This is a genomic window from Streptomyces sp. DI166 (assembly GCF_900091315.1).
Lineage (GTDB): Bacteria > Actinomycetota > Actinomycetes > Streptomycetales > Streptomycetaceae > Streptomyces > Streptomyces fuscus.
The window spans coordinates 1-57671 of the sequence record NZ_FLSP01000034.1 but is presented as its reverse complement, the minus strand read 5'-3'; the positions used below and the strand labels follow the sequence as shown (position 1 = coordinate 57671).

Genomic DNA, 57671 nt, shown 5'->3' with positions numbered 1-57671 from the left:
ACAGCGGCGATACCCACCCCGCCTGTGAGCAGAGGCAACACCTCGCCCTCCGAGGCCCGCACCGCCACCATCGCGCCCCCGTCCGGAAGCGCCTGCATCAGACGGCCGCGCGCGACGACAAGCTTGCACGCATCCGCCAGCGACCACACCCCCGCCACATACGCGGCAGCGATCTCACCGATCGAGTGCCCCGCGAGCACGTCCGGCCGCACACCCCACGACTCCAGCAACCGGAACAGCGCCACTTCCAGCGCGAACAGCGCGGGCTGCGCGAACTCCGTCCGATTCAGAGACTCCGCGTCCCCGCCGAACACAACCGCCTTCAAATCAAAGGGCAGTTCAGCATCCACCGCATCAAACGCAGCCGCGAAGACGGGATACCCCTCATACAACTCCCGCCCCATACCCACCCGCTGCGAGCCCTGCCCCGCGAACAAAAACGCCGTACGCCCCCGCACCACCCCACCACGCACCACCCGCGCATGAGGCTCCCCCGCAGCCAGCGCCCCCAGCCCCGACCGCAACTCGTCCCAGTCCGCACCCACCACCACCGCACGGTCCTCGAACACCGACCGCGTCGACGCCAGCGACCACCCCACATCAGCCACCGAACCCGGCACCCCACCAGCCACCGACTCCAGCAACCGCCCCGCCTGAGCCCGCAACGCCCCCTCACCGCGCGCCGACAACGGCCACACCACCACACCACCGAAACCACCCACAGCCTCGGCCCCGGCACCCGACTCAGCCGCCACCGACTCCAACACCACATGCGCATTGGTCCCGGAGACCCCGAACGCGGAGACGCCCGCCCGCCGGGGACGATCCTCGGAAGTCGTCCAGTCCCGGGCCTCGGTGAGGAGCTCCACGGCCCCCGCCGACCAGTCGACATGCGACGACGGCGCGTCCACGTGCAGGGTCCGCGGCAGCGTCCCGTGCCGCATGGCCATGACCATCTTGATCACGCCGCCGACACCGGCCGCGGCCTGTGTGTGTCCGATGTTGGACTTCAACGAGCCGAGATACAATGGCTGTTCGCGGTCCTGCCCGTACGTGGCGAGGAGGGCTTGCGCCTCGATCGGGTCGCCGAGCGTCGTCCCCGTACCGTGCGCCTCCACCGCGTCCACATCAGCGGCCGACAACCCCGCCGACGCCAACGCCGCCCGGATGACGCGCTGCTGCGAGGGTCCGTTCGGGGCCGTGAGGCCGCTGCTCGCGCCGTCCTGGTTGACGGCGCTCCCCCGGATCACGGCCAGCACGGGGTGGCCGTTGCGGCGGGCGTCGGACAGCCGCTCCAGGAGGATCAGGCCCGCGCCTTCGCCCCAGCCCGTGCCGTCCGCGCCCTCCGCGAAGGACTTGCAGCGGCCGTCGGGGGACAGGCCGCGCTGGCGGCTGAACTCGGTGAAGGTGACCGGGGTGGACATGACGGCGACGCCGCCCGCGAGGGCGAGGGAGCACTCCCCCGCGCGCAGCGCCCGGCAGGCCAGGTGCAGGGCGACCAGGGACGACGAGCAGGCGGTGTCGACGGTGACGGCGGGGCCCTCCAGGCCGAGGGTGTAGGAGACGCGGCCGGAGGCGATGCTCCCGGCGCTGCCGTTGCCGATGAAGCCTTCGAGGCCGGGCGGGGGCGCGTCAAAGCGGGAGCCGTAGTCGTTGTACATGACACCGACGAACACGCCCGTGGAGCTGCCGCGCAGGCTGCCCGGGGCGAGGCCGGCGCGCTCCAGTGCCTCCCAGGAGATCTCCAGCAGGAGGCGCTGCTGCGGGTCGGTGCCCAGGGCCTCGCGCGGGGACATGCCGAAGAAGTCGGGGTCGAAGTCGGCGGCGTCGTGCAGGAAGCCGCCCTCCCGGGTGTAGCAGGTGCCGGGATGCTCGGGGTCGGGGTGGTAGAGCGAGTCGACGTCCCAGCCGCGGTCCTCGGGGAAGGGGGTGATGGCGTCGCGGCCGTCGGCGACGAGGCGCCACAGGTCCTCGGGGGTGCGTACCCCGCCGGGGTAGCGGCAGGCCATGGACACGATGGCGATGGGCTCGTGGTCCTTGGCCTCCAGCTCGCGCACCCGGGTGGTGGTGCGGTGCAGGTCGGCGGTGACGCGCTTCAGGTACTCGCGCAGGCGGTCCTCACGTACGCGGTCCTCGCGCAGGCGGTCTTCGCTCACAGCTCGGCCCCCAGCTTCGGGTCGGGGTCGCGCACCACGGCGGACCCGGCCGACGGCAGGGCCGCTGCGCTCGGGACGGTAGACAACACCGGATCTCCTCAGGCTCGGACACCCACGCGGTCCGCATGGCTTTTCGAAAACGTCGAGCACATCGAACGCGTCGAACAGATCGACCTCGTCGAGCTCGTCGAACCCGGTCAAGTCTGGGGGCGCGCACGGCGTCGACGGCCGCCCGACCTCCGACTCTGAAAAATCCCCTAGTTGCCCCGGGCGGGCCCCGCACGGTGCCGGGACCGGCAATTCCCTAGAGTTCGGCGGCGTTTGTGGCCCCGGCTTCGGGGCTCGTGCTGCCCTGGGGTCCGCTCCCGCCGTGCCGCCCGTGCGGACTGCCCTGAAGAGAGGGGTTCTTCCGATGACAGCCGTGCCCGATGCCGACAGACCAGAGGTCCTCGCGCCGCCCGAGGTCGACCTGGACGGCGGGGCCACCCTGCTGGCCTGGCTGCGGCGGATGCGTGACGAGCAGCCGGTGTGGCGCGATCCGCAGGGCCGTTGCCACGTGTTCCGGCACGAGGACGTGCAGCGGATCACCGCGGACCCGGCGTTGTTCTCCTCGGACACGGTGACGCGGCTGTCGGGCGGTGAGCGTCAACCGCCGGGCGGGACCCTGCTGTTGCTGGACCCGCCGCGCCACGGCAAGCTGCGCCGACTGGTGAGCAAGGTGTTCACCGCGAAGATGATCAGCGAGCTGGAGCCGCGGATCACCGAGGTCGCCACCGAGCTGCTGGACGGCCTGGCCGACGCGGACGGCTTCGACCTGGTGGAGGCGTTCGCGAATCCGCTGCCGGTGATCGTGATCTCGTCGATGCTGGGCGTGCCGCCCTCGGACCGTCCGCTGTTCCAGGGGTGGGCCGACAACCTGCTGACGGCGAACTGGGAGACGCCGGAGGGCGCCGAGGTCCTGGGACGCACGGTGCAGGAGCTGGGCGACTATCTGGGCCGGCATGTCGCGGAGCGGCGGGCGCGCGAGCACGACGACCTGATGAGCCTGCTGGTGCGGGCGGAGGTCGACGGGGAGCGGCTGAACGACGAGGACGTGGTGAGCTTCGCGGCGCTGCTGCTGCTCGCCGGTCATGTCACCACGTCGGTGCTGCTGGGCAACATGCTGCTCACGCTGGACCAGGAGGAGGGTGAGCTGGGCCGGTTGCGTGAGGACCGCGCGCTGATCGCCCCCTTCACCGAGGAGGTGCTGCGGCTGCGGCCGCCGTTCCTGAAGATCGAGCGGGTGCCGACGGCGCCCGTGGCGATCGCCGGGGAGAAGGTGCCGGAGAACACGATGGTGTACCTCTGGCTGCTGTCCGCCAACCGCGACGAGCGGGTCTTCCCCGAGCCGGACCGTTTTGTGCGGGACCGGCCCCATGCCAAGCAGCTGGCCTTCGGGCACGGCATCCACTACTGCCTGGGCGCCCCGCTGGCCCGTATGGAGGGGCGGATCGCGCTCGATCTGATGCTCGACCGGTACGCCGACATCCGTGTGGACCGCGACAGCCCGCTGTCCTATTTCGCCAACCGGGTCAACGTCTTCGGTCTTCGGCGGCTGCCGCTGACGGTCCGGCGGGCCTGAGCGGCGTACCCGGGCGGACGCGACCCCCACCTGACGGAGGAGCCCCATGGCCTTCGAGCCGAAACCCCCTGTGATCCCGACCGACCGCACCTGCCCCTTCGACCCGGACCCGGAGTACCGGCGGCTGCGGGCGGAGGAGCCGATCAGCCCGCTGACGTTCGACATCGCGCCGGGCCGCAAGGACGGCTGGCTGGTGACCCGGCACGAGGACGTGCGGGCCATCATGACCGACCCGCGGTTCAGCCATCGGGCGGATCTGCTGGCGCTGGTCGCGTCGCCGCCGTTCGAGGTGGAGAACTACGACCCGAAGCCGTCGCCGCCGGGTTCGTTCGTCCGTATGGACGCGCCCGACCACACCCACTACCGGCGGCTGCTGACCGGTTTCTTCACGGTCCGCAAGATCCAGGAGTACGAGCCGACGCTCGCCGGGATCATCGACGGCGTCCTGGAGGAGATGGCGGGTCTTGAGCCGCCCGTGGACCTGCTGCCGGTGTTCGTGCAGAAGGTGGTGTACCGCTCGGTGCACTCGGTGATGGGTGTGCCGGAGGCGGACATCGCCGAGCTGGACCGGCACTTCTCGGCGATCATGCGGATCGACTACACGCTTGAGGAGTTCATCGAGCACAACACGGCGCTGGACCAGACGCTGGCCCGGGTGGTGAAGGAGCTGTTCGCCGAGCCCAACGACGGGCTGCTGGGCAAGCTGGTGAAGACCGGGGAGCTGACCGAGGAGGAGCTGGCGAACATCGCCTGGATCACCATCGGCGGCGCCCTGGACACCACCCCGAACATGCTGGGCCTCGGCACGTTCGCCCTGCTGGAGCACCCCGAGCAGCTGCGGAAGATCCGCGAGCGGCCCGAGCTGATGGAGCGGGCGGTGGAGGAGCTGCTGCGGTATCTGACGATCTCTCATATGGGGGCGAGCCGGGTCGCGTTGGAGGACGTGGAGATCGGCGGTACGAAGATCGAGGCCGGGCAGACGGTGGTGCTGTCGCTCCCGGCCGCGAACCGGGACCCGGAGCAGTTCGAGGACCCGGAGGTCTTCGACGTCACCCGGCCCTCGCGCCGGCATCTGGCGTTCGGCTTCGGTATCCACCAGTGCCTGGGCCAGCACCTGGCGCGGGCCACCCTGCGCCTGGGCTACCAGAAGCTCTTCGACCGCTTCCCCGGCCTGCGCCTCGCGGTGGAGCCCCACGAGATCCCCCTGCGCGACAAGGCCATGCACTACGGCGTGTACGCGCTCCCGGTGACCTGGGGCTGACCGCCTGACCGCCCCGCACGCGGGGCGGCCCCGCGCGCCCTCCCCCACCCATCCCCCAACCCGATCACGGAGAGACGACAGTCGAGTGATGGACCATCAGTTCATGTGCGGCGCAGCCGGAACGCGGCTCGGCCGGACCAGGCAGGACGTGTCATGACGGCGCCGGCGATCGTCGCGGACGGTGTGCGCAAGCGGTACGGGGACATCCAGGCCGTCGACGGGGTCTCCCTGCGCATCGAGGCGGGCGAGTTCTACGGCATCCTCGGCCCCAACGGGGCGGGCAAGACGACCACCCTGGAGATCATGGAGGGTGTCCGCGAGCCCGACGAGGGCCGGATCGAGCTGTTCGGGCAGAGCCCCTGGCCGCGCAACCTGGACCTGCTGACCCGGATCGGCGTGCAGTTCCAGGCCTCGTCGTTCCTGGACAAGATGACGACACGGGAGACGATCCGGCTGTTCGCGTCGTTCTACCGGGTCGGCGCGCGGCAGGCCGACGCGATGCTGGAGCGGGTCGGGCTGACCGAGTTCGCCCAGGTGCCCGCGGACAAGCTGTCGGGCGGGCAGGCGCAGCGGCTGTCCATCGCCTGCGGTCTGGTGCACGACCCGGAGATCGTGTTCCTGGACGAGCCGACCGCCGGTCTCGACCCGCAGGCGCGCCGCAATCTGTGGGACCTGCTGCGGGACGTCAACGAGGAGGGCCGCACGGTCGTCCTGACCACGCACTACCTCGACGAGGCGGAGGTCCTGTGCGACCGGGTGTCGGTGATGGAGCGCGGCAAGGTGCTGCGCACCGGCGCCCCGGCCGCGCTGGTGCGTGAACTGGACAACATGGTGCGGGTGAGCGTGGAGTCCGGGCTTCTCACGCCGGACGCGATGCGGGACTCGCTGAAGGACGTCGGGGTCGTGGACGCCACGGTGGAGGACGACGGGGTGCTGCTGACGGTCACCACGGTCGCGCCGGGCCCGGTGCTGTCCGTCCTGGCCGACCGGGGCGCCCTGCGCGGCCTGGAGGTGCGCGGCGCCACTTTGGAGGACGTCTTCCTCCAGCTGACCGGACGGGAGTACCGCTCGTGAGTATCGAGGAGACCACCCCGCGCCCCGCGCCGACGGCGCCCCGCGAGAGCGGCTCCCCGGCGGGCCCCGCGGGCAAGGGCGCCGGACGCGGCAACCCCGAAAAGGACCGGCTCAACCCGGTGCGGGAGCTGTCCCGGACCATGATCATGAGCGTGCTGCGCGACAAGGGCACGATCTTCTTCCTGCTGATCTTCCCGCTCCTGTTCCTGCTGTTGTTCGGCACGCTGTTCAAGAGCGACGGCACCGCGCACATCAAGGTCGCCCAGGTCGGCCCGGTGGAGGTGCTGGACTCGCTCACCGCCGATCAGCGCGAGCAGTTGTCCGAGGCCGCCACCATCACCAAGGTGAGCGACGAGAAGTCGGCGCTGGAGAAGGTCCGCGAGGGCGACTACGACGCCATGGTGAAGCAGCAGGGCGGCACGGTCGTCCTGCGCTACAGCGCCGCCGACCAGGTCAAGGGTGCCTCCGCCCGGGCCACCCTCAACGCGGTGCTGGAGCAGGCGAACCTCGCCGCGGCGGACGAGCCGCCCACGTACACGCTGCAGGCCAGTCAGGTCGAGGACGCGTCGGTCGAGCCGATCCAGTACCTGACGCCGGGTCTGATGGGCTGGGCGATCGCCTCCAGTGCGGTGTTCAGCACGGCGCTGACGCTGGTGACCCTGCGCCGCAAGAAGATCCTCCAGCGGATGCGGCTGTCCCCGATCCGTACCTGGGAGGTGGTGGCCGCGCGGATCTCCATGACGCTGCTGATGGCGCTGGCCCAGACCGCGCTGTTCCTGGCGGTGGCGACCCTGCCGTACTTCGGGCTCCAGCTGACCGGAAGCTGGTGGCTGGTGATCCCGCTGGTGATGTGCGGGACGCTGGCGCTGATGTCGCTGGGGCTGCTCATCGGCTCGCTCACCCGCACCGAGGAGTCCGCGGGCGGACTGGCGCAGCTGCTGGTGCTGCCGATGTCGTTCATGTCCGGCTCGTTCTTCTCGCTGGACAACGCCCCGGGCTGGGTGCAGGCCGTCTCGTACATGATGCCGCTGCGCTACCTGGTCAAGGGCAGCGAGGCCGTGCTGAGCCGGGGCGGAGGGCTGGCCGACGCGCTGCCGACGATGGGCGGCATGCTCGCCTTCACGGCGGTGGTGACGGCGCTGACGCTGAAGTTCTTCCGCTGGAACGAGACGTGATCCGCTGAGGGACACGCGGGAGGGGCCCTTCGCCGGTCGACGGCGAAGGGCCCTTTCAACTGCCCTGACCGTGCCAGCCGTTGAGGTGCAGGACCTCTTCCAGCGGGCGGCGCGGTCCCGGGCGGAAGGTGGTGCGCAGGGGGTACGCGGTGGGCAGCAGCGCGCCTTGGCGGACCCCCGGTGGCAGGCCCAGGAGGTCGGCGACCTCGCGTTCGCGGTCGAGGTGGACGGCCGTCCACGCGGTGACCAGGCCGCGGCTGCGGGCGGCCAGCGCGTAGCTCCACGCGGCGGGCAGCAGCGAGGCCCACAGGCCGGCCTGGTTGCCGTCCGGGAGCCGGCCGCCGGGAACGTCGATGCAGGGGATGACCAGGACGGGCACCCGGTGCAGCCGCTCGGCCAGCAGCCGGGCGCCGGACATCACCGACCGTGTCTCGGCGGGCAGTTCATCCAGGCGCCGTAGCCGGTCGGCGTTGCGGTCGTGGAAGGCGGCCCGGTACACGTCGGCGACCCCGGCGCGGATCTCCGGGTCGGTGAGGACGATCCAGCGCCAGGACTGCCGGTTGTTGCCGTTGGGCGCCTGAAGGGCGATCCGCAGGCAGTCGCGTACGACGTCCAGGTCCACGGGCCGGTCCAGGTCCAGCCCGCGCCGGACGCTGCGCGTGGTGGTGAGCAGGTCGTCGGGGGTCACAGGAGCACCGCCCGTACGACGAGCCCGAGATACGTGGCGATGATGAAGAACATCGCCGCCGCCACCGGCCAGGGGCCGCGCCCGGCGGTCAGGAAGCGGCGGGTTCCCCAGACGGGCAGCAGGACGGCGGCGCAGGGCAGCAGCACGAGCGGGCCGCTCGGGGCGAGCAGCGCCAGTTCGCAGCCGACGGCCACGGCCGCGCAGCCCGCGGTGACGGCTGCGCTGCGGCGGGGGCCGAGGTCCGTGGAGTACAGGCGCTCGCCGTCGGTGGCCTCCCAGGCCGTCTTGCGGGCGAACTCGAAGTGCAGGAAGACCCCGGCGCACAGGGCCAGCAGCACCGGCCCGCGCCAGTCGGCGTCGACGCTCCCCTCGGCGACCAGCGAGCCGTACACATAGCCGCCCAGGATGACCTGGACGGGGTAGGTGACGGCCAGGTTGAGCAGTTGCCGGTCGCGGACGGCGGACGAGAGCCGTTCCAGTACGGCGAGGAGGACGCCGTAGCCGAGGGCGGCGAGGATCAGCAGGGCGGCCGTGGCGGAGAGGGCGGCGTTGAGGCCGACGAGCAGGGCGGTGATCGCGGCCATGGCGCCGCGCAGTTCCGCCGTGGTGATGGCGCCGGTGACGAGCGGCCGGTCGGGGTGGTGGACCCTGTCGTAGTCGAGGTCCTTCTGCTCGTCGAGCATGCGCAGGAACAGCAGCGCCAGGACGACGCTGACGACCCGCAGCCAGGTGGCGTCGGAGGGCCGCCAGGCCGTGCCGGTGGCGGCCACCGCCGAACCTTCCAGGGCGAGCACCCACAGCAGCCCGTAGGTGCCGTAGACGTGCGGCCGGAACATGCGCAGCACGAACCGGCCGAGCCGTGCGGGGACTTGGGGGACGGCGACGGTGGTCACTGCGGGAGGTCTCTCCAATCGGGACTCCTCATACGGCGCTGTGGGCGGCCGGCGCGGCCAGCGCGCCGGTCGTGGCGGGGTCGGCGAGCCGCAGCCGGACCTCGGCGGCGAGGTTGCCGGACTGGTGCAGGGAGCACTCGATGTCGGCGCCGGGCAGGACCGGTCCGGTCCGGCACTCCAGCGGCAGGTCGGTCTCGGCGAAGCAGCGGAACCTGGCCGTCAGACCGACCGGCAGCGCGGTGGGCGCGGGCAGGGTGCCCGCGTCGACGGCCGCGGTCAGGGCGAGTTGGCGCAGCGCCTCCAGTTCCAGCATGCCGGGCACGTGGTCGACCCAGTGGTCGTAGAGGGTGGGGTGGCCGGTGTCGGGGATCAGGCGGGCCGTGCGGGTGCCGTCGGGGTCGGTGCGCGGTGCGGTGATGACCGCGTTGTCGGGGTCGCGGCGGCCGACGCGGGCCGCCTGGACGCGGCGGCCGGACAGGGCGACGGGTGTCTCGGGCAGCCCGAGCGCGCCGCGCTGCCCCGCGCGCATACGGGTCCAAGCGCTCGGCGACATCCAGGAGTAGTCGATGCGGGCGTGCAGGGCCTCGCGGCCGCCGATGGTCATGGCGTACCGCAGCCGCAGGCCGGTCGGTCCGCTGCGGTTGCGGAAGCGGTGCTCGACGCGGGTGGCGACGACCGCCTGGGTGGGGTGGTCGCCGCAGGCGAGGGCCTCGGGGTCGGAGACCTCGAACTCGACGGAGCGCAGCAGGAACTTGTGGCCCAGGGGCACGTCGAGGTAGCGGTGGGCGACGACGTAGATGCCTTGCCGGCAGGCCTCCAGCAGCAGCATCGGGTCGTGGCGGGCGCGGTCGCCGAGGGTGTCGTGATAGAAGGCGTGGCGGCGCGGCAGTTGCGCGGCGAGCAGGAAGTCGTCCTCGCCGTGGCGTTCGGCGTCGGTGAGGAAGACCTCGGCGAGCGCGGCGCGGTGCACGAGTTCCCTGGGCAGGGTCCGGGTGAACTGCACGGTCACGCTCCTCAGTTGGGCCGGGCGTTCAGGACGTCCAGATGGCGGCGCCAGGTGTCGGTGCCGGCCCCGTCGAGGACGGGGGCGCGGCCGGGGACCCGCATCGGGAGGACCGAGGAGCCGACGATCACGGCGTCCCACGGGTCGAGTTCGAGGCCTTGGTCCCAGGCGGTCTCCAGCAGGGTGCGCGGGGAGGCGTCGGGCAGGGCGCCGAGGTGCCGGGTCACGGTGTCGCGCAGCCGTTCGGCGGCGGGGTCGAAGTGGAGGTCGCGGGGCTTGGTGTCGGCGTACAGGCGGCCGGCCAGTTCCAGGGCGTGCGCGGTGCGGTCCTCGCCGGCCAGCGCGGTACGGAACAGTTCCTCGCGGGTGGCGTCGTCGAAGTGGACGGCCAACTCGCGCAGCACGTCGGCGGGTTCGTCGGGGGTGTGCACGAGGTTGAGGAGGTAGCTGTAGCGGCCGAGGAGGTGGCGCAGCTGGCCGGGGCGGCGGGCGTCGGGGTCGGTGGGGCCCTTGAGCCGGGTCAGTTCGACGGAGGCGGGCACGTACGGCTCCCGTTCGGGGCGTACGAGCAGGACGAGCGCGTCGGCGTCCTCCAGGAACAGTGCGGCGAGCCGCCTGCGGTGGGGGGTGGCGAGGTTCCACTGGAAGTACCACAGGGAGCGGATCATGGTGCGGCTCAGCCGGGTCACCGCGGCGCCGACGATGCGGTAGCGCTGCTCGGTGAGCCAGTCGACGGCCGCCTCCAGCCTGCGGGCGACGACGGCGTCCGGCTTGAGCAGGAGGGCGGCGTGCCGGTGGGCGAAACCGGTGACGTCGCCGGTGAGGGCGGCGAGTTGTTCGTGGCTCTCCTGGTAGTAGGTGTCGGCGCCGTACAGCCGCTGCTTGTCGGGGTGGCAGGTGAGCCGCGGGGAAACGGGTATGCCGTGCTCCGGGTTCATCGGTGGGTGCTCCCGTCGGGTCGGTCGGTGGTCGGGGCGGGGCCGAGGTAGCCGGTCGCGAGGCAGTCGTCGAGGAGGCGGCGCAGATACGGCCGCGCCCCGGTGGCCGGGGGCCTGCGTACGAAGGCGGCGGCCTGGGTGTCGTCGAAGTGGACGCGCCGCCGGAAGTAGGTTTCGTACAGGGCGATCACGCGCCGGTAGTAGGGGCGTTCGCGGTCGGTGAGGGCGTCGGCGGAGAACGCGGTCGGCGGCACGAACCGCGGCACCTGGAAGGAGGGGTATTCGGCGAGGACGTCGGAGAAGTCCCGCAGGGTCAGGACGTGGCCGACGGCGTGCAGGGTGTGGCCCTCGGCCTCGTCGAAGCGGGTGGCGGCGCCGGTGACGAGGTCGGCGACGCGGTCGACGGGGACGAGGTCGAGGAGGGCGTCGTAGTGGCCGGGCACGGTGCGCACCAGACCCCGGGTGAGGACGCGCAGCACCGGGTAGATGGTCTTGCGGTCGCGGGCGTGGCCGGTGCGGGAGGCGCCGGTGACGATGCTGGGCCGTACGACGGCCACGGGCAGGCCGTCGGCGGCGGCCTTGCGGACCATGGTCTCGGCGGTCAGTTTGCTCTTCTCGTAGCCGTTGCCGGGGTGCTGGCCGACGTCGAGTTCGTCCTCGCGGGCGACGCCGTCGCGCTCGCCGCACACGTAGGCGGTGCTGACGTGCACCAGCGGGGTGCGGTGGGCCAGGGCGAGGTCGAGGACGTGGCGGGTGCCGGCGACGTTGATGGTCTCGTACCGCTCGTCGGGCAGGCCGAAGTCGGTGACGGCGGCGCAGTGCACGATGCGGTCGGCGCGGGCGACGAGCCGCCGGGCCTCGTCGTCGAGCCCGAGGCCGGGGCGGGTGATGTCCCCGGTGACGGGGGTGATGGTGCCGCGGCCGGCGGTGACCTTGCGGCCGTTGTTGCGGACCAGGTCGGTGGTGCGGTGGGTCAGCGGCAGCACGGTGTGGCCGGCGGCGGTGAGCCGCGCGGTCACCTCCGTGCCGACGAATCCGCTGGCGCCGGTGACCAGCACGGTCAGGGAGTCGGACATCTGGGGGTTCCTCCGCGAGGACGGGGCGGTCGGTCGGTTCGGGGGTGTCACCCCGCGTGTCACGGCGCCGGAGTCCGGTGCGGCTGGGCGCCGTTGCTGGCCAGCAGGTCGCGGGCCTCCTCGATGGGGAGTTCCGCGTCCAGGTGGGCGCCGATGCGCAGCCAGTCGTAGCCGAGCTCCAGGGTGGCCCGCCAGGTGTCCGCGGACTCGAAGGACAGCGGGAAGGAGTCCGCGCCGACGGCGCCGCGCACCAGGCCGATGAAGGACCGCAGGTCGGCGAGGAGCGCGTCGCCCCGTTCGGGGGCGTCGACGGTACGCCGCAGGAGGGTCCCCGCGCCTTCGCCGATGGGTCGGCCGGTGGCGGCGGGCAGGAGGTCCAGGCGGCGCACGAGGTCGGAGTCGGCGGGCAGCGGGTTGACGCCGTAGGCGCTGAACAGTCCGCGCAGCGCGGCGTGCACCGCGCGCCGGGTGGTGAGTTCGGCGACCCGCCACTGGCCGCGCTGGAGGGCGCCGGTCAGGTCCTCGACGGCGTTCTCGACGACCACGTTGGCCCAGACGAGGCCCATCGCGGCGGCGGCGAACCGGTCGGCGGGCAGCGGCATCAGGTCCACCGCGCGGGGCCCGCCGACGGCCGCGCCGCGCACCGAGAGCAGCGGGCGGGCGGTGCTGGGCGGCGGGGTGACCGGTCCGGGCGGCGCGGCGAGCGGCAGGGACGGGGTGATGGTGCCGCCGCCCTTCCAGGCGAGGCGGATCAGTCCGTAGCGCAGGAACGTGGCGAGCAGCGCGCCCGGCTCGGTGACGCCGGTGGCCGCGCTCGCGGCGAGGGCCTGGGGCAGGGGCCGGCCCAGGACGAGGGAGCGCCAGACGGTGCCGGCGTCGTCGCCGAGGGCGAACACCTCGCGCCGTGCGCGGACGACGTGGACACGGTCGCCGGTCTGCCAGGTGGTGACGCCGTTCACGCGTTCGACGGTGATCCGCTCCGGCTGCTGGGGCACGCCGGTCAGGCCGAGCTGGGCGGCGAAGGCGAGGGCGGCGGTCAGGTACTCGTGGGCGGCGCCGGTGTCGCCGGGGGCCGGTGCGGTGGCCTCCAGCAGCCAGTAGCGGTCGCGGACGTCGGCGCGGGCTGCGCGGTCGAGCTGGAGGGAGAGCCACTTGGGTTCGAGGTAGGTCTCGCCGACGCGGGCCGCCCAGGACTTGACCGTCTGCACCAGGCCGGAGCGGGTCCAGTCGACGGCCTCGTCCGTCTCGCCGAGGCAGAGCAGCGCCAGCGCGTGGCGCAGGGACTGGCGGGCGCGGTGGGCCCACCAGTCGGCGGTGATCTCGCGGAACCGCTCCACGGGCAGCAGCGCCTTGACCTCCTCGACCAGGGCGTGGCCGCGCAGCGGGTGGCTGTGCAGGAAGCGCTGGCAGCGGTTGAGGAGGTCCTCGGAGAGCCGCCCGGGCCGCTTGGCGCCGTCCTCGACGGCCCGGAACTGGTCGGCGAGCTGGCGGACGGACCGGGTGCGGATCTCCACCCGCCGCCCGTCCACGAACAGCAGCGAAGGCATGGTCGGCAGGTCGTCCTCGGAGCGGGCGACGAGCAGGAAGTCGATGTCGGAGGAGGGGTTGCCGAACCCTTCCGCGATGGAGCCCTCCAGGGTGACGGCCCATTCGGTGCCGCGGGGCAGTTCGGCGAGGGACTTGTCGAGCAGGTTCTGCAACTGGTCCTCGGTGAGGATCACGGGTGTGTCTCCGTTCAGGGGGTGACGTCGGCGGCGGCAGCGGCGGCCGGAGCGTCGGGGGTGACGTGGGCGCAGGGCCGGGCGTCACCGGAGGACGGGGCGGTACGGGCGTCGGTGGCCGTACGGGCGGAGGGGGAACCGGCGTCTTCGGCGGTCCCGGGGACGTCGTCCGGCGGGTCGGTCAGTACCGTGACCGTGCCCGCGGCGCCGTCCACGCGCAGTCGGCTGCCGGTGCGCAGCTCGGTGGTGGCGCCCTTGACCTGGACGACGGTGGGGATGCCCAGCTCGCGGGCGACGACGGCGACATGGGTGAGCGGGCTGCCGCGTTCGATGACGAGGGCGGCGGCCGAGGTGAGCGCGGCGACCCAGCCGGGGTCGGTGCGGTAGGTGACGAGGATGCCGCCGCCGATGTCACGCGGGGTGTCGGTGACGACGGCGGGGCCTTCGGCGACGCCGGGGCAGCACGGGGTGCCGTGCAGTTCGCGGGCGCCGCTGCGGGCGGCGGGGCCGTGGGTCCAGCCGGCCCGTTCCAGGTTGCCGGACCAGTACGGGGACCCGCGGGTGGTGAAGCGGGAGGGGGCGTGCAGGTCGCGGTCGGCGTCCTGCTGCCTGCGGCGCACGGCGACGAGGTCACGCAGCCCGGTGTGGACGATCATGCCCTCGTAGGCGCCGGTGATCTCGTCCAGGCGCAGCAGGAACACGTCGTCCCAGCGGTCGATGGCACCGGCGCGGGCGAGGTCGCGGCCGAGGGCGCGCAGCATGCGCTTGGCGGCGCCGAAGGCGCGGGTGCGGCAGAACCGCAGCCGTTCCCGGTCGGTGAGCGCGGCCCGGGCCTTGGCGCGCACCCGTTCGTAGACGAACCGGCGTGGCCCGCGCAGGTGTTGGTCGAGGTAGGCGTCGGCCTGGCCGCCGCGGTCCTCGGCGCCGGTGCCGTCGCCGGTACCGGTCTCCCGCAGGGCGTCGCGCAGCAGGGTGAACAGCCCGGCCGGGTTCTCGTACAGGTCCGGTACTTCGAGCTTGAGTTCGTCGGGGCTGCGGTAGCCGTAGTCGGCGATGTAGGCGTCGACGGCGGCGAGGAACCCGGTGTGGCCCGCGTCGCGCAGCGCCTGGTGCGCCTCGGCGTCCGGGGTGCGGTCCAGCAGGTCCAGGAGGTCGGCGTCGGTGCGGGCGCGGTCGGCCAGTTCGCGCAGCTTCCAGGCGGGTTCGGCGGACTCGACGGCTCCGCCGGGGGCGGCCGCGGCCCAGGTGAACCATTCGGGGGCGTCGGGCAGCCAGCGGCGGGTCAGCAGGGCGAGCAGGCCGACGGAGAGCAGAATCGTCGCGTCGAGGGTCTGCATCGGCCCCCATTTCTCGATGAGTTCGCGTTGGAGGCGGCGGAATCGGTGATAGGTCTCGTCGCCGGGCAGGGCGTCGTAGTCGACATTGTTGAATTCCGCATAAGCCCGGTAGAAATCGCGGTGGAAGGTCTCCACGGATTTCTTGACGGTGAGGAATCGCCGGGCGAAGACGACCGTGCGCCGAACGCGGGAGAGCCGGCCGCGCAGTCCGGGCCGGGGGGTGAACGGGTGGAGGGTGTCGGCGAGTTCGTCGGAGATGCTCTCGGCGACGCCGATGGATTTCTCCAGCACGCGCCGGTTGAGCGGGTAGAGCGGGGCCAGGCGCACCATGCGGTACCAGTGGAACAGGTTGTAGTAGACCCGTCCGTGGATGTGGCCGAGCAGGTGCGGGGTCCACTCGCGCACCTCGCGCAGTTGCTCGCCGCGCACCCCCAGGGCGCGGGCGTAGCTCTCGTACACCTTGGCGTAGGTGTCGGCGGCGAAGGTGTAGGTGAGCGGGGAGACGACGCCGCTGAAGCTCTCGATGATGTTGGAGTTGTCCCAGATCCGCAGCTCCCCCACGGCCTCCGTCGCGAGCGTGGTGACAGGGCGGCTCTGCAGGATCCACAGGGTGCCGTCGGCGATGGCCCACTCGATGTCCTGCGGGCTGCCGTAGTGCTCGGTGATGCGTACCCCCGCCTCGTGCAGGCGGGCCAGGTCGTCGTCGCTCAGGGCGAGGGCGGCGCGCTGCTCGTCGGGGACGGGGGTGACCGCGCAGCCGGAGTCGGGCCCGGCGTCGTAGCGTTCCTGTTTGTCCCCGACGACCGTGCTCACCGCTTGCCCGGTCGCGGCGTCGAGGACCACGGTGTCGGCGTCGACGGCGCCGGAGACCAGCCCCTCCCCCAGCCCCCACACGGCGCTGACCACATGCCGGTCGGTGCGGCCGGTGGTCGGGTCGGCGGTGAACAGCACGCCGCTGCGCTCGGCGTCGATCATGCGCTGCACGACGACCGCGACCCCGCCGGTGCCGGGTGGCAGTCCGCGCTCGGCGCGGTAGCGCAGGGAGCGCGCGGAGAACGCGGAGGCCCAGCAGCGGCGCACCCGGTCGGTGACCTCGGCGAGCGAGCGTACCCCGAGGAAGCTGTCGAACTGCCCGGCGAAGGAGTGCCGTTCGCCGTCCTCCTCGGCGCCGGAGGAGCGTACGGCGACGGTGCCGCCGCCGGCCTCGCGGTGGGCGCGGGCGATCGCGTCGGCGACGCGTTCGCCGAGCGGGGCGGTCTCGATCAGGCGGGCGATCTCCTTGGCGGCCGCCTCCGCCCGTGCCTCCCAGCCCTCGGCGAGCAGCCCGGCCAGTTGCTCGTCCAGCCCGGCGTCCCGGCAGAATTCCTCGAATACGTCCAGGCCGAGCACCGACCACCGCGGCACCGGAAATCCGGCCGCGGTGAGCGCGTGCAGGTTTCTTCCCTTTCCCCCCGCCTGCCGGGCGACCAGGCTGGTGTCGCTGGAGGGCGTCAGGACATTCGGGGACCGCTCAGCGGATCCCGTGGAGAGTGACAACTCGCATTCCCTTCCAAGGTGTTACTCATCCGGCCCGAGCGTTTCACGACGGGCCCGGCCGAAAAAGCGCAACGGCCGGCGGGGGTGGAATTTCGGCCTGTTAGCGATTTCACATTCCGGCGGTACGGTGGCCGCCGAGAACGACCGGAAAGGTCGCGTGGCCACGCAGGACGATCCGGTCGCGGCGAGTCGGGGCGGTGCCCGGAGCGGGCGCGAGGCCCGGAATACTCGTCGGTAACCGACCGAAAGCAACGGTTGCCTCCAGCCTGGCCAGCAGCGCGCCGAGGCAGTAGTGGGCGCCCCGCCGAAGCTCAGCGGCCGGATGTCGGCGCGCGTGGGGTCGAACCGGTCGGGGTCGGCGTAGCGGCTGCGCCGCCGACTGCGCCCGGGCCGGGCCCGGCCGCTGCTGACCGCCGCGCTGGAGACGTTCGTACGGCTGGGCGCCGAGCCCTGGGCCGCCCGCGCCCGCGCTGAGCTGCGGGCCGCTGGGGTCCGCCAGAACCCCGGTGGAGGGGACCGGCTGCCGGACCTCACCCCGCAGCAGAAGCAGATCGTGCGCCTGGCGGCGCGCGGCCTGACCAACCGGCAGATCGGCGAACGCCTCCTGCTCTCGCCGCGCACGGTCGGCTCCCATCTGTACCGCAGTTTCCCGAAGTTGGGCGTCACGGCCAGGTCCCAGCTGCGAAACGTCATCGACGCCGGCCGGGCCTGACGGCTCAGCACACCGCTGCCCGGCCCGCCGCCGCGCGCACCGCGTCGACCAGTTCGGCCTGCCGCAGAATGTCCTCGCCGGGCCCCTTGAAGTCCCCGCCGTCCAGCACCGTGCGGGCGAACCGGGCGACCAGGGAGGCGAACTGATGGCCCGCGGGAAGCGTGCGCTCCTCCACGTGGTCCTGGCGGACCAGCCTCAGCACCGGCCGCAGGCCGGGCGGCGCCGTGAACGCCCGGTCCAGGGTGATACTGCCCTCGCTGCCCCACAGGGTGCAGGCACACCGGTACGACCGGTCGAAGCCGAACGTCAACTGCCCCGTGCGCCCGGCCGGGTCGGCGACCAGCGCCGCCCCGGCCACGTCGACACCGGTCGCGGGATCGTCCCGCAGCACCGCGCCGTGCACGGCGACCTCGGGGCCGAGGTAGAGGCTCGCCGCGCGCAGGGTGTAGACACCGGCGTCGAGCAGCGCGCCGCCGCCGAGCGCCGGGTCGTAACGGATGTCTCCGTCGGGCAGCGGCGGGAAGGCGAACTCCGCGCCGAGGTGGCGGGGTTCACCGATCGCACCGGCGTCGACGAGGGCGCGTACGGCGTCGTGCTGGCCGTGATGGAGGAAGGCGAAGTTCTCCATCAGCAGCAGCCCGGCGTCCCGCGCCGCGCCGACCAGTTCGGCAGCCTCGGCGCGGCTGGTGACGCAGGGCTTCTCGGACAGGACGTGCTTGCCCGCCGCCAGCGCCCGCGCCACCCACTCGGCGTGCAGCGCGGGCGGCAGCGGCACGTACACGGCGTCGATGTCGTCGCGCGCCAGGAGCGCGGCATAACCGGTGATCGCCTCGCAGCCGAACGTCCGCGCGACGTCCTCCGCCTTCTCGCGGCTGCGGCTGGCGACGGCCACCAGCCGCACCGACGGCTCGGCCGCCAGCGCGGGCAGCGTGGTCCGCCGGGCAATGGCGGCACAGCCGACCACGCCCACGTTCAGCACGTGTTCCGACACGGTTCGCTCTCTTCCGGTCTGGTCGGGGTGGGCCGGGGTGACACCAGGTGGTACCTCACTCGGCCCCGAACTGCTTGTCGATGAAGTCGAACAGGTCGTCGTCGCTGGCCGACTCCAGGCGCTCCTCGACCGCCAGGACCGGTTCCGCCGCCGGGTCGCCCACGGCCGCGGAGACGGGTCCGTCCAGGCGGGTCAGGAGGCCGCGCAGCCGCCCGGCGAGCGTGCTGCGGACCGACTCGTCGCCCGCGATCTCCTCCAGCACGCCCTCCAGGAGGTCGAGTTGGGCGAGCACCGGCTGGACGGAGGCGGCGGCGCCGGGCGCCGTCTCCTCCCGCAAGTGCCGGGCGAGACCGAGAGGGGTCGGGTAGTCGAACAGCAGGGTGGCGGGCAGCCGCAGCCCCGTGGCGGCGGTGAGCCGGTTGCGCAGTTCGACGGCGGTCAGCGAGTCGAATCCCATCTCCAGGAAGCCCCGTTCGGCGTCCACCGCGTCGGAGTCGGCGTAGCCGAGCACCGCGGCGGCGTGGTCGCGGACGAGGTCGGCGAGGAGACCGAGCCGGGCCTCCGCGTCCAGGCCGGCCAGCCGCTCCCGCAGCCGCTCCGCCGTTCCGGCACCCTCGGCGGCGGGCGCGCTGCCGGTGCCGCGGCCGGGCGCGGGCCGGACGAGGGACCGCAGCAGCGCCGGGACGTCTCCGTCGGGAGTGCGCAGTCCCGCCGTGTCGAAGCGGGCCGGGACCAGCACGGCCCGGTCCGTGGCGACGGCCGCGTCGAACAGTTCCAGGGCCTGCTCGGACGGCATCGGTACGACCCCGCCGCGCGCCATGCGCCGCAGGTCCGCCCCGTCGAGCTTGCCGGTCATCGCCGAGCGTTCCTCCCACAGACCCCACGCCAGGGACTGGGCGGGCAGGCCCTGCGCGCGGCGCTGCCGGGCGAGGGCGTCCAGGAAGGCGTTGGCCGCCGCGTAGTTGCCCTGTCCGGCGCCGCCGAAGACCCCGGCGAGCGAGGAGTACAGCACGAAGGCCCGCAGTTCACGGCCCCGGGTGAGGTCGTGCAGGTGCAGGGCGCCGGTCACCTTCGCGGCGAGCACCGTGTCCAGGTGCTCCTGGGTGAGGGAGCCGATGACGCCGTCAGCGAGGACTCCGGCGGTGTGGACGACCGCGGTCAGCGGACGCTCGGCCGGGATGGTGGCGAGCAGCGCGGCCAGGGCGTCCCGGTCGGCGGTGTCGCAGGCGACGAGGTCGGCTCGGGCGCCGAGTGCGGACAGGTCGTCGACGAGTTCCCGGGCGCCGGGCGCGTCGGGCCCGCGCCGGCCGACGAGCAGCAGGTTGCGGGCGCCGTGCCGGGTGACCAGGTGCCGGGCGAGCAGGCCGCCGAGCGCGCCGGTCGCGCCGGTGACCAGGACGGTGCCGTCGGGGTCGAGCAGGGTGCCCGTACCGTCGTCGGCGCCGCCGGTCAGTGCCGTCGTACGGACCAGCCGGGGCACCCGCGCCTCGCCCTTGCGCACCGCGAGCTGGGGTTCGTCGAAGCCCGGCGCGGCGGTGAGGGCGGCGTGGGACTCCTGGGCGCCGTCCCAGTCGACGAGCACGAACCGGCCCGGGTTCTCGGACTGGGCGGTGCGCACCAGGCCCCAGACGGCGGCGGCGACGGGGTCGGGCGCGTGGTCGCCGTCGTGCACGGTCATGGCGCGCCGGGTGACGAGCACCAGCCGGGTGGCGTGGAAGGTGTCGTCGGCGAGCCAGTCCTGGAGCAGCCGCAGCACGTGCCCGGTGGTGCGGGAGAGCGCCACGGGGTCCGTCCAGTCGGCACTCTCGCCGACGGCCGCCAGCACGGTCGCGGGCGCCGGGGTGTCCCCGGCGGCCACGGCAGCGGCCAGGGCGGCCGGGTCGGCGTGGCGGACGGCGGTGATGCCGGTGGCGCTCAGTGCCGCGTCCAGGGCCTCGTCGTCGCCGAGCACCGCCCAGGCGCCGGTGATACGGGCCGGGGCGGCGGCCGGGGTCACCCAGTCCACCTCGTGCAGGTGGCGGGCGGCACGCCGGTCCCCGAGCCGGCTCGCGTCGGGCAGCGGGCGCAGCGTCAGCGCGCCGACGGTGGCGACGGCCCGGCCGTCGGGCGTGGTGGCGTGCAGGGTCACCGTGTCGGGGCCGGTCCGGGTGAGCCGGACCCGCAGCGCGTCGGCGCCGCGCGTGTGCAGCCGTACGCCGGTCCAGCTGAACGGCATCACGGCGCTGTCGGCGGCCGGGGTGAGGCCGACGGTCTGCACGGCGGCGTCGAGGAGCGCCGGGTGCAGCCCGTAGCGGACGGCGTCGGCGGCGACCTCGGCGGGCGGCGCGATCTCCGCGTAGACGGTGTCACCGTCCCTCCAGGCGGCCGTCAGGCCCTGGAACGCCGGGCCGTAGGCGAAGCCGCCCCCGGCGAAGCGGTCGTAAAGGCCGTTCACGGCGACGGGTTCGGCGCCCTGCGGCGGCCAGTCCGTGAGCGGCGCCCGCTCGTCCGCGGCGGGCTCGGAGGTGAGGCGGCCGACGGCGTGCCGGGTCCACGGTTCGTCGTCGGTGGCGTCGTCGGGCCGGGTGTGCACGCTGACCTCCCGGCCGCCGTCCTCACCGGGCGCGCCGACGGTGACCTGGACGTGGACGGCGCCCTGTTCGGGCAGGGCGAGCGGTGCCTCCAGGGTGAGTTCGTCGACGGCCGGGCAGCCGACCCGCTCCGCGGCGAGCAGCGCCAGCTCCAGGAACGCGGTGCCGGGCAGTACGGGTGTGCCGGAGACGGCGTGGTCGGCGAGCCAGGGGTGCGTGGTCAGCGACAGGCGCCCGGTGAGGAGGTAGCCGTCGCCGCCCGCGAGCGCGGTACCGGCCGCGAGCAGCGGGTGGTCGCCCGCGGCGAGTCCGGCGGCGGCGAGGTCGGCGGTCACCGGCTCGGCGTCGAGCCAGTAGCGGGACCGCTGGAAGGCGTACGTCGGCAGCTCGGCCCGGCGGACCGGGCGGCCGGCGAAGTACGCGGCCCAGTCGGGCCCGGCGCCGTGGACGTGCAGGGTGGCCAGCGCCGTGGTGAGCGCGGTGTCCTCGGGCCGGTCTCGGCGCAGCAGCGGGGTGACGACGGCCGCGTCCGGGTCGGTGAGGCAGTCGCGGGTCATGGCGCTGAGCACACCGTCGGGGCCCAACTCGACGTAGGCGGTGACCCCTTGGCGTTCCAGCGTGGTGACCACGTCGGCGAAGCGGACGGCTTCGCGCACGTGCCGCACCCAGTAGTCGGCGCCCTCCAGCTCACCGGGCGCGGCGACCTCACCGGTGAGGTCGCAGACGATCTGCACGGCAGGGGCGCTGTAGTCGAGGTCGCGGATCTCGGCGGCGAAGGGTGCCCGCATGGGCTCCATGCGCGGCGAGTGGAAGGCGTGGGAGACGGTGAGCCGCTTGGTGCGCACCCCGGCCTCCCGCCAGGCCTCGGCGAGTTCCTCCACGGCCTCCTCGTCGCCCGAGACCACCACGGACGTGGGCCCGTTGACGGCGGCGACGGCGACCCGCTCCTCATACGTGCGCAGCACCTCGGTGACCTCGGCCTCGCCCGCCTGTACGGCCAGCATGGCGCCGCCGTCGGGCAGTTGCCCCATGAGGCGGCCGCGCGCGGCGACCAGCCGACAGGCGTCGGCGAGGCCGAGCACACCGGCGACATGGGCAGCGGCGATCTCCCCGATGGAGTGCCCGACGACCACGTCCGGCCGCAGCCCCCAGTGTTCCAGCAGCCTGAACTGGGCCACTTCCAGGGCGAACAGACCGGCCTGGGTGTAGTCGGTACGGTCCAGCAGCGCGGCCTCGGGGGAGCCTGCGGCAGCGAACAGCACGCTCTTCAGCGGGTGTTGCAGCTCCCGGTCGAGTTCGGCGCAGACCGCGTCGACGGCGTCCGCGAACACCGGCTGGGCGGCGTACAGTTCGCGGCCCATGCCGGGACGCTGACTGCCCTGCCCGCTGAACAGGAAGGCGGTACGACCGTCCCGCCGCCGCACCCCGCGGAGCACGCCGGGCGCCTCACGGCCCTCGGCGAGTGCCCTGAGCGCGTCGAGGAGTTCGTCCCGCCCGCGGCCGACGAGAGCCGCCCGCCGGTCGAACGCGGCGCGCCCGACGGCCAGCGTGTGGGCGATGTCGAGGTCGCTCGCGTCGTCCCGCCGCTCGGGGTCCTCCAGATGGGCGAGCAGCCGGGCCGCCTGGGCGTGCAGGGCGTCGGTGGTGCGCCCGGACAGCACCCAGGGGACCACCTCGCCGGAGGCGGCGGGGACGGGCGCCCCCTCCGGCGAGACGGAGTCTTCGACCCCGGCGGGCGGTTCCTGAAGGATCACATGGGCGTTGGTCCCGCTGATGCCGAACGCGGACACCCCCGCCCGGCGCGGCCGTTCACCGCCGCCGGGCCACTCCACCGGCTCGGTCAGCAGCGTCACGGCACCCGCGTCCCAGTCGATGCCGGTGGACGGCCGCTCCGCGTGCAGGGTGCGCGGCAGCAGACCGTGCCGCAGGGCCAGGACCATCTTGATGACCCCGCCGACCCCGGCGGCGGCCTGGGTGTGACCGATATTGGACTTCAGCGCGCCGATCCGCAGCGGCCGGTCCGCGGGCCGGTCCTGACCGTACGTCGCCATCAGGGCCTGCGCCTCGATGGGGTCGCCGAGCCGGGTACCGGTGCCGTGCGTCTCCACTGCGTCCACGTCGGCCGGACCGATCCCCGCCGACGCCAGCGCCTGCCGGATGACCCGCTGCTGGGCGGGCCCGCTCGGCGCGGTCAGTCCGTTGCTCGCGCCGTCCTGGTTGACGGCGGACCCGGCGAGGACGGCCAGCACGGGGTGCCCGTTGCGGCGGGCGTCGGACAGCCGCTCCAGCAGCACCATGCCGACGCCCTCGGCCCAGCCGGCCCCGTCGGCATCCTCGGAGAACGCCTTGCAGCGCCCGTCCGCGGACAGCGCCCGCTGCCTGCTGAACTCGATGAACGTGTCCAGCGAGGAAATCACGGTGACCCCGCCCGCCAGCGCCATGGAGCACTCACCGGACCGCAGCGCCTGGGCGGCCATGTGCAGCGCCACCAGCGACGACGAGCACGCCGTGTCGACGGTGACCGCGGGCCCCTCCAGACCGAAGGTGTACGAGATCCGCCCGGAGGCCACACTCCCCGCGCTGCCCGTGGCGAGGTACCCCTCGAAGTCCTTGGGCGCGTGCTGCACCCGCGACCCGTAGTCGTGGTAGTTCGACCCGACGAACACGCCGGTACGGCTGCCGCGCACCGCGCCCGGATCGATCCCGCCCCGCTCGAACGCCTCCCAGGACGCCTCCAGCAGCAGCCGCTGCTGAGGGTCGACGGCCAGCGCCTCGCGCGGGCTCATCCCGAAGAACTCGGGGTCGAAGTGGTGGGCGTCGTACAGGAATCCGCCGCCGCGGGCGTAGAACGTGCCGGGCCGGTCCGGGTCGGGGTCGAAGGCGCCCTCCAGGTCCCAGCCCCGGTCGTCGGGGAAGGCGGACACGGCGTCACCACCGCGCACCAGCAGCCGCCACAGGTCCTCGGGGCTGTGGGCGCCGCCCGGGTAGCGGCAGCTCATCGAGACGATGACCACGGGGTCGTCGTCGGCCGCTGCCACCGCGGCGGGCGCCGCCTCCCGGACCGCCGGCACGGCGCCGAAGAGGTCCTGGTGGAGCCGGTCGGCGAGCGCGGTCGCGGTCGGGTGGTCGAAGACGAGGGTCACCGGCAGCCGCAGCCCCGTGGTCTCGGCGATGGTGTTGCGCAGGGCGACCGCGGTGAGCGAGTCGAACCCGAGGTCGCGGAAGGCCCGCTCCTCGTCGATCTCCTCGGGCCCGGAGTACCCGAGCGCCCCTGCCGCCAACGCCCGCACAAGGGTGAGCAGTTCACGCCTCTGCTCGTCGTACGGCAGACCGGCGAGGCGGGCGACGACGGCGTTGCCCTCCCCCTCCGTCGTGGTGCGCCGCGCGTCCTCCGCCGCGCGCACCTCGGGCAGCTCGGCGATGACCCGGGCGGGCCGGTCGGCGTGCGCGTAGGCGTACGTCTCCCAGCGGACGTCGGCCACGGCGAGGACGGGTTCGGCGCCGAGGACGGCCTGTTCGAGGGCGGTCAGCGCCGACTCGGGGTCCATGGCGGGCATCCCGGAACGGGCCAGCCGCTCCCCCGTCTCCCCTGCGGCCAGACCACCGCCGCCCCACGCCCCCCAGGCGACGGACGTCGCGGGCAGCCCGTCGGCGTGCCGGACCCGGGCGAGCGCGTCGAGGAAGGCGTTGGCCGCCGCGTAACTGCCCTGGCCGGGCCCGCCGAGGGTACCGGCGAGCGACGAGAACAGCACGAACGCGGACAGGCCGAGGTCCCGGGTCAGCTCGTGCAGGTTCAGAGCGGCGGCGGTCTTGGGCCGGAGCACCGTCTCGGCCCGCTCGGGCGTCAGCCCGTCCAGCACCCCGTCGTCGAGGACCCCGGCGGCGTGCACAACCGCCGTGAGCGGCCGGTCCCCGGGTACGGCCGCCAGCAGCGCGGCCAGTTGGTCCCGGTCGGCCACGTCGCAGGCCGCGACGGTGACCCGGGCCCCGAGTCCGGTCAGCTCCGCCTCCAGCTCGGCGGCGCCAGGAGCCTCCGCTCCCCTGCGGGAGACGAGCAGCAGATGCCCGGCACCATTGCCCGCCAGCCTCCTCGCCACCTGGGCGCCGACTCCGCCGGTGCCCCCGGTAACGAGCACCGTGCCCTCGGGCGCCCACGCCACGGGCGCGGTGTCGGGCCGCTCGGCCCGCACCAGCCGCCGTACGAACAGACCGGTGCCGCGCACGACCAGCTGGTCCTCGTCGGGCGTGGCCGTGAGGGCGGCCACGAGCCGGGTCCCGGCACGCTCGTCCAGCTCCTGCGGCAGATCGACGAGCCCGCCGAAGCGCTGCGGGTACTCCAGCGCCGCGATCCGGCCCAGACCCCAGACCTGCGCCTGCACAGGCGCGGTGAGCCGGTCGGCGCGGCCCGTGGACACGGCACCCCGGGTGCCGATCCACAGCGGCGCCGCGATCCCGGCGTCCCCGAGCGCCTGCAGCAGCGCCGTGGTCAGCGCGAGCCCGCCGGACAGCGCGCTGCCGTCGGCGTACGGCGTCTCGTCCAGCGCCAGTAGCGACAGCACCCCGGAGGGCGACGGAAGCCCGTCGGTCAGTGCGTCCGTGAGGAGGGCGGAGAGGCCGACGCGGTCCGCGTCAGCGGCAACACTGAGCGTCGTGACACGGGCGCCGTGCCGGGTGAGGGCGTCGGCGACGCCGACTTCGAACTCCGCGGGGATGGACTCCCCTTCGGGCACGACGAGCAGCCAGTCACCGTCCATGGCGACGGACCGCGACTCACCGCCCAGGGGCTTCCAGACGACCTTGTACCGCCAGTTGTCGACCGCGGAACGGGCGGCGGCGTCCTTGCGCCACCGCGAGAGAGCGGGCATCAACTCGGCCAGCGGTTCACGGTGTTCGAGTCGGAGTGCTTCGGCGAGGGATTCGAGATCCTCACGCTCGACCGCGTCCCAGAAGCGGGCGTCCACGGTGTCGGAGGCGGTTGCCACGACTGCCGGGGTGGTCTTCTCCAGCCAGTAGCGGCAGTGCTGGAAGGCGTACGTGGGCAGTTGGACCGTACGGCCGCCCTGTCCGGCGAGCACCTTCGTCCAGTCGACCGGGATGCCACGCACCCAGGCCTCGGCGAGTGAGGTGAGGAAGCGGGCGGTGCCGCCGTCGTCGCGGCGCAGGGTGCCCACCACCGTGGCGTCGGGGGCGGTCTCCTGCACCGGCATTCCCAGCACCGGGTGGGAGCTGACCTCTACGAAGGCGGAGTAGCCCTGCTCGGTGAGGTTTTGGATGGCGTCGGCGAAGCGGACGCGCTGGCGCAGGTTGCGGTACCAGTAGCCGCCGTCGAGGCGAGCGGTGTCGATCAGCTCGGCCTCGGTGGTGGAGAGGAAAGGAACGTCACCGGTTTGCGGCTGGACAGGAGCAAGAACCCGGGCAAGTTCGTCCTCAATGGCCTCTACGTGCCAGGTGTGCGAGGCGTAGTCCACCGGGATGCGACGCGCCCGGATATCGGCGCCCTCACAGTGCGCCATCAGCTCGTCGAGGGCATCCGCGTCGCCCGCAACGACCACGGACGACGGCCCATTGACGGCGGCGATGTCGACTCGGTCGCCCAGGAGTTCCTCTACCTGCTCCAGGGGCAGCGGTACGGACACCATGCCGCCCCGGCCCGCGATGGCCCGGATCGCCTTCGACCGCAACGCAACAACCCGCGCACCGTCCTCCAACGACAGACCACCCGCCACCACAGCAGCAGCAATCTCACCCTGCGAATGCCCGACCACCACAGACGGCCGCACACCGCACGCCCGCCAGACAGCCGCGAGGGACACCATCACAGCCCATGACACGGGCTGAACGACATCCACATCCGACAGCTCACGCCCGTCGCGCACGACTTCACTCAGCGACCACTCAACATACGGGGCCAGCGCCCGCTCACACGCCTCCATCGACTCCGCGAACACCGGCGAGGCATCCCACAACTCCCGCCCCATACCGGCCCACTGAGCCCCCTGACCCGGGAACACGAACACCACACGATCCGCACCCGGGACAACCGCACCCCGCACCACACCGGACGCCGACACCGCGCCCGACGCCAACTCGTCCAGTCGGGAGGCGATTTCATCCAGTCCGGCGCCGAGGGCGACCGCCCGGTTCTCGAAGGCGGTACGGGTGGCGGCCAGGGACCAGGCCACGTCCACGGGCCGCATGCCCTCGTCGGCCTCCGCCGCGAACTCGGCCAGCCGCCCCGCCTGCCCGGCAAGCCCCTCCCGGCCACGCCCGGACACCACCCACGGCACCACACCACCGGCCAAGAACACCGGCTCCGGCTCGGGCGCGGCCTCCGACTCCGGAGCTTCCGGCGCCTCCTCCAACACCACATGCGCGTTCGTTCCGCTCACGCCGAACGAGGACACACCGGCGCGGCGTGGACGCCCCTCGACCCGTGGCCACTCCACCGGCTCGGTGAGCAGGGAGACCGCGCCCGCGGACCAGTCGACGTGCGGGGTGGGCTCGTCGACGTGGAGGGTCTGCGGAAGCAGGCCGTGTTGCAGGGCGAGGACCATCTTGATCACGCCCGCGACACCGGAGGCGGCCTGGGCGTGGCCGATGTTGGACTTCACCGAGCCGAGCCAGAGCGGGTGTTCGGGGTCCCGTCCCTGGCCGTACGTGGCGAGGAGCGCCTGGGCCTCGATCGGGTCACCGAGGGTGGTGCCGGTGCCGTGTGCCTCGACCGCGTCCACGTCGGCCGGGGTGAGTCCGGCCTTGGTGAGGGCGGCGCGGATGACCTGCTGCTGCGCGGGACCGCTGGGGGCGCTCAGGCCGTTGCTGGCGCCGTCCTGGTTCAGTGCCGTGGCACGGATGACGGCGAGGACGGGGTGGCCGTTGCGGCGCGCGTCGGACAGGCGCTCCAGGAGGACCATGCCCGCGCCCTCGGCGAGGCCCATGCCGTCGGCGGCCTTGGCGAACGCCTTGGAGCGGCCGTCGCGGGCGATACCGCGGGTGCGGGCGAAGCCGATCAGCCCGATGGGTTCGACCATCACGGCGACACCGCCGGCGAGAGCCATGGAGCACTCGCCGGAGCGCAGCGACTCCACGGCCATGTGCAGGGCGACCAGGGAGGAGGAGCAGGCGGTGTCGATGGTGACGGCGCTGCCCGCGAGGCCGAGGGTGTAAGAGATACGGCCGGACAGCACGCTGGTGGCGCTGCCGGTGACGATGTGGCCCTCGACGCCCTCGGGCAGGTTGTCCAGGCCGCCGAAGCCCTGGTTGCCCGCGCCGACGTACACGCCGACGGGGGCGCCGTGCAGGTGCTCGGGGAGCAGCCCGGCGCGTTCGACGGCCTCCCAGGCGGTCTCCAGCAGCAGCCGCTGCTGCGGGTCCATGGCGACGGCCTCGCGCGGGGAGATCCCGAAGAAGGCGGGGTCGAAGTCGCCGGCGTCGTAGACGAAGCCGCCTTCGCGGGCGTAGCAGGTGCCCTCGCGGTCGGGGTCGGGGTCGTAGAGGGCGTCGAGGTCCCAGGCGCGGTCGTCGGGGAAGACGTCGATGACGTCACGGCCCTCGGCGAGGATCCGCCACAGCTCCTCGGGGCTGTTGGCGCCGCCGGGGTAGCGGCAGCTCATCGAGACGACGGCGATGGGATCGTCGTCGTCGACGGCGGCCACGGGTACGGATGCCGGGACGGGCAGGGTGTCGGTGGTGCCGAGGAGTTCCTCCCGGATGTGCCGGGCGAGGGCGGTGACCGTGGGCCGGTCGAAGATGACGGTGACGGGCAGCCGAAGTCCGGTGGCCGCGTTGAGCCGGTTGCGCAGTTCGACGGAGGTGAGGGAGTCGAAGCCCAGTTCGCGGAAGGCGCGGCCGGTCTCGACATCGTTCGGGCTGCTGTGTCCGAGGACGCCCGCGACCTGGCCGCGCACCAGGTCCAGTACGGCCTGTTCCTGGTCCTCGGCCGACAGGCCGCGCAGCCGGGCGAGCAGTCCGGCGCTCTGCGTGTCCGGGACGTCGTCGCGCAGTCGTTCCTGCTCGGCCCGCAGCAGTTCGGCGACCTCGGGCACCTCGGTGAGCAGGGGGCGGTGGCGGGCGGCGGTGAAGACGGGGACGAAGCGTTCCCAGTCGATGTCGGCGACGGCGATGAAGCACTCGTCGCGGTCGAGGACCTGCTGCATCGCGGCGACGGCGAGCTTGGGGTCCATGAACGGGATGCCGCGCCAGCGCAGTTGCTCCTGGACGACCTCCAGGCCCATGCCGCCGCCCTCGTCGCTCCAGATGCCCCAGGCGATGGAGGTTCCGGCCAGGCCGCGGGCACGGCGGTGCTCGGCGACGGCGTCGGCGTAGGCGTTGGCGGCGGCGTAGGCGCCGTGGTCGCCGCTGCCCCAGACTCCGGCGACGGAGGAGAACACGACGAACGCGTCGAGCCGGTCGTCGTCGAAGACCGCGTCGAGGTTGGCGACGCCCGAGTACTTGGCCTCGGCGCCGTCGGCGAACTCCTGGAGGGTCGTGGTGGCGAGCGGGATGAGGATGCCGACGCCCGCGGTGTGCACGACGGTACGGATGGGCGGTCCGTCGGCCTCGACGCGCGCGACGAGCGCGGCCAGGGCGTCCCGGTCGGCGATGTCGCAGGCGGCGATGGTGACGCGGGCCCCCAACTCACGCAGTTCCGCTTCGAGTTCGGCCGCTCCGGGCGCGTCGGGCCCCCTCCGGCTGAGCAGCACCAGGTGCTCGGTGCCGTTGCGGGCGAGCCAGCGGGCGGTGTGCCCGCCGAGGCCGCCGGTGCCGCCGGTGATCAGCGCCGTGCCGCGTGAGGTCCAGGTCCGCTCGGCGGGCGCGGAACCGGCGGGCGTACGGACGAGACGACGGCTGAGGACACCGGTACGGCGGACGGCGAGCTGGTCCTCGGCGTCGGCGTCGGCCTCCGACTCGGAGCCGGCCAGGATCGAGCAGAGCCGGGCGGCCGTACGGTCGTCGGGGGTCTCGGGCAGGTCGACGAGGCCGCCCCAGAACTCGGGGTGCTCCAGCGCGGCGACCCGGCCCATGCCCCAGGTGCCGTTCTGCACGGGGTTGCGCAGCGGGTCGGCCGTGCCGGTGGTGACGGCGCCGCTGGTGGCGAGCCACAGCGGGGAGCGCAGTCCGGTGTCGGCGCACGCCTGGATCAGCGCCAGCCCGGCGACCAGTCCGGCGGCCAGCCCCGGCTGCTCCAGGTACGGATGCTCGTCGAGGGCGAGGAAGGACAGGACGCCCTCGAAGGTGTCGGTGCCGCTGTGCCGGGCCGTCTCGGTCATCAGGGCGGCCAGCCGGTCGCGGTCCGTATCGGCGGCGTCGACGAACAGCGGCGCGGTCCGGGCACCCTGCTCGGCGAGCCCGTCCAGGCAGACGCGCACGAGGTCGGAGTCGGCGTGCAGAGCGGGCACGGCGACCAGCCAGGTGCCGGTGAGCGTCCCGACGGGGCGGTCGGCGGCCGGACGCCACGCGATCCGGTAGCGCCAGGAGTCGATGGTCGCGGTGGCCCGGCGCCCGCGACGCCAGGCTGACAGCACGGGCAGCGCCCGCTCCAGCGCCTCCTGCTCCTCCTCCCCGGCGGCATCGATCGTCCGAGACAGCGCCCCCAGGTCCTGCTCCTCGACGGCCGCCCAGAAGTCGGCGTCCACCGGGTCCTCGGCGGCAGCACCTGCGGTGAGGGCCTGGGGTGCGCTGGTGTCGAACCAGTAGGGGCGGTGCTGGAAGGCGTACGTGGGCAGTTCGACGGTACGGCCGCCCTGTCCGGCGAGCACCTTCGTCCAGTCGACCGGGATGCCGCGCACCCAGGCCTCGGCGAGGGAGGTGAGGAAGCGGGCGGTGCCGCCGTCGTCGCGGCGCAGGGTGCCTACGACCGTGGCGTCCGGGGCGGTCTCCTGCACCGGCATGCCGAGTACCGGGTGAGAGCTGACCTCTACGAAGGCGGAGTAGCCCTCGTCGACCAGGCCCTGGATGGCGTCGGCGAAGCGAACGCGCTGGCGCAGGTTGCGGTACCAGTAGCCGCCGTCGAGGCGAGCGGTGTCGATCAGCTCGGCCTCGGTGGTGGAGAAGAACGGAACCTCACCGGTCCGGGGCACAACCGGGCCCAGAACCCGGGCCAGTTCATTCTCGATGGCCTCCACGTGCCAGGTGTGCGACGCGTAATCCACCGGGATACGACGCGCCCGGATATCGGCGCCCTCGCAGTGCGCCATCAGCTCGTCGAGGGCGTCCGCGTCACCGGCAACGACCACGGACGACGGCCCATTGACGGCGGCGATGTCGACTCGGTCGCCCAGGAGTTCCTCTACCTGCTCCAGCGGAAGCGGTACGGACACCATGCCCCCGCGCCCCGCGATGGCCCGGATCGCCTTCGACCGCAACGCAACAACCCGCGCACCGTCCTCCAACGACAGACCACCCGCCACCACAGCAGCAGCAATCTCACCCTGCGAATGCCCGACCACGACCGACGGCCGCACACCGCACGCCTGCCAGACAGCCGCGAGGGACACCATCACAGCCCATGACACGGGCTGAACGACATCCACATCCGACAGCTCACGCCCGTCGCGCACGACATCACTCAGCGACCACTCAACATGCGGCGCCAGCGCCCGCTCGCACGCCTCCATCGACTCCGCGAACACCGGCGAGGCATCCCACAACTCCCGCCCCATACCGGCCCACTGAGCCCCCTGCCCCGGGAACACGAAGGCGACGCCGTCGGGTTCGGCGTCGAAGGAGCCGGTGACGACACCGGGGGCCGTACCGCCCTGGGCGGCCAAGGTGTGCAGGATGCCGCCGAGTTCGGTGTGCCCGGTGCCGAGGGCGACGGCCCGGTGCTCCAGGGCGGCGCGGGTGGCGGCCAGGGACCAGGCCACGTCCACGGGCCGTATGCCCTCGCCGGCCTCCGAGGCGAAGGCGGCCAGCCGCCCCGCCTGTCCGGCAAGCCCTTCCTGGCCCCGGCCCGACACCACCCACGGCACCACACCACCGGCCGCGAACACCGGCTCCGGCTCGGGCGCGGCCTCCGGCTCCGGAGCTTCCGGCGCCTCCTCCAGCACCACGTGGGCGTTCGTACCGCTGCCGCCGAAGGAGGAGACACCGGCGCGGCGCGGGCGGCTGGTCTCGGGCCAGGGCTGGTTGTCGGTGGGGAGCGCGACGGCTCCGGAGGACCAGTCGACGTGGGGGGTCGGTTCGTCCAGGTGGAGGAGTCTGGGCAGGACGCCGTGGCGCATGGCCATGACCATCTTGATGACGCCCGCGACTCCGGAACTCGCCTGGAGGTGCCCGATGTTGGCCTTCAGTGAGCCCATCCACAGGGGGTGGTCCGCGGGCCGGTCCCGGCCGTAGGTGGCGAGTACGGCCTGGGCCTCGATGGGGTCGCCGAGGGTGGTGCCGGTGCCGTGGGCCTCCAGGGCGTCCACCAGGTCGGGGGTGAGCCGGGCGTTGGCGAGGGCGGCGCGGATGACGCGTTCCTGGGAGGGGCCGTTGGGGGCGGTGAGGCCGTTGGAGGCGCCGTCCTGGTTGATGGCGGAGCCGCGGATCACGGCGAGGACGGGATGGCCGTTGCGGCGCGCGTCGGACAGGCGCTCCAGCAGCAGTACGCCGACGCCCTCACCCCAGCCGGTGCCGTCGGCGCCCGCGGCGAACGGCTTGCAGCGCCCGTCCGGCGCCAGTCCGCGCTGTCGGCTGAACTCGACGAAGTTGCGGGGCGTGGCCATGACGGTGGCGCCCGCGGCGAGGGCGAGTCGGCACTCGTCCTGGCGCAGGGCCTGCACGGCGAGGTGCAGCGCCACCAGGGACGAGGAGCACATGGTGTCGACGGTGACGGCGGGCCCCTCAAGGCCGAGGGTGTAGGCGATGCGCCCGGAGAGCACGGCACCGGCGCCGCCCGTCAGCATGTGGCCCTCGACCCGGTCGCGGGCCTGCGCGGCGGCGGCCCCGTACCCCTGGTCGCTGCTGCCGACGAAGACCCCGGCCTGCTCGCCGCGCAGCGTGCCCGGGTCGATGCCGGCCCGCTCCAGCGCCTCCCAGGACGTCTCCAGCAGCAGCCGCTGCTGGGGGTCCATCGTGGTGGCCTCGCGCGGCGAGATACCGAAGAACGCGGGGTCGAAGTCGGCGGCGTCGTACAGGAAGGCCCCGGAGCGGGTGTAGGTGGTGCCTTGGTGCTCGGGGTCGGGGTGGTACAGGTTCTCCAGGTCCCAGCCTCGGCCGGCGGGCAGCTCCGAGACGGTGTCGACGCCCTCGACGAGCAGCTCCCAGAAGTCCTCGGGGGTGTGGGCGCTCCCGGGGAAGCGGCAGCTCATCGAGACGATGGCGATGGGCTCCTGCTGGCGGGACTCCACTTCCTGGAGGCGCCGGCGGGTCTGCCGCAGGTCGGTCGTGACCAGCTTGAGGTAGTCGCGGAGTTTGTCCTCGTTAGCCATTGGCGTCATCAGTCCCTAGAGCAGGCCCGAAGGCTTGGAGTCACCCGTACGGCGTCGGCAACGGGCAGGTGGGGTGCGTGGGTGCGGGTGGTGGGCGGCGGCCGGTCCTAGTTGAGGCCGAGTTCCCGGTCGATCAGGTCGAACATCTCGTCGTCGGACACGGCTTGGAGCAGTGCGTCGTCGTCACTCCCGTCGCTCGCCGCTGCCGCGGCGTCCGCCGGGCTGTCGGACAGCCGCCACAGCAGCGCCTGGAGCCGGGAGGCGATACGGTCACGGGCCGCCGCGTCGGCAGGATCGAGTGCGGCCACCTGGGCCTCCAGGTCGTCCAGCGCCGACGGCTCACTGTCGCTCGACTGCCCGGCGTCCGGGGCCAGTTCGGTGAGCAGTCGTCCGGCGAGGGCTGCCGGGGTGGGGTGGTCGAAGACCAGCGTGGCGGGCAGCGCGAGGCCGGTCGCGTCCTTCAGCCGGTTGCGCAGTTCGACGGCGGTCAGCGAGTCGAACCCGAGGTCGCGGAAGGCGTGCGAGGGGCTGATCGCGGCGGTGCCGTCATGGCCGAGGACCGCGGCGACCTGGGTGCGGACCAACTGGAGCACCACGCGCTCCTGTTCGACGCGCCCCACTCCGGCCAGCCGCTCGGCGAACGCCCCCGTCGAACCGCCGTCCGCCGCCGCGTCCTCGGACCCTTCGTGGCCCCGGGCGGCCGCGCGGCGCACCTCGGGGATCTCGTCGAACAGGCGGCGGCGCCGGGCGGCCGAGTAGGTCGCCGCGAACCGGTCCCACAGCACGTCGGCCACGACAAGGAACGTCTCGTCACGGTCGAGGGCCTGCTGTACGGCGCCGACGGCCACCTCCGGGTCCATGGTGGGCACGCCGTAGCCGCGCAGCCGGTCACTCTCGGCGTCGTCGACCATGCCGCCGCCCGCCCAGGCGCCCCAGGCGATGGACGTGGCGACCAGGCCGCGGGAGCGGCGCCACTCGGCGAACGCGTCGAGGTATGCGTTGGCCGCCGCGTACCCGGCGTGCCCGCCGTCGCCCCACACGCCCGCGCCGGAGGAGAACAGCACGAATGCTTCCAACGGCCGGTCCGCGAGCAACGCGTCCAGATGGACGGCGCCGGCGATCTTCGCCTCCGCCACGGCGCGCAACGCGTCGAGGCCGGTGTCCTCCACACCGACGGCCGGGGGCTCCAGACCTGCCGCGTGGACGACGGCGTTGACGGGCGCGTTCCCCGGTACGTCGGCGAGCACCTTGGCCAGCGCGTCCCGGTCGCTGATGTCACAGGCCGCGATGGTCACCTGGGCGCCCAGCGCGGTGAGTTCCGCCTCCAGTTCGAGCGCACCGGGCGCGTCGGGCCCCCTCCGGCTGACCAGCAGCAGATGTTCGGCGCCGGTCGCGGCGAGCCGTCGCGCGAGGTGCGCGCCGAGGGCACCGGTGCCGCCGGTGACGAGCGTCGTACCGGCGAACCGGACCGTACGGCCCTCACCACTCCCGGAGTCCGGACCGGCGGGCTTGCGGATCATGCGGCGTACGTACAGGCCTTCGGCACGGACGGCGAACTGGTCCTCGTCGTCGGCACCGGTCAGGGCGACGAAGAGCCGGTCCCACAGTTTCGCGCCGTCTTCCGCGTACGGGGACGGCGGGAGGTCTACGAGTCCACCCCAGCAGAGGGGGTGTTCCAGACCGAAGACCCGGCCCAGGCCCCAGACGGCCGCCTGCTCCGGCGCGGGTCCACCGTCGGACGACGTCCCGGTCACCCCTACCGCGCCCCGGGTGACGGTCCACAGCGGCAGTCGCGCTCCGGTGTCCGTCAGGGACTGCATGAGCAGCACGGTGGCGGTGACGGGACGGGGCAGAACCTCGCCGTCCGACGGTGCGTCCTCCGGGTCGAACGGCAGGAGGTTGAGTACGGCGCCGATGCCCGGAACGCGCTCCAGCGCCTCCCGCAACCGCTCGGCCAGGGCGGAGCGGTCGTCTCGCTCCAGGTCGAAGTGGACGGTGGTGACACTCTCCACGTCCGCACGTCCGCGCAACCGCTCGATCAGCTCGCCGGTGTGGGAGCCGTCGCTCGGCACGACTGCCAGCCAGTGCGAGGGCAGGGCACCCGGTCGGCCGTCGGCAGGCTGCCAAGTCACCGTGTAGCGCCAGGAGTCCAGCGTCGAGCTCTCCCGCCGGCGCCGGCGCCACTCGGCCAGTACGGGCAGTACCGGTTCCGCGGCCCCCAGCGTCTCGCGCCGATCGGGAGCGAGGTCGAGCGCCTCGGCCAACGCCTCCAGGTCCTCCCGCTCGACGGCCTCCCAGAAACGGGCGTCCACGTCGTCGCCGGGGGCGCCGGACGCCGGGGCGGCCTCGGGCACGTCGAGCCAGTAGCGGCGGTGCTGGAAGGCGTAGGTGGGCAGTTGGACCGTACGGCCGCCCTGTCCGGCGAGCACCCTCGTCCAGTCGACGGGGATACCGCGAACCCAGGCCTCGGCCAGGGAGGTCAGGAACCGGTCGGCGCCTCCCTTGTTGCGGCGCAGGGTGCCTACGACCGTGGCGTCCGGGGCGGTCTCCTGGACCGCCATGCCGAGGACGGGATGCGAGCTGACCTCCACGAACGCCGAGTGACCCTGCTCGGTGAGCCCCTGGATGGCGTCGGCGAAGCGAACGCGCTGACGCAGGTTGCGATACCAGTAGCCGCCGTCAAGGCGAGCGGTGTCGATCAGTCCGGCGTCGGTGGTGGAGAAGAACGGAACCTCACCGGTGCGGGGCACAACCGGGCCCAACACCTTGGCGAGTTCGTCCTCAATGGCCTCCACGTGCCAGGTGTGCGAGGCGTAATCCACCGGGATGCGACGCGCCCGGATGTCGGCGCCCTCGCAGTGCGCCATCAGCTCGTCGAGGGCATCCGCGTCACCGGCAACGACCACGGAGGACGGCCCGTTGACGGCGGCGATGTCGACTCGGTCGCCTAGCAGTGCTTCCACCTGCTCCAGCGGAAGCGGTACGGACACCATGCCCCCGCGCCCCGCGATGGCCCGGATCGCCTTCGACCGCAACGCAACAACCCGCGCACCGTCCTCCAGCGACAGACCACCCGCCACCACAGCAGCAGCAATCTCACCCTGCGAATGCCCGACCACGACCGACGGCCGCACACCGCACGCCCGCCACACCGCAGCCAGCGACACCATCACAGCCCACGACACGGGCTGAACGACATCCACATCCGACAGCTCACGCCCGTCGCGCACGACATCACTCAGCGACCACTCAACGTACGGGGCCAACGCCCGCTCACACGCCTCCATCGAATCCGCGAACACCGGCGAGGCATCCCACAACTCCCGTCCCATACCGGCCCACTGAGCCCCCTGACCCGGGAACACGAACACCACACGATCCGCACCCGCGGCAACCGCACCCCGCACCACACCGGCGTCCGACTCCAGTTCGCCGAACCGCGAGGCAAGTTCACTCAGGTCGGTACCAAGGGCAACCGCACGGTTCTCGAAGGCAGTACGGGTGGCGGCCAGGGACCAGGCCACGTCCACGGGACGCATGCCCTCGCCTGCCTCCGCCGCGAACTCGGCCAGCCGCCCCGCCTGCCCGGCAAGCCCCTCCTGACCACGGCCCGACACCACCCACGGCACCACACCACCGGCCAAGAACACCGGCTCCGACCGATCTTCCGGATCCGGCGTACTGGGCACCTCCTCCAGCACCACATGCGCGTTCGTCCCGCTGATCCCGAAGGCCGAGACACCGGCCCGGCGCGGGCGGCCCCCCGTGTCCGGCCAGCCCACGGTGTCGGTCACCACGGATACAGCGCCCGACGTCCAGTCGACGTGGGAGGACGGCGCGTCGACGTGCAGCGTGCCGGGGACGAGCCCGTGCCGCATGGCGAGCACCATCTTCATCACGCCCGCCATACCGGAAGCGGTCTGTGTGTGCCCGATGTTGGACTTCAGGGAGCCGATCAGCAGGGGCTGGTCCTCGGGCCGGTCCTGGCCGTACGTGGCGAGCAGGGCCTGGGCCTCGATGGGGTCGCCGAGCCGGGTGCCGGTGCCGTGGGCCTCGACGACGTCGACGTCCGCAGGGGTGACCCGGGCGTCGGCGAGGGCGGCGCGGATCACGCGCTGCTGGGAGGGCCCGTTGGGGGCGGTGAGGCCGTTGCTGGCGCCGTCCTGGTTGACGGCCGAGCCGCGGATCACCGCCAGGACCGGGTGCCCGTTGCGGCGGGCGTCGGACAGGCGCTCCAGCAGGACGACGCCGACGCCCTCGGCGAGGGCGAAGCCGTCGGCGGCCTCGGCGAAGGGCTTGCAGCGTCCGTCGGGAGCGAGGCCCCGCTGCTGGCTGAACGCGACGAACGGCGCCGGGTCGGCCATCACCATCGCGGCCCCCGCGAGCGCCATCTCGCACTCGCCGGACCGCAGGGACCCCACCGCCAGGTGCAGCGCGACCAGCGAGGAGGAGCAGGCGGTGTCGACGGTGACCGCAGGGCCCTCCAGGCCGAGGACGTAGGAGACGCGGCCGGAGGCGACGGCGGTGGAGGCGCCGGTGACGAGGTAGCCCTCGGTGCCGTCGTTGCTGCGGGTCAGCAGCGTGCCGTAGTTCTGGTCGGTGAGGCCGGTGAAGACGCCGGTGCGGGTGCCCCGTAGACCGCGCGGGTCGATGCCGGCGCGCTCGAACGCCTCCCAGGAGGTCTCCAGCAGCAGCCGCTGCTGCGGGTCCATCGCCTTCGCCTCGCGCGGCGAGATACCGAAGAAGGCCGCGTCGAAGTCCCCGGCGTCGTGGAGGAATCCACCGTGCCGGACGTAACTGGTGCCGGGTCGGGCAGGGTCGGGGTCGTACAGCCGGGCCGTGTCCCAGCCGCGGTCGGCGGGGAGACCGGTGATCACGTCCTCGCCCGCGGTGACGATCCGCCACAGTTCCTCGGGGCTGTTGGCGCCGCCGGGGTAGCGGCAGGCCATGGCGACGACGGCGATCGGGTCGTCGTCGAGCGGCCGGTCGGATGGAGCCGTGCTCACGGGTTCGGGGGCGGTGTCGCCCAGGGCCAGCCGCCTCAGGTGCTCGGCGAGCGCCAGCGGTGTGGGGTGGTCGAAGACGACGGTCGTGGCGATCTTCAGGCCGGTGCGGGCGGCGAGTCGGTTGCGCAGTTCCACGGCGCTCACCGAGTCGAAGCCCAACTCCTTGAAGGCGTACGCCGCGTCGACGGCGTCGGCCGAGGGATGGCCGAGCACGGCGGCGGCCTCGGCGCGCACCAGTTCCCGCACATGGCGGTCGCGGTCGGCGTCCGGCAGGGCGCGCAGCCGCTCGGCGAGCGTGTCCTTTCCGGTGGGCTCCTCGCGGACGGGATCCGGCGAGACTGCCTTGGGCTTGAGGTGCGCGATGAGCGGGGCGGAGCGGGCGACAGTGAAGACGGAGACGAACCGGTTCCAGTCGACGTCCGCGACGGCCACCAGGGTGTCGTCGTGGTCCAGCGCCTGCTGGAGGGCCGTCATGGCGGGTTCGGGAGCGATGACGGGGATGCCCCGGCGGCGCAGCGGGTCGCGCATCTCCTCGCTGATCATGCCGCCGCCGTCCCAGGGACCCCACGCCACGGAGAGGGCGGGCAACCCACGGTTTCTGCGCGCGTGTTCGACGAGGGCGTCCAGGGTGGCGTTGGCGGCGGCATACGCCGCGTGCTCCGCGACACCCCAGATGCCGGAGATGGAGGAGAAGCAGATCAGCGCGTCGGTCTCGGCGGGGTCCAGGATCTCGGTGAGGTTCCGGACCCCGGCCACCTTGCCCTCGGTGACCTCGGCGAACTCCGCGAGCCCGAGGCCGTCGAGCGCCCCGAGCACACCGACACCGGCCGCGTGCACGACGGTGCGGACGGTACGGCCCTCGGCGCGCAGGGAGTCCAGCAGTTCCGCCAGCGCCGCACGGTCGGCAACGTCACAGGGGACGACGCTCAACCGGGTACCGTACGTGGCGACTTCTGACTCCAGCTCCGCCAGCGCCCCGGCATCGGTGACCCCTCGGCGTCCGACCAGCACCACGTCCTGGGCACCGCCGCGCGCCAGCCAGCGAGCCACGTGCGCGCCGAGCGCACCGGTACCGCCGGTGACGAGGGCGGTGCCGTTGGGCGCCCAGCGGCGCACGGCGGGCGCGGAGACGGGCGCCGGCATGAGCCGCCGTACGAACGTGGACCCGGCGCGCAGGGCGACCTGGTCCTCCACACCGTCGCCGCGCGCCGACAGTACGGCGCACAGGGCGGTGCCGGTACGACCGTCCAGCCGCTCGGGCAGATCCACCAGGCCACCCCAGCGCTCCGGGAACTCCAGCGCGGCGACCCGGCCCAGACCCCACACGGCCGCCTGTTCCGGCCGGGCGGCCGTCTCCTGTTCACCGACGGCCACGGCACCCCGCGTGGCGCACCACAGCGGCGCGGCCACTCCGGCCCGGCCCAGCGCTTGGAGCAGCGACACGGTGAGCGCGGAACCGGTGGTCAGCACGGGATGCTCGGGCAGCGGACCGTCGTCCAGCCCGGTGAGGGCGAGCACACCCGCGAGGGGTGTCTCCAACTCGGGCAGCGCCTGCTGGAGCGCAGACTCCAGTACGGCGGGGTCGGCGTGGCGCGCGCCGAGGGCGAGCGTGTGCGGGCGGGCGCCGTGCCGGCTCAGGGCGTCCGCGACGGCAGCGACGAACTCGGTCCCGGCGACGGCCTCGTCCTCGGGGACGACGAGCAGCCAGTCACCGTCGAGCGTGCCGGACCGCGTCTCGCCGCCGAGGGGCTTCCAGACGACCTTGTACCGCCACTCATCCACCGCGGAACGGGCGGCGGCGTCCTTGCGCCACCGCGAGAGGGCGGGCATCAACTCGGCCAGTGGTTCACGGTGTTCGAGTCGGAGCGCGTCGGCAAGGGATTCGAGATCCTCACGCTCGACCGCGTCCCAGAAACGCGCCTCCACGGTGTCGGAGGCGGTTACCACGGTTGCGGGAGTGGCCTTCTCCAGCCAGTAGCGGCGGTGCTGGAAGGCGTAGGTGGGGAGTTGGACCGTACGGCCGCCCTGTCCGGCGAGCACCTTCGTCCAGTCGACGGGGATACCGCGAACCCAGGCCTCGGCGAGGGAGGTCAGGAAGCGGTCGGCGCCTCCCTTGTTGCGGCGCAGGGTGCCTACGACCGTGGCGTCCGGGGCGGTCTCCTGGACCGCCATGCCGAGGACGGGATGCGAGCTGACCTCCACGAAGGCGGAGTGGCCCTGCTCGGTGAGCCCCTGGATGGCGTCGGCGAAGCGGACACGCTGACGCAGGTTGCGATACCAGTAGCCGCCGTCAAGGCGAGCGGTGTCGATCAGTCCGGCCTCGGTAGTGGAGAAGAACGGTACCTCACCGGTGCGGGGCACAACCGGGCCCAACACCTTCGCGAGTTCGTCCTCAATGGCCTCCACGTGCCAGGTGTGCGAGGCGTAGTCCACCGGGACACGGCGCGCCCGGATGTCGGCACCCTCGCAGTGGGCCATCAGTTGGTCCAGCGCGTCCGCGTCACCGGCAACGACCACGGACGACGGCCCATTGACGGCGGCGATGTCGACTCGGTCGCCCAGGAGTTCCTCTACCTGCTCCAGCGGAAGCGGTACGGACACCATGCCCCCGCGCCCCGCGATGGCCCGGATCGCCTTCGACCGCAGCGCGACAACCCGCGCACCGTCCTCCAACGACAGACCACCCGCCACCACAGCAGCAGCAATCTCACCCTGCGAATGCCCGACCACCACAGACGGCCGCACACCGCACGCCCGCCACACCGCAGCCAGCGACACCATCACAGCCCATGACACGGGCTGAACGACATCCACATCCGCCAACTCGCGCCCACTGCGCACGACATCACTCAGCGACCACTCAACGTACGGCGCCAGCGCCCGCTCACACGCCTCCATCGACTCCGCGAACACCGGCGAGGCATCCCACAACTCCCGCCCCATACCGGCCCACTGAGCCCCCTGACCCGGGAACACGAACACCACGTCGTCGACGCCTTGGGCCGCGCGTCCCCGTACGACGGAAGACGGCAGAGTCTCGGCTCCGGCGGCCACCTCCCGTAGGGCAGGGAGCAGTTCGTCCGTGTCGCGGCCCAGGATCACGGCTCGGTTCTCGAAGGCGGTGCGGGTCGCCGCCAGCGACCAGGCCATGTCCACCGGTCGCACCGACTCCCCCGCCGCGGCGAAGGCGGCCAACCGCCCCGCCTGCCCGGCAAGGCCATCGCCACCGCGTCCGGACACCACCCAAGGGAGGACACCGTCGGCCGCGAACACCGGTGAGCCGGACGGCGCATCCCCCGCCGGGGCGTCCGGCGCCTCCTCCAGCACCACATGCGCGTTGGTGCCGCTGATACCGAACGACGACACCCCGGCCCGCCGCGGACGCCCCTCCGTGCGCGACCACTCGACCGGCTCGGTGAGGAGCGACACCGCGCCCGTGGACCAGTCGACATGCGGGGTGGGCTCGTCCACGTTGAGGGTCCGCGGGAGCACCCCGTGCTGCAGGGCGAGCACCATCTTCATCACACCGGCGACGCCCGCGGCGGCCTGCGTGTGACCGATGTTGGACTTGAACGAGCCTAGCCACAACGGCCGTTCGGGGGTCCGTCCCCGGCCGTAGGTGTCCAGCAGCGCCTGCGCCTCGATCGGGTCACCCAGAGTGGTACCCGTGCCGTGGGCCTCGACGGCGTCCACCAGGTCGGGGGTGAGCCCGGCGTTTGCGAGCGCGGCGCGGATCACCCGCTCCTGGGAAGGGCCGTTGGGGGCGGTGAGGCCGTTGCTGGCGCCGTCCTGGTTGACGGCCGAGCCGCGGATCACCGCCAGGACCGGGTGCCCGTTGCGGCGCGCGTCGGACAGGCGCTCCAGCAGCAGCACACCGACGCCCTCACCCCAGCCGGTGCCGTCCGCGCCCGCCGCGAACGGCTTGCAGCGCCCGTCCGGCGCCAGCCCGCGCTGCCGGCTGAACTCCACGAAGATTCCGGGCTCCGCCATGACCGTGGCGCCACCGGCGAGCGCGAACGCGCACTCACCGGAGCGCAGCGCCTGCACCGCCATGTGCAGGGCGACCAGGGAAGACGAGCAGGCGGTGTCGACGGTCACGGCCTGTCCGCGCAGCCCGAGCACGTAGGCGATCCGGCCACTGGCGACACTGCACGAGGTGCCGGTGAGCAGGTATCCGTCGACCGACTCCGGGGCGTTCCGGAGACCGGGGCCGTACTCCTGCTGCATGAGCCCGAGGAACACACCGCCGTCGCTGTCGCGCAGGGTGGTGGGGTCGATCCCGGCGCGTTCCAGTGCCTCCCAGGACGCTTCGAGCAGCAGCCGCTGCTGCGGGTCCATCGCCTCGGCCTCGCGGGGCGAGACACCGAAGAAGAACGGGTCGAACTCGGCGGCGTCGTACAGGAACGAACCGGCGCGGGCGTACGTCGTCCCGTGGTGCTCGGGGTCCGGGTGGTACAGGTTCTCCAGGTCCCAGCCTCGGTCCGCGGGGAACGCGGACACGGTCTCGCCGCCCGTCGCCAGCAGGTCCCACAGTTCCTCGGGCGTGCGGATGCCACCAGGCAGCCGGCAGCCCATGGCCACGACGGCGATGGGGTCCTCGTCGGCCCTCCTCCTGCGATCCACCTCCGCCTCGGGGCCACCGTCGAGCAGTTGGCGTACGTGCCGGGCGAGGGCTCGCGGGGTCGGGTGGTCGAAGAGCACGGATGCCGGGAGGGAGGCGCCGGTGTCGGCGACGATCCGGTTCCGCAGCTCGACCGAGGTCGCCGAGTCGAAGCCCAGTGCCTTGAAGGTCAGCGTGGCGTCCACGTCGCCGGGCCCGGCATGCCCGAGCACGGCCGCGGCGTGCGCCCGGATCAGCTGAAGCAGGTCTCCGTGTCCCGGTACGGTCGCCTGCCCCGTCGCGTCGGGCGGCGGTGCGAACGACACCGTACGGCGTGACGCCTCACCGTCCAGCCAGTACCGGCGGCGCTGGAAGGCGTACGTCGGCAGCGGGACCGTACGACCGCCCTGCCCGGCCAGTACACGCGTCCAGTCGACGGGGATGCCGCGAACCCAGGCCTCGGCCAGGGAGGTCTGGAAGCGGTCGGCGCCTCCCTTGGTGCGGCGCAGGGTGCCCACGACCACCGCCTCCGGAGCCGCGTCCTGCACCGGCATCCCGAGCACCGGGTGCGAGCTGACCTCGACGAACGCCGAATAGCCCTGCTCCACCAGGCTTTCGATGGCGTCGGCGAAGCGGACGCGCTGGCGCAGGTTGCGGTACCAGTAGCCACCGTCCAGCACGGCCGTGTCGATCAGCTCGGCCTCGGTGGCGGAGAAGAACGGAACGTCACCGGTGCGGGGCACAACCGGGCCCAGAGCCCGCCCCAACTCGTCCTGGATGTCCTCCACATGCCAGGTGTGCGAGGCGTAGTCCACCGGAACGCGCCGCGCCCGGGCGTCACCGCCCTCGCAGTGGGCCATCAGTTCGTCCAGCGCGTCCGCGTCACCCGCGACGACCACGGAGGACGGCCCGTTGACAGCGGCGATGTCAATGCGCCCTTGCCACCGCGCGATGAGGCTCTCGGTCTGCGCCAGGGACAGCGCGAGGGAGACCATGCCGCCCCGGCCCTCGATGGCCCGGATCGCCTTGGACCGCAGCGCGACAACCCGCGCACCGTCCTCCAGCGACAGACCACCCGCCACCACAGCAGCAGCAATCTCACCCTGCGAATGCCCGACCACCACAGACGGCCGCACACCGCACGCCCGCCACACCGCAGCCAGCGACACCATCACAGCCCACGACACAGGCTGCACCACATCGACGTCCGCCAACTCGCGCCCGCTACGCACGACATCACTCAGCGACCACTCGACATGCGGCGCCAGCGCCCGCTCGCACGCCTCCATCGACTCCGCGAACACCGGCGAGGCATCCCACAACTCCCGCCCCATACCGGCCCACTGAGCCCCCTGACCCGGGAAAACGAACACCACACAATCCGCACCCGGGACAACCGCACCCCGCACCACACCGGACACCGCACCGGAGGCCAACTCACGCAGGATGCGGGCACGTTCGCTCATCTCGGCACCAAGAGCAACCGCACGATGCTCGAAGGCGGTACGGGTGGCGGCCAGGGACCAGGCCACGTCCACGGGCCGCATGCCCTCGCCTGCCTCCGCCGCGAACTCGGCCAGCCGCCCCGCCTGCCCGGCAAGCCCCTCCCGGCCACGCCCGGACACCACCCACGGCACCACACCGCCCGCCGCGAACACCGGGTTCGAAGCCTCGTCCACCGGAGTGACGCTCGGCGCCTCCTCCAGCACCACATGTGCATTGGTGCCGCCCATACCGAAGGCGGAGACACCGGCGAGAAGGGGAAGGTCGGGCCTGGGCCAGGGGCCGAGGTCGGTCCGGACGTGCAGTCCGAGGGCGCCGAGCGGGATGTCGGGGTTGGGGATCTCGTGGTTGAGCGTGGCCGGAAGTTCGCGGTGCTGGAGTGCGAGGATCGTCTTGAGGAGCCCGGCGATGCCCGCGGCGCCCTCCAGATGCCCGATGTTGGTCTTCACGGAGCCGACGTGCAGGGGCTCCGGGCCGCCGAACACCGCGCCGAGCGCGGCGGCCTCCACCGGGTCCCCGACCGGGGTCCCGGTGCCGTGGAGTTCGACGTACTGGATGTCTTGGGGGGCGGCTCCGGCGTTGCGCAGTGCGCGGCGCAGAACGTCTTCCTGGGCGGCGGGGTCGGGGGCGGTGAGGGTGGTGCCGCCGCCGTCGTTGTTGAGGGCGCTGCCGCGGATCACGGCGCGGATCGGGTCGCCGTCGGCGAGGGCGCGGTCGAGGGGCTTGAGGACGACGAGTCCGCCGCCCTCGCCGCGGACGTAGCCGTTGGCGCGGGCGTCGAAGGTGTAGCAGTGGCCATCGGGCGAGAGGGCGCCGAAGCGGTGGGGGAAGAGGCTGCTCTGCGGGGCGAGTTGGAGGTTGACGCCGCCCGCGAGGGCGATGTCGCTGTCACCGCCGCGCAGGCTCTCGCAGGCCAGGTGGAGGGCGACGAGTGAGGACGACTGGGCGGAGTCGAGGGTGAGGCTGGGGCCGCGCAAGCCGAGCAGGTAGGAGACCCGGTTGGCGATGAGGGCGCGGTGGGTGCCGGTGAAGGACTGGTGGGTGACGTCGGCGGGGTCGAGTCCGTGGGCGAGGGTGGTGTAGTCGTCGTGGGCGGCGCCGATGAAGACGCCGGTGCTGGTGGCGGCGAGGCGGGCGGGGAGGACGCGGGCGTCCTCCAGGGCCTCCCAGGCGAGTTCGAGCACCAGGCGCTGCTGGGGGTCCATGGCGTCGGCTTCGCGGGGCGAGATGCCGAAGAAGGCGGCGTCGAAGCCGGTGACGTCGTCGAGGTAGCCGCCCCAGCGTGGGGTGTCGTCGCCGGGGTCGGCCTCGGCGGGGGCGCCGGCGAGTGCCAGCCGGTCGGCGGGCGTGGGGCGTACGGCGCTGCCGCCGGAGCGCAGCAGCCGCCACAGGGCGTCGGCGTCCGGGGCGCCGGGCAGTCGGCAGGCCAGGCCGATGACGGCGATGGCGCGCTGGGGCGCGGCGTTGAGCCCGTACCGGGTGTGTTCTGACTCGCTCATTCCACTCCACCAGCTTGTCGGCCCAGCCCTGTGGGCCCGTGGACGTCGGGCAGCGCGTGCTGACGGCATGCGCCCGGCGCGCGGCGTGGTCGACGGCGCCGGCCGCCGGTCGGGGCAGGGCTGGGAGGTTCCCGGGCCGTCGGGGTCCTCACGCTAGGTGCGCACCCACTAGGGCGCCCCCTAGATTCCGCGGGGCGTCGGACGGGGGCGAACTCGGCGCTGTGACCGGGGGTTTCGGGAAACGCCCAGACATGGGGCCCTGGGCGGGGGTGGGTGTTGCGCCGGCCGGGGGCGGTCCTTCTCAATGAGGCAGTGCCGCCCGGCCGGGTGGTGCCGGCCCGGCGTGCGTGCGGCAGGCGTGGCGACGCCTGTCCGGCCCCGAAGACGGAGGGAATGCAGATGAGCGCGAAGCTGGCGGAGGTGCGTTCCGCACTGGCGAGGTTGCACGGCAGCGTCGAGTCGCTGCGGTCGGCCGACGGCGATTCCCCTTACATCCGGAGGCTGATGAACGACCTGGACCGCTTCCGGGTGGACCTGGAGGACATGCCGGTGTCGGCTGCCCGCAAGGTGCGTGCGGAGGCACGGGAGCTGGTCCCGATCCCGGTGCACGACTCGCCGCTGGAGCACACCCCGTGGCCGGACGCCGACGACGAGGGCATCGGTGGGCACCGCCGCTGACCGGCACAACGACGAACGCCGGCTTCCCGGTTGGGACGGGAAGCCGGCGTGACGGAGCCGTGGCGGCGGCTGCTGCCTCATAAGGCGCACGGGGTGCACAGGGCGCATGAAGTGCGCAAGGTGCATGAGGTGCGCGCGGTTCACTTCACGAAGAGGTTCACTTCACGAAGTCGGGTACGGCGCGGGGTGGCCAGCTGCCGACGGTGAGCACGCCCATGGAGTAGGCGCGGGAGACGAGGGCGGCGCGGTTGGGGGCCTTGAACCGGCGGAGCATCAGGCCGACGTGGTATTCGACGCCCTGCCGGCTGAGGTAGAGGCGTGAGGCGAGCTGCACGGTCGAGGCGCCGGTGGCGACGCCCTCAAGGATGCGGGCGTCGAGGGCGGTGAGCATGGGCGTGGGTTTGGCGGGCCGCTCGGCTGCCTCGGCGGGCTCGTCGTCGGGGCTCATCAGGACGACGACGCCGGACAGGTCGTCGCCCTCGCCCTTGACGGCGATGCCGGTGAACTCCGCGGAGAAGACCCGGTCGTGTCCGCGCATCGCGACCACCCGCTCGACGAAGCGGGTGCCGTGGCCGTTCGACAGCTGGGAGAAGTGCTTGGACAGCACGTTGCGGGCGCTGGGGTGCAGGATGTCGTAGATGCTGCGGCCGCACACCTCCGTGGAGGGCAGTGCGACGTGCCGGAAGAAGTCGGCGTTGGCCGCCTCTATCTTGAGCCCGGGGTTGAGGCTCGCCATGCAGGTGACATTCTGCGAAGCGGTCGGCCGCCGGTCTCCTCGACGGGCACTGCGCGGGAATTCCGGATGACCACTGACCTTTGTCGACCTGTCGGCGTGCGGGAGCATGGAAATATCCCCTCCTGGACGTCACACGTGCTCGGAATGCGATGCAGCGAAGAAATGGAAGCGGCCGCCACGGCACGTTCGTTCCATTCGTTTATCTGCGTCGATGGCGGCGACATTAGGTGGGCCGCGTCCAGGGAGTCAACGAAGGTCCGGACCGACGGGGAAACACTGCGGTGTCTGGGGCGGACGGGTTCGGTCATCGCGCGTAGCGGGGGTTCGGTGCCGGGGTTCGGTACGGTCACGCCCGCACCGGTGGGTACCGCACCACCGAGTGACAACCACACGGCACGGACATGACGGCCCTGTATCTCGGGCAGGCGTAGCGCCCTCAACACCCCCACGACCTGCGGCTAAGACAGGACGTCCGCAACCGGAGCCGAAACGTCCCCTCGGGACGACCGAACGGTCACGCAGTCCGTGCCCGCCGTACATCACGGCACGATAACAATGAGGGTCACCTGGTTTGAGTTCACGAATCTGGGGTAATCGGCCGCGGATTGCGGGCCGCCCCCAGGACACGGAGCCCTGCCCCCAAACGACCTCCGCAGGATTTGCTTCCGGAATCCCCGCCCCACCCCGTACCCACTCCGGCCCCACCCGGAAACCTCGAAGAAACTTACCGGAGAAACGCCGGGACACCGTAAGAATTAATTCCCCGGGACAATTCGGTGCCGCTCGCAGCGCACCCCGCGAAGAACGAAGGAGGCCCGCGCCCGACGCCGCGGCGTACGGACACGGGCCCCGTCAGGGTCCGAGGAGGATCAGGTGCGGGTCCAGCGCTGGTTGCTCCCGCCGGAGCAGGAGTAGAGCTGAATCAGCGTCCCGTTCCCGGTACCCGCTCCCACCGCGTCGAGGCACAGGCCCGACTGCACTCCGACGATCGTGCCGTCGGAGTTGAGGCGCCACTTCTGGTTGTCGCCGCCCCAGCAGCTGTAGATCTGGACCCTGGTGCCGTTGCCGGTACCACCGGCGTCGAGGCACTTGTTGCCGTAGACCCTCAGTTCACCGGCGTCGGTGTACGTCCACTGCTGGTTGCTGTTGCTGTGGCAGTCCCAGAGCTGGACCTGGGTGCCGTCGCTGGTACTGGCGTTGGGGACGTCCAGGCAGCGGCCCGAGCCGACGCCCTTGATCTGGCCGCCCTCCTCGGTCGGCGGGGGCGTGGTGGTGCCGCCGTTGAGGGCGTTGAGGACCGCGGTGTACGCGGCCTTCTTACTGCCGTCGTTGTTGAACAGCAGCGGCGTCTGCTCCGAGCGCCAGGAGTCGCTGTCCCGCACACCCCAGACCGTGATCCCGAGGCAACGCGACACGGCCAGGCAGTCGTTGACCACGTTGGCGTAGGTCGAGGCGGGGGCACCCTGGATGTCCAGCTCGGTGACCGCCACGTCGACGCCGAGGGCGGCGAAGTTCTGCAGCGTGGTACGGAAGTTGCTGTTGTACGGGCTGCCGCTGTTGAAGTGCGACTGGAAGCCGACGCAGTCGATCGGCACGCCGCGCTGCTTGAAGTCGCGCACCATGTTGTACATGGCCTGGGTCTTGGCCCAGTTCCAGTTCTCCACGTTGTAGTCGTTGTAACAGAGCTTGGCGGACGGGTCGGCGGCGCGCGCGGTGCGGAAGGCGACCTCGATCCAGTCGTTGCCGGTGCGCTGGAGGTTGGAGTCGCGGCGGGCGCCCGAATTGCCGTCCTCGAACGCCTCGTTCACCACGTCCCACTGCGCGATCCGGCCCTTGTAGTGGGCCATCACGCCGTTGATGTGGTCGATCATCGCCTGGCGCAGGGCGCTGCCGCTGAGGGACTGCATCCAGCCGGGCTGCTGGGAGTGCCAGGCCAGAGTGTGGCCGCGTACCTGCTTGCCGTTCTGTACGGCCCAGTTGAAGACGCGGTCGGCGGAGGAGAAGTTGAACTGGCCGCGCTGCGGCTCGGTGGCGTCGATCTTCATCTCGTTCTCGGCCGTGACCGAGTTGAACTCACGGTTCGCGATCGACGTGTACGTCGAGTCGCCGAGCCTGCCCGAGGCGATGGCGACGCCGAAGTAGCGGCCGCTCTGAGCCGCCGCGGCGCCCAGGGTGCTCTCGGCGGCGTGTGCGGACGGCGGGGCGACCAGTGCGGTGACCACACCGAGGGCGCCGGCCAGCAGCGCCAGCAGCAGTCCGCGGGCCCTTCGGCGGACATCGAGTCTGGGGAGGGCGTAGAAGCCCATGACGGTGCCTCCAATATTCCAGTACAGGAATCACGGAATGACTTGAGCACGGGGAAAGCGCCGTCCGCACCCGCACGGCGGACGTCCGAAATTTCGACTCGCTTGCGGTTTCCCAGACAGGATGATTGGGAGTTTGACGATGGACCGTCAACCCTTCTCGCGGAAAAAGTTTCCGAATCTCACTCGAAACTTTCGGAGTTCCTCGGGCGCCCCGTCGGCAGCGACGCCCTGTACTCGCCCAGCATGCGCAGGTGGACGCGCGTGTCGGTGATGGTCCTCGGGGTCAGGTCGGCGTAGAGGATCGTGTCCCCCTCCGCCTCCGCCTCCGCCTCCGTCGACCCGTCGGGGGCGTACACCGCCGCGGCGCCCGCGCAGGGGCGGTGCGCGGGGCCGCCGAGGGCGTTGGCGAAGACGGTGTAGACCGTGTTCTCCAGGGCGCGGGCCTTCAAGTAGATCGCGGCCCGGTGTTCGGTTCCGGTGGCGAAGGCGGCCGGGTACAGCAGGGCCTCGGCGCCCGATACGGCCGCGGCGCGGGCGTGTTCGGGGAAGGACATGTCGTAGCAGACGCCGAGTCCGAGCCGCCGGCCGTGGACCGTCAGCTCCCCCGGCCGGGTACCGGCGGTGAACAGGGCCGCTTCCTCGTCGTGCCACAGGTGCTGTTTGTCGTAGGGGACCGTGATGCCGCCGGTCGGGTCGATCGCCAGGAGGGAGTTGGTGAGGCTGCCGTCGGGGTGGCGGACCGCCGCGCCCATGAGGACCGTGATGCCGTGGTCGGTCGCGGCGCGTGCGAGCGGGGACAGCCGGACGTCGGTGACCGTCCGGTCCTCGTCCGCGTGCACCGTCGCGGCGTGGGTGTGCCGGGCGAGCTGCGGCAAGTCGTAGGCGCACAGGTGCAGTTCGGGCAGGACGACCAGCCCGGCCCCCGCCTGTGCCGCCTGAATCGCATTCGCCGCAGCCGTACGGGCGTTGCCGGTGATGTCGAGGGAGCGGGCCGGGGTCTGTGCCACCGCGATGCGCAGCACGCTCACCGGGCGGCTCCGGAGATGGCCGAGAAACCAGGTTTCGCGCCCTGTGTCTCCACTCTCACCCTGTACCCCGGCTCCACCGCGCACGGCGGTTCGATGTCCACCAGCAGGTCTCCGTGCGCGGACGACGGGTGGGAGCCGAGTGGGGTCGGGGCTCCGTCCGTGTCGAGGAGGGTGACACGCCAGGTGCGCGTGCTGTCGTGGGCCGGGGCGGTGGCCGCCACCCGGAGGACGCCTCCGGGGCGCAGTTCGGCGGTCGCGACCACGGCGGTGCGTACGAGAGGGTCGCCCAGTCCGTACATGGCTCCGTGCTTGACCAGGGGGCGGCGCGGGCGGTCCGGCACGTGCTCGGCGACGACTTCACCGATGTACATGGTGTGGACGGGGAGGTCGACGGTGCGGCGCAGCAGGCACTCCACCGCCGCGACACCGCCCTTCACCCAGGGCGTGGCGGTGGCGTCGGGCTCGCCGAGGCGGATCGGTTCACCGGCGGTCTTGTCGATGTCGGTGAGCGAGTGGCTGCCCGCGAAGTCGGCGATCTCGGCCTGGTCCTCGGCGCACAGGGTGACCGAGAACTCGCCGCTGCCCTCGATGAGTTTGCGGGTGGCGGAGCGGGGCCCGAGTACCACCGCCGCGTACAGCGGCTGCTTGTTGACGAAGAACGCCCACTCCGCCGACATGACGTTGGTGACACCGTCGTGCCGTGTGCAGACCAGGCCCACGGTGCTGGTCAGTTTCTTCCACAGGTCGCTGGTCATACGGCTGCCTTCCTCGGGTCGCCGGCTCCGCTCAGGGCGAGGCGGAATCCAGCCGGGTACAGCGGGCCGGGGAAGGGCCCGTGGCGGCGTCGGGTGCGGGTGAGGTCGCCGAAGCGCGCGAAGCTTCCGCCGCGGGCGACGCGGTAGGTGCCCATGGTCTGGACGAGGTGGTCGGGGACGAACGGGCCGCCGGGGTAGGGGCGGTAGGCGTCGGACACGTACTCCTCGACGTTGCCGCCCATGTCGAGGGCGCCGAACGGGGAGCGGCCCGCGGGGAAGGCGCCGACCGGGGTGGTGGTGTGCACGCCGGTCTCCCGGGTGTTGGCGGCCTCCGGGTCGAAGGTGTTCCCCCAGGGGTGGGCGAGCCGGTCCGGGCCCGCCGCCGCGTACTCCCACTCGTCCTCGGTGGGCAGGCGCCAGGGCCGGCCGGTACGGCGGGCGAGCCAGGCCGCGTAGGCGTCGGCGTCGGCGGGCTGGATCCCGGCGACGGGGTGGTTGGCGCGGTCGTAGGGGTAGGCGCCCAGGTACCAGGTGGTGGGGCGGGCGGGATGGCCGGTGTCGCGGAGGAAGGTGTAGTACTCGCGGTTGGTGACCGGGTAGGTGGCGATCCGGTAGGGGTCCAGGTGTACTTGGTGGGCGGGGACTTCCTTCTGGATCCACTCGCGTTCCACGCCCACGTGGGCCCATCGGCCGACGACCGCGTCGATCTCCGACTCCGGTAGTCCGATCTCCACGGTGCCGCCCGGGACTTCGCACACCGCCGGGATGTCGGTGATGCGGGGGTCGCCGATGAGGGCGAGGATGCCGCCGGCGGCGAGGCGTTCGGGAAGCGGGGCGGTGATGTCCTCGACGAGGGCCGCCAGTTGCCCGGGATCCGGCGTGGCCGTGCGCGCCGCCGCGTCAGCGGGGATTTCGAAGCGGGCGGGGTCGGCGAGCCCTGCGTGTTCCTTGAAGTGGGGGGAGGCCGCCACGTCCTCCAGTCTCATGCGGGGGCCTCCGTGTCGAGGGTGGGCAGGGAGAGGTGGTGGCCGCTGCGGGCCTTCGCCGCCAGATAGCGGGCGTTGTCCGTGGTGAGGTGGACGCCGGTGGGCAGGGTCTCGGTGACGTCGATGCCGTGGGCGCGCAACTGCCGTACCTTGTCGGGGTTGTTGGTGAGCAGGCGGACCCGTTCCAGGCCCAGGGTGCGGAGCATGACGGCCGCCGTCAGGTAGCCGCGCTCGTCCGCGCCGCGGCCGATGAGCCGGTTCGCCTCGAAGGTGTCGACGCCGTCGTTCTGCAGCAGGTAGGTGTCCAGCTTGTTGTAGAGGCCGATGCCGCGGCCCTCCTGGCGCAGGTACAGCAGGGCGCCGCCGTGCACGGCCAGCATGCGGAGGGCTTCGTCGAGTTGGGGGCCGCAGTCGCAGCGCGTGGAGCCGAGCACATCGCCGGTGAGGCATTCGCTGTGCAGTCGTACCAGGGGTGGATCGGTGTCGTCCCAGGGCGCGAAGAGGCAGGCCAGGTGCTCACCGTCGTCGGGCAGTCCGTGGAAGGTGACCAGTTCGGCCCGCTGGCCCAGGGCGCGGCGCAGGGTGACGGGGACCCGGGCCCGTACCGTCGCGGCCGGTACGGCGGCCTCCCCGTGGGCCGTGGCGAGGCTGCGGACGGCGGACCGGGGGCCGCCGCCCTGTTCCGGGGTCAACTGGCCACCGCCCAGACGGCCTGCCGGGCACGGCGGACAAGCATGTCGACGTCGAAGCGGCGCAGCACCCGCACCTCACCGGCCGCGTCGAGGCCCACGACGAGGATCTGTCCGTCCCAGCCCGCGACCGCCACCCGGCGTGCGTCGATGCGGTGCATGCAGGACACGCCCTGCCGGAACTCGTCGACCAGGCGTCCCGAGGCGAGGTCGGTGCCGTGTGCCCAGTCGGTGCGCCAGCGGTAGACGCCGAAGTCGTAGGAGCCGGCGAGCACCACCGGGGAGTCCGGATCGCCCAGCAGCGACACGCACTTGACCGATTCGTCGGGTCCGAGCAGGGTCTGCCGGTGCACCACCTGCCAGCCCTCGCCGTCGTCGCCGCGCTCCACCAGCCCGACCTTGACGGTGTGGTCGCGGGAGACGGTCGCGACGATCCGGTCGTCGAGGGTGGCGACCGCGTTGACCAGGTTGCCGTGCTCCCACAGCACGCTCCGGTCCCGCAGCGAGCCGACGGCGAGGGTGCGGTCGGTCGCGGCGGAGGCGAAACCGCCCGCGAACGGCACGAGCGACTTCACCGACCCCTCGTGCGGGGCGCCCCGGCCCACCTCGGCCAGCGAGGTCGCCTCCAGGCCGATCAGGGCGCCGTTGTAGGTGCCCGCCACCAGTCGCCGGTCGTCGACGCGGCACAGGGAGGGCACGGGCGCGCCCAACCGGTTGCTGACGGCGAGGAGTTCGCCCTCGTCGTTGCAGCGGTGCACATATCCGGCGTAGGTGCCCGCGTAGAAGTCCGGGCCGCACGTCGTGAGCGACAGGACGGGGCTGTCGGAGACCGGCAGCAGGCGTGGCCGCTCGGGGCCGTCCCTGTCGGGGTCGAAGGCGATGACGGTGCCCGAGTCGCAGCCGACGAGCAGCTCACCGCCGAGCACGGCCATGGCGTTCGGCCCGTGGTTGGGTGCCGTCGGCTCGGACAGGGAGGTGGCCGTGGTGAGGTCGACCAGGTGGGGGCCGTTCCAGAAGCTGCCCACCGCGGCCACACCGCCCGGGGCCACGGTCACCGAACGGGGCCACATGCGGGGGTCGCCGAACCGGTGCCGCCGGGTGCCGTCGGCGTCGAACACGTGCAGGCAGCCGTCGTAGGCGCCGACGACGAAGGAGCTGTCGTCCTCGGCCCAGGCCACGGCCCGTGCCGCGGTCCCGGCGACGGTGACGCTGCGGCGCACCGCGAGGCGGGGGGTGAGCAGTTCGGCGACGCCGTCGTCACGGGTGATGGCCAGCGTCCTGCCGTCGTGCGACCAGGCGCAGCCCTCGACGGAGGCGGTGGAGCGGTACTCGGCCGCACGGTCCGGGCGGTCGGGGTCGCGTACGGCGATCAGGCCGTCCTCGCCGACGGTGGCGACCAGGCCGTCCCTGCTGACCGAGACCATCATGCAGTGGGCCGTGTGGGAGCCGACCTCGCCCTCGAAGGTGCCGGTGCGGGTGTCCCACAGGGTGGCCCGGCCGTCCTCGGAGACGCAGATCAGCCGGTGGCCGTCGGGCATCCAGGCGACCGCGTTGACGTCGTCGGTGTGCCGGGCCAGCACGGTGATCAGCTCGGGCCTGCGGGCGTCCGGGTGCTCGGGGATCCGCCAGACGGCGACCGTCTTGTCGGCGGAGGCCGTGGCCAGGACGTCGGGGCGGACGGGATTCCAGCGGGCGGAGTTGACCAGGCGGCGGTGGTGCAGGCGGGTCAGCGGCCGGGGGCGGGCGGGGGCGGTCACGTCCCACAGCAGCACGGTCCCGTCGTACGAGCAGGTCGCCAGGCGCTTCCCGTCGGGGCGGAAGGCGACGTCGGTGACGGGTGCGGCATGCCCCTCCGGTCCGGGCCTCAGATCGATGGCGCGCAAGGGTTCCTCTCCTCGGTTCGTGGTGCGGCGCGGGCGCTCAGCTCGCGGCGGTGGTGGCGGTGGCGGCCGGTGTCGGGCGTGGGGGGGCCGCCGTCACGGCCTCCCCGGCGTCGTGGGCGCGCGCGTCCGGGTGGGTGGCGCCCGGGTGGGTGGCGTCCGCCGTCCGGGCCTGTGGGGTGTCGCAGGCGTCCGCAACCGCCGTCGGGTGGTCCTGGTGGCGCAGGGTGTAGTGGACAGGGCGGCGCGGCAGCCAGTGGTCGCGCAGCTTGGTGAGGACGGGGCGTGAGCCGTCGGTGTGCACGCGGTACAGGGACAGCAGGCCGGTGCGGCAGCCCACGAGCAGGTAGGGGGCTCCGTCGGCGTCCCTGATCACGGTGAGCGCCTTGGGGTAGTCGGGCAGGTCCTCCAGCAGCCCCGCGAACCTCATCCCGGCGTGCTCGTAGGCGGCCAGTTGCATGCCGTACGAGGAGGCGAGGACCAGGCCGTCGCAGACGACGGCGTTCTCCACCGTGTTGGACAGCAGCCGGGACCAGCGGGCGGCGACGCCCACCCCGACCTCGATCTCCTTCAGGCCGCCGTCGCCGACGACGTACAGCCGGTTGTCCTGCACCCAGGCCCGCTTGGGGTATTCGCCCTGGTCGAAGCGCCAGCGCAGGCTCGCGCCGGTGGCGTCGAGCACGGCGATGACGCCGTTCCTGGTCACCAGGACCCTGTCACCGTCCGGGAGGTAGGCGGTGGCCCACACGGGCAGGCCGTCCACGTCGAAGCGGGCGAGGCGGGAGCCGTCGGCGGCGTCCAGTTCGACGGCGCCGCCGTTCGTCGCGACCAGCGCCCGGCCGCCGTCCGGGGAGACCGCGACGGTGTGCGCCAGGTCCGGCAGCGGTACCCGCCACCGTACGGTCCCGTCGCGGTCGGAGCGGAATACCGTCCCGTCCCGGGTGATGCCGACGCATCCCGACTCGGCCGGCGCCACCCGCCGGGTGAAGCCCGCGCCGGTGAGGTACTCCGCCTCCACCCGAACCATCGGCCCCGCCGCCGAGTCCGCGACCCGGGCGACGGCGACCCCGGAGTCGGTGGCGCAGTACAGGGTGCGCGGGTCCTCCCGGGACGGCTGAATGTCCCAGACCGCCTGGCGGCGGTGGGCGGTGTCGCGTACGAACCCTCCCTCCGCGTCGAGTTCGACGACCGTGCCGTCCTGGCACAGCACGTACACCTGCCCGGCGGAGCCCACCGTCAGGTCGCTGAGCTGATGAGGGAATCCGGTGACGGTGCGTGAGATACACAGTTCCCGGCGGGAGTTGTCGAAGATGTGCAGTTCACCGTCGAAGCCGCCGGAGTAGGCGCGGGTGAAGTCCGGGGAGAAGGCGACGAACTCCACGTCGTCGCGGGCGAACAGCAGCTCGCCTTCTTTCTCTCCCGTCGGGCTCACCACCACGACCCCGTTGGCGACGTCGGCGTTCTCCCCCTCGCCGAAGTCCTGGGTGGCCCAGAACCGGTCGTGCAGGGCGTCGTAGCGCACGCGGTGGATGTTGCCGTCGTCGAGCTTGACCAGCTCGGGGAAGACCCCCGTCGGAGAAGGAGCCGAACCGCAGGTGCCCGCGCTTGTCCGACACGGCGTGCCGGGCGGGGTGTTCGGTGCAGGCCCATTCCATGGGGCTGTCCCCGCAGATGTTCGGCCGGATCTCCAGGACCTCGAAGGTGTGCAGGTCGAGCACCAGCATCTGGCGGTGGTAGCCGCTGGTGACGAACACCCGGTCCTGCCAGACGCCGATGCCGCGCGAGCTGCACGGGGAGGGTTCCTCGCGGGGCCGCAGCCCGGACCGGTCGCCCATCGCCGCCGGGTCGAGGCGGTCGACCAGCTCCAGGGTGTCCAGGGACCAGCGGAACACCGCGCCCATCCGGTCCTTGCCGATCACCCAGCCGTCCGCGACGGTCAGCCCGTACAGCGGGCGGCCCTGCCGGACGAAGGGCGAGGAGGCCACCGGGCGCAGTTCCCGGTCGAGTCGGTGAATTCGGCCGAAGGCGTCCGAGGCGAGCAGGCCGCCACCGTCCAGGGCGAGAATTCTGACGAAACGGTCCGTGGGGGTCACGACGTTCTTTCCCGTTCTTTCTCCGATGGGGTCCTTTTACGGAACTGCTCGGCTACTTGCTCGGGTTGGCACCCTCGCGGTCCGGACCGTCGTCGTCACCGTCGTCACCGTCACCGTCATCGTCGTTTCCCTCGTCGGTGTCGATGTCGTCGTCATCGTCGTCATCGGCGTCGTCGCAGTCGTCGAGGGTCGTGGCGTCGGCGGTCCTCAGGACGTCACCGGTCGCGGCGTCGAGGGTGACCTGGACCGGCCCGTCGCCCTGATCGAGGGTGACCCTCCAGACCGTGGTGCCGTCCTTCTGCACCATCGTGACCTCGGTGACCCGGCCGTCGCCGGCGGACCGCAGGGCGGCGTCGGTGGCCGCGGCCACGGTGCCCACGGCGAGTTCACCGAGGCCCGAGGAGCTGTCCGAGCGGACCTGAACGGCCGCGCCCCCGGCGGCGGGTCCGTCCGACGCCTCGCCGCCCATGGCGACGCCGGCACCGCCCAGCATGATCCCGCTGACGACAATCGCGGCGATCGCGTTCTTCTTCCGCATGGCCGACTCCTTCACGTCGAATGGATCTGACGCTTCGGAGTTTTGGCGCGGCGCGGAGTCAATTCCAGGCGGAAGGCCAAGGGTTGGCGGTGTGCTCTCGAAAGCTTGCCGTTCTTAACCTTCCCCTTGAATTCTCCTGGTCGGGCCTGTCGGCATGCCGTCAGAAGGCGTTCGCCCCCGCCTTCCGGGCGGTGACGCGCGGGCCGCGGCTC

Annotated in this window: 24 protein-coding genes and 2 pseudogenes (1 of these 26 running past the window's edge); 6 read left to right on the top strand and 20 right to left on the bottom strand. The window is 72.8% G+C overall.

The window, feature by feature from the left end:
- A pseudogene (locus GA0115233_RS41445) lies at positions 1-2156 on the bottom strand (SDR family NAD(P)-dependent oxidoreductase) (its annotated part extends 8347 nt beyond the left edge of the window); the annotation flags it as partial.
- A 412-nt stretch (positions 2157-2568) separates the two neighbouring features.
- Here GA0115233_RS41445 and GA0115233_RS18515 point away from each other — a divergent pair.
- The 4 genes from GA0115233_RS18515 to GA0115233_RS18500 all read left to right on the top strand — a co-directional run bounded on the left by GA0115233_RS18515 (position 2569) and on the right by GA0115233_RS18500 (position 7287).
- Positions 2569-3777 carry a cytochrome P450 gene (locus tag GA0115233_RS18515; RefSeq protein WP_093721354.1) on the top strand — a complete coding sequence of 403 codons (1209 nt, stop codon included), beginning with the start codon at positions 2569-2571 and terminating at the stop codon, positions 3775-3777.
- A 46-nt stretch (positions 3778-3823) separates the two neighbouring features.
- Entirely contained in the window at positions 3824-5038 is a 1215-nt protein-coding gene (locus GA0115233_RS18510; protein WP_093721353.1) for a cytochrome P450, read from the top strand.
- Between the two features lie 153 nt (positions 5039-5191).
- Positions 5192-6112, top strand: a complete 921-nt coding sequence (locus tag GA0115233_RS18505; protein ID WP_093721352.1) for an ABC transporter ATP-binding protein — start codon at positions 5192-5194, stop codon at positions 6110-6112.
- On the top strand, positions 6109-7287 hold the full coding sequence (locus tag GA0115233_RS18500) for an ABC transporter permease (RefSeq protein WP_255310256.1): 1179 nt from the start codon (positions 6109-6111) through the stop codon (positions 7285-7287). Before GA0115233_RS18505 ends, GA0115233_RS18500 begins: the two co-directional genes overlap by 4 nt.
- Before the next feature lie 55 nt (positions 7288-7342).
- On the opposite strand, the gene GA0115233_RS18495 is transcribed toward GA0115233_RS18500, so the two are convergent.
- The 7 genes from GA0115233_RS18495 to GA0115233_RS18465 are packed head-to-tail and all read right to left on the bottom strand — an operon-like array spanning position 7343 to position 16479.
- A complete protein-coding gene (locus GA0115233_RS18495; protein WP_093721351.1) occupies positions 7343-7975 on the bottom strand; it encodes a nitroreductase family protein in 633 nt (210 codons plus the stop codon).
- On the bottom strand, positions 7972-8886 hold the full coding sequence (locus tag GA0115233_RS18490; protein WP_141689534.1) for a hypothetical protein: 915 nt from the start codon (positions 8884-8886) through the stop codon (positions 7972-7974). The genes GA0115233_RS18495 and GA0115233_RS18490 overlap by 4 nt, the downstream gene beginning before the upstream one ends.
- 10 nt (positions 8887-8896) lie before the next feature.
- Positions 8897-9871: a ScbA/BarX family gamma-butyrolactone biosynthesis protein gene (locus GA0115233_RS18485; protein ID WP_176711844.1), complete on the bottom strand. Its 975-nt coding sequence runs from the start codon at positions 9869-9871 to the stop codon at positions 8897-8899.
- A gap of 11 nt (positions 9872-9882) precedes the next feature.
- Complete coding sequence (locus GA0115233_RS18480) at positions 9883-10809, bottom strand: nucleoside-diphosphate kinase (protein WP_093721348.1); 927 nt, start codon at positions 10807-10809, stop codon at positions 9883-9885.
- The gene (locus tag GA0115233_RS18475) at positions 10806-11885 is read right to left on the bottom strand and encodes an SDR family oxidoreductase (RefSeq protein ID WP_093721347.1); all 1080 of its coding nucleotides are present in this window, start codon (positions 11883-11885) and stop codon (positions 10806-10808) included. Before GA0115233_RS18475 ends, GA0115233_RS18480 begins: the two co-directional genes overlap by 4 nt.
- Before the next feature lie 59 nt (positions 11886-11944).
- On the bottom strand, positions 11945-13606 hold the full coding sequence (locus tag GA0115233_RS18470) for a hypothetical protein (RefSeq protein ID WP_093721346.1): 1662 nt from the start codon (positions 13604-13606) through the stop codon (positions 11945-11947).
- Between the two features lie 14 nt (positions 13607-13620).
- The gene (locus GA0115233_RS18465) at positions 13621-16479 is read right to left on the bottom strand and encodes a phosphoenolpyruvate synthase (protein ID WP_255310255.1); all 2859 of its coding nucleotides are present in this window, start codon (positions 16477-16479) and stop codon (positions 13621-13623) included.
- A gap of 367 nt (positions 16480-16846) precedes the next feature.
- On the opposite strand from GA0115233_RS18465, the pseudogene GA0115233_RS18460 reads away from it, so the two are divergent.
- Positions 16847-17191: pseudogene (locus tag GA0115233_RS18460) on the top strand (helix-turn-helix transcriptional regulator); the annotation flags it as partial.
- A gap of 4 nt (positions 17192-17195) precedes the next feature.
- Here GA0115233_RS18460 and GA0115233_RS18455 read toward each other — a convergent pair.
- From GA0115233_RS18455 to GA0115233_RS18445, 3 genes are all read right to left on the bottom strand, one after another.
- Positions 17196-18182, bottom strand: coding sequence for a Gfo/Idh/MocA family protein (locus GA0115233_RS18455; protein WP_218063494.1), 987 nt, complete (start codon positions 18180-18182; stop codon positions 17196-17198).
- A 55-nt stretch (positions 18183-18237) separates the two neighbouring features.
- Positions 18238-33162 carry a type I polyketide synthase gene (locus tag GA0115233_RS18450; RefSeq protein ID WP_093721344.1) on the bottom strand — a complete coding sequence of 4975 codons (14925 nt, stop codon included), beginning with the start codon at positions 33160-33162 and terminating at the stop codon, positions 18238-18240.
- 107 nt (positions 33163-33269) lie between these two features.
- Entirely contained in the window at positions 33270-45770 is a 12501-nt protein-coding gene (locus GA0115233_RS18445) for a type I polyketide synthase (RefSeq protein WP_176711843.1), read from the bottom strand.
- A gap of 399 nt (positions 45771-46169) precedes the next feature.
- Here GA0115233_RS18445 and GA0115233_RS18440 point away from each other — a divergent pair, with 399 nt between their 5' ends.
- Positions 46170-46448, top strand: a complete 279-nt coding sequence (locus GA0115233_RS18440; protein WP_141689533.1) for a hypothetical protein — start codon at positions 46170-46172, stop codon at positions 46446-46448.
- A gap of 157 nt (positions 46449-46605) precedes the next feature.
- Here the strand turns inward: GA0115233_RS18440 and GA0115233_RS18435 are convergent, their stop codons facing one another.
- The 9 genes from GA0115233_RS18435 to GA0115233_RS18395 all read right to left on the bottom strand — a co-directional run bounded on the left by GA0115233_RS18435 (position 46606) and on the right by GA0115233_RS18395 (position 57459).
- Positions 46606-47184 carry a LuxR C-terminal-related transcriptional regulator gene (locus GA0115233_RS18435; RefSeq protein WP_093721341.1) on the bottom strand — a complete coding sequence of 193 codons (579 nt, stop codon included), beginning with the start codon at positions 47182-47184 and terminating at the stop codon, positions 46606-46608.
- 869 nt (positions 47185-48053) lie between these two features.
- The gene (locus tag GA0115233_RS18430; RefSeq protein ID WP_093721340.1) at positions 48054-49490 is read right to left on the bottom strand and encodes an endo-1,4-beta-xylanase; all 1437 of its coding nucleotides are present in this window, start codon (positions 49488-49490) and stop codon (positions 48054-48056) included.
- A 179-nt stretch (positions 49491-49669) separates the two neighbouring features.
- The gene (locus tag GA0115233_RS18425) at positions 49670-50518 is read right to left on the bottom strand and encodes a carbon-nitrogen hydrolase family protein (RefSeq protein WP_093721339.1); all 849 of its coding nucleotides are present in this window, start codon (positions 50516-50518) and stop codon (positions 49670-49672) included.
- Positions 50515-51273 carry a flavin reductase family protein gene (locus tag GA0115233_RS18420; protein ID WP_093721338.1) on the bottom strand — a complete coding sequence of 253 codons (759 nt, stop codon included), beginning with the start codon at positions 51271-51273 and terminating at the stop codon, positions 50515-50517. Before GA0115233_RS18420 ends, GA0115233_RS18425 begins: the two co-directional genes overlap by 4 nt.
- Positions 51270-52259 (bottom strand): formylglycine-generating enzyme family protein, encoded by a 990-nt coding sequence (locus GA0115233_RS18415; RefSeq protein WP_093721337.1) that lies wholly within the window; start codon positions 52257-52259, stop codon positions 51270-51272. The genes GA0115233_RS18420 and GA0115233_RS18415 overlap by 4 nt, the downstream gene beginning before the upstream one ends.
- On the bottom strand, positions 52256-52840 hold the full coding sequence (gene ribA / locus GA0115233_RS18410; protein WP_255310257.1) for a GTP cyclohydrolase II: 585 nt from the start codon (positions 52838-52840) through the stop codon (positions 52256-52258). The genes GA0115233_RS18415 and ribA overlap by 4 nt, the downstream gene beginning before the upstream one ends.
- Positions 52841-52947: 107 nt before the next feature.
- Entirely contained in the window at positions 52948-54831 is a 1884-nt protein-coding gene (locus tag GA0115233_RS18405; protein WP_093721335.1) for a WD40 repeat domain-containing protein, read from the bottom strand.
- A 37-nt stretch (positions 54832-54868) separates the two neighbouring features.
- On the bottom strand, positions 54869-56350 hold the full coding sequence (locus GA0115233_RS18400; protein ID WP_255310254.1) for a WD40 repeat domain-containing protein: 1482 nt from the start codon (positions 56348-56350) through the stop codon (positions 54869-54871).
- A gap of 623 nt (positions 56351-56973) precedes the next feature.
- Complete coding sequence (locus GA0115233_RS18395; protein WP_093721334.1) at positions 56974-57459, bottom strand: PepSY domain-containing protein; 486 nt, start codon at positions 57457-57459, stop codon at positions 56974-56976.
- Between the last annotated feature and the right edge of the window lie 212 nt (positions 57460-57671).

Excerpts from the sequence above, each read along its gene's own strand:
- GA0115233_RS18515 (WP_093721354.1), top strand. The coding sequence starts at position 2,569 with ATGACAGCCGTGCCCGATGCCGACAGACCAGAGGTCCTCGCGCCGCCC.
- GA0115233_RS18510 (WP_093721353.1), top strand. The coding sequence starts at position 3,824 with ATGGCCTTCGAGCCGAAACCCCCTGTGATCCCGACCGACCGCACCTGC.
- GA0115233_RS18505 (WP_093721352.1), top strand. The coding sequence starts at position 5,192 with ATGACGGCGCCGGCGATCGTCGCGGACGGTGTGCGCAAGCGGTACGGG.
- GA0115233_RS18480 (WP_093721348.1), bottom strand. The coding sequence starts at position 10,809 with ATGAACCCGGAGCACGGCATACCCGTTTCCCCGCGGCTCACCTGCCAC.
- GA0115233_RS18475 (WP_093721347.1), bottom strand. The coding sequence starts at position 11,885 with ATGTCCGACTCCCTGACCGTGCTGGTCACCGGCGCCAGCGGATTCGTC.
- GA0115233_RS18450 (WP_093721344.1), bottom strand. The coding sequence starts at position 33,162 with ATGGCTAACGAGGACAAACTCCGCGACTACCTCAAGCTGGTCACGACC.
- GA0115233_RS18445 (WP_176711843.1), bottom strand. The coding sequence starts at position 45,770 with ATGAGCGAGTCAGAACACACCCGGTACGGGCTCAACGCCGCGCCCCAG.
- GA0115233_RS18440 (WP_141689533.1), top strand. The coding sequence starts at position 46,170 with ATGAGCGCGAAGCTGGCGGAGGTGCGTTCCGCACTGGCGAGGTTGCAC.
- GA0115233_RS18435 (WP_093721341.1), bottom strand. The coding sequence starts at position 47,184 with ATGGCGAGCCTCAACCCCGGGCTCAAGATAGAGGCGGCCAACGCCGAC.
- GA0115233_RS18430 (WP_093721340.1), bottom strand. The coding sequence starts at position 49,490 with ATGGGCTTCTACGCCCTCCCCAGACTCGATGTCCGCCGAAGGGCCCGC.
- GA0115233_RS18420 (WP_093721338.1), bottom strand. The coding sequence starts at position 51,273 with ATGACCAGCGACCTGTGGAAGAAACTGACCAGCACCGTGGGCCTGGTC.
- GA0115233_RS18415 (WP_093721337.1), bottom strand. The coding sequence starts at position 52,259 with ATGAGACTGGAGGACGTGGCGGCCTCCCCCCACTTCAAGGAACACGCA.
- GA0115233_RS18395 (WP_093721334.1), bottom strand. The coding sequence starts at position 57,459 with ATGCGGAAGAAGAACGCGATCGCCGCGATTGTCGTCAGCGGGATCATG.